The organism is Stenotrophomonas sp. YJH_SMC_133, assembly GCF_059370655.1.
Genome location: NZ_JCAFTW010000007.1, coordinates 225,789 through 279,196, shown reverse-complemented (window position 1 = coordinate 279,196; position 53,408 = coordinate 225,789). Strand labels below are relative to the sequence as shown.

57 protein-coding genes, 6 tRNA genes, 1 pseudogene and 1 riboswitch (2 of these 65 cut by a window edge) are annotated in these 53,408 nt (G+C 65.7%); of the genes and pseudogenes, 22 read left to right on the top strand and 42 right to left on the bottom strand.

Annotated features, from left to right (window positions below; genetic code table 11):
* Together pyrG and AC5P78_RS12500 are read right to left on the bottom strand one after the other, a co-directional pair.
* A protein-coding gene (gene pyrG / locus AC5P78_RS12505) for a CTP synthase (RefSeq protein WP_005408998.1) crosses the window boundary here: on the bottom strand, positions 1 to 873 show its 5' portion. 792 nt of this gene lie to the left of the window's left edge; 873 of the gene's 1,665 nt are visible here — the first part of the coding sequence; it begins with the start codon at positions 871 to 873; its stop codon lies off the left edge, out of view.
* Between the two features lie 400 nt (positions 874 to 1,273).
* Positions 1,274 to 1,507, bottom strand: a complete 234-nt coding sequence (locus AC5P78_RS12500; RefSeq protein WP_495217217.1) for a hypothetical protein — start codon at positions 1,505 to 1,507, stop codon at positions 1,274 to 1,276.
* 172 nt (positions 1,508 to 1,679) lie between these two features.
* On the opposite strand from AC5P78_RS12500, the gene parE reads away from it, so the two are divergent.
* The 3 genes from parE (at position 1,680) to AC5P78_RS12485 (ending at position 5,946) form a co-directional block, all read left to right on the top strand.
* Complete coding sequence (gene parE / locus AC5P78_RS12495) at positions 1,680 to 3,569, top strand: DNA topoisomerase IV subunit B (RefSeq protein WP_005408996.1); 1,890 nt, start codon at positions 1,680 to 1,682, stop codon at positions 3,567 to 3,569.
* Between the two features lie 191 nt (positions 3,570 to 3,760).
* On the top strand, positions 3,761 to 4,339 hold the full coding sequence (locus AC5P78_RS12490) for a GNAT family N-acetyltransferase (RefSeq protein ID WP_012479721.1): 579 nt from the start codon (positions 3,761 to 3,763) through the stop codon (positions 4,337 to 4,339).
* Positions 4,340 to 4,449: 110 nt separating this feature from the next.
* Entirely contained in the window at positions 4,450 to 5,946 is a 1,497-nt protein-coding gene (locus tag AC5P78_RS12485) for a S10 family peptidase (RefSeq protein ID WP_059033941.1), read from the top strand.
* Between the two features lie 366 nt (positions 5,947 to 6,312).
* On the opposite strand, the gene AC5P78_RS12480 is transcribed toward AC5P78_RS12485, so the two are convergent.
* Both AC5P78_RS12480 and AC5P78_RS12475 read right to left on the bottom strand, forming a co-directional pair.
* Positions 6,313 to 7,434, bottom strand: a complete 1,122-nt coding sequence (locus tag AC5P78_RS12480; RefSeq protein WP_495217216.1) for an inorganic phosphate transporter — start codon at positions 7,432 to 7,434, stop codon at positions 6,313 to 6,315.
* Between the two features lie 13 nt (positions 7,435 to 7,447).
* The gene (locus AC5P78_RS12475) at positions 7,448 to 8,074 is read right to left on the bottom strand and encodes a DUF47 domain-containing protein (protein ID WP_004152833.1); all 627 of its coding nucleotides are present in this window, start codon (positions 8,072 to 8,074) and stop codon (positions 7,448 to 7,450) included.
* 292 nt (positions 8,075 to 8,366) lie between these two features.
* On the opposite strand from AC5P78_RS12475, the gene AC5P78_RS12470 reads away from it, so the two are divergent.
* Positions 8,367 to 9,671: a hemolysin family protein gene (locus AC5P78_RS12470; protein ID WP_005408992.1), complete on the top strand. Its 1,305-nt coding sequence runs from the start codon at positions 8,367 to 8,369 to the stop codon at positions 9,669 to 9,671.
* Positions 9,655 to 10,314, top strand: a complete 660-nt coding sequence (locus AC5P78_RS12465; protein ID WP_065183389.1) for an exopolysaccharide biosynthesis protein — start codon at positions 9,655 to 9,657, stop codon at positions 10,312 to 10,314. The genes AC5P78_RS12470 and AC5P78_RS12465 overlap by 17 nt, the downstream gene beginning before the upstream one ends.
* 92 nt (positions 10,315 to 10,406) lie before the next feature.
* Here the strand turns inward: AC5P78_RS12465 and AC5P78_RS12460 are convergent, their stop codons facing one another.
* From AC5P78_RS12460 to AC5P78_RS12445, 4 genes are all read right to left on the bottom strand, one after another.
* On the bottom strand, positions 10,407 to 10,904 hold the full coding sequence (locus tag AC5P78_RS12460; RefSeq protein ID WP_005412916.1) for a pyridoxamine 5'-phosphate oxidase family protein: 498 nt from the start codon (positions 10,902 to 10,904) through the stop codon (positions 10,407 to 10,409).
* A 68-nt stretch (positions 10,905 to 10,972) separates the two neighbouring features.
* Complete coding sequence (locus AC5P78_RS12455; RefSeq protein ID WP_005408989.1) at positions 10,973 to 11,968, bottom strand: LLM class flavin-dependent oxidoreductase; 996 nt, start codon at positions 11,966 to 11,968, stop codon at positions 10,973 to 10,975.
* 224 nt (positions 11,969 to 12,192) lie between these two features.
* Entirely contained in the window at positions 12,193 to 12,960 is a 768-nt protein-coding gene (locus AC5P78_RS12450; protein WP_138969711.1) for a sulfurtransferase, read from the bottom strand.
* Between the two features lie 295 nt (positions 12,961 to 13,255).
* A complete protein-coding gene (locus AC5P78_RS12445) occupies positions 13,256 to 13,621 on the bottom strand; it encodes a DUF6164 family protein (protein WP_005408987.1) in 366 nt (121 codons plus the stop codon).
* Positions 13,622 to 13,691: 70 nt separating this feature from the next.
* On the opposite strand from AC5P78_RS12445, the gene AC5P78_RS12440 reads away from it, so the two are divergent.
* Both AC5P78_RS12440 and AC5P78_RS12435 read left to right on the top strand, forming a co-directional pair.
* Positions 13,692 to 14,126 (top strand): FKBP-type peptidyl-prolyl cis-trans isomerase, encoded by a 435-nt coding sequence (locus tag AC5P78_RS12440; protein ID WP_100443268.1) that lies wholly within the window; start codon positions 13,692 to 13,694, stop codon positions 14,124 to 14,126.
* Positions 14,113 to 15,360 carry a TIGR03862 family flavoprotein gene (locus AC5P78_RS12435; RefSeq protein ID WP_043034338.1) on the top strand — a complete coding sequence of 416 codons (1,248 nt, stop codon included), beginning with the start codon at positions 14,113 to 14,115 and terminating at the stop codon, positions 15,358 to 15,360. The genes AC5P78_RS12440 and AC5P78_RS12435 overlap by 14 nt, the downstream gene beginning before the upstream one ends.
* 53 nt (positions 15,361 to 15,413) lie before the next feature.
* On the opposite strand, the gene AC5P78_RS12430 is transcribed toward AC5P78_RS12435, so the two are convergent.
* The 4 genes from AC5P78_RS12430 to AC5P78_RS12415 form a co-directional block, all read right to left on the bottom strand.
* A complete protein-coding gene (locus tag AC5P78_RS12430; protein WP_043034339.1) occupies positions 15,414 to 15,875 on the bottom strand; it encodes a GNAT family N-acetyltransferase in 462 nt (153 codons plus the stop codon).
* Between the two features lie 99 nt (positions 15,876 to 15,974).
* Complete coding sequence (locus AC5P78_RS12425; RefSeq protein WP_100443265.1) at positions 15,975 to 17,597, bottom strand: FMN-binding glutamate synthase family protein; 1,623 nt, start codon at positions 17,595 to 17,597, stop codon at positions 15,975 to 15,977.
* A gap of 55 nt (positions 17,598 to 17,652) precedes the next feature.
* Positions 17,653 to 18,939, bottom strand: coding sequence for a nucleotide sugar dehydrogenase (locus AC5P78_RS12420; RefSeq protein WP_062607593.1), 1,287 nt, complete (start codon positions 18,937 to 18,939; stop codon positions 17,653 to 17,655).
* A gap of 142 nt (positions 18,940 to 19,081) precedes the next feature.
* A complete protein-coding gene (locus AC5P78_RS12415; RefSeq protein ID WP_172711782.1) occupies positions 19,082 to 19,516 on the bottom strand; it encodes a BLUF domain-containing protein in 435 nt (144 codons plus the stop codon).
* A 128-nt stretch (positions 19,517 to 19,644) separates the two neighbouring features.
* Here AC5P78_RS12415 and AC5P78_RS12410 point away from each other — a divergent pair.
* Positions 19,645 to 19,731, top strand: a tRNA-Leu gene (locus AC5P78_RS12410).
* A 23-nt stretch (positions 19,732 to 19,754) separates the two neighbouring features.
* Here AC5P78_RS12410 and hemN read toward each other — a convergent pair.
* Together hemN and AC5P78_RS12400 are read right to left on the bottom strand one after the other, a co-directional pair.
* On the bottom strand, positions 19,755 to 21,164 hold the full coding sequence (gene hemN, locus AC5P78_RS12405; protein ID WP_043034401.1) for an oxygen-independent coproporphyrinogen III oxidase: 1,410 nt from the start codon (positions 21,162 to 21,164) through the stop codon (positions 19,755 to 19,757).
* A 44-nt stretch (positions 21,165 to 21,208) separates the two neighbouring features.
* Entirely contained in the window at positions 21,209 to 21,646 is a 438-nt protein-coding gene (locus AC5P78_RS12400) for a group III truncated hemoglobin (RefSeq protein WP_012479715.1), read from the bottom strand.
* A gap of 178 nt (positions 21,647 to 21,824) precedes the next feature.
* Here AC5P78_RS12400 and AC5P78_RS12395 point away from each other — a divergent pair, with 178 nt between their 5' ends.
* Positions 21,825 to 22,112 carry a hypothetical protein gene (locus tag AC5P78_RS12395; protein ID WP_005408925.1) on the top strand — a complete coding sequence of 96 codons (288 nt, stop codon included), beginning with the start codon at positions 21,825 to 21,827 and terminating at the stop codon, positions 22,110 to 22,112.
* Positions 22,109 to 23,152, top strand: a complete 1,044-nt coding sequence (locus AC5P78_RS12390) for a 4Fe-4S dicluster domain-containing protein (protein ID WP_059033935.1) — start codon at positions 22,109 to 22,111, stop codon at positions 23,150 to 23,152. Before AC5P78_RS12395 ends, AC5P78_RS12390 begins: the two co-directional genes overlap by 4 nt.
* 1 nt (position 23,153) lies before the next feature.
* Here the strand turns inward: AC5P78_RS12390 and AC5P78_RS12385 are convergent, their stop codons facing one another.
* Both AC5P78_RS12385 and AC5P78_RS12380 read right to left on the bottom strand, forming a co-directional pair.
* Positions 23,154 to 23,390, bottom strand: coding sequence for a hypothetical protein (locus AC5P78_RS12385; RefSeq protein WP_005408923.1), 237 nt, complete (start codon positions 23,388 to 23,390; stop codon positions 23,154 to 23,156).
* Between the two features lie 352 nt (positions 23,391 to 23,742).
* Positions 23,743 to 23,952: a helix-turn-helix domain-containing protein gene (locus tag AC5P78_RS12380; protein ID WP_005408922.1), complete on the bottom strand. Its 210-nt coding sequence runs from the start codon at positions 23,950 to 23,952 to the stop codon at positions 23,743 to 23,745.
* Between the two features lie 111 nt (positions 23,953 to 24,063).
* Here AC5P78_RS12380 and AC5P78_RS12375 point away from each other — a divergent pair, with 111 nt between their 5' ends.
* Both AC5P78_RS12375 and crcB read left to right on the top strand, forming a co-directional pair.
* Entirely contained in the window at positions 24,064 to 24,465 is a 402-nt protein-coding gene (locus AC5P78_RS12375; protein ID WP_005408921.1) for a transcriptional regulator, read from the top strand.
* A 22-nt stretch (positions 24,466 to 24,487) separates the two neighbouring features.
* A riboswitch (Fluoride riboswitch) is annotated at positions 24,488 to 24,551 on the top strand.
* An 82-nt stretch (positions 24,552 to 24,633) separates the two neighbouring features.
* Entirely contained in the window at positions 24,634 to 25,026 is a 393-nt protein-coding gene (gene crcB / locus AC5P78_RS12370) for a fluoride efflux transporter CrcB (protein ID WP_005412844.1), read from the top strand.
* Between the two features lie 3 nt (positions 25,027 to 25,029).
* Here crcB and AC5P78_RS12365 read toward each other — a convergent pair whose 3' ends face one another.
* The gene (locus tag AC5P78_RS12365; RefSeq protein WP_005408919.1) at positions 25,030 to 25,863 is read right to left on the bottom strand and encodes an AraC family transcriptional regulator; all 834 of its coding nucleotides are present in this window, start codon (positions 25,861 to 25,863) and stop codon (positions 25,030 to 25,032) included.
* A gap of 134 nt (positions 25,864 to 25,997) precedes the next feature.
* Between AC5P78_RS12365 and AC5P78_RS12360 the strand changes: the two genes are divergently transcribed.
* Entirely contained in the window at positions 25,998 to 26,492 is a 495-nt protein-coding gene (locus AC5P78_RS12360) for a DUF6265 family protein (RefSeq protein WP_133050701.1), read from the top strand.
* 58 nt (positions 26,493 to 26,550) lie between these two features.
* Here the strand turns inward: AC5P78_RS12360 and AC5P78_RS12355 are convergent, their stop codons facing one another.
* Positions 26,551 to 26,961 (bottom strand): SRPBCC family protein, encoded by a 411-nt coding sequence (locus AC5P78_RS12355; RefSeq protein WP_033834665.1) that lies wholly within the window; start codon positions 26,959 to 26,961, stop codon positions 26,551 to 26,553.
* Between the two features lie 20 nt (positions 26,962 to 26,981).
* Entirely contained in the window at positions 26,982 to 28,001 is a 1,020-nt protein-coding gene (locus AC5P78_RS12350) for an aldo/keto reductase (protein ID WP_049449138.1), read from the bottom strand.
* A gap of 103 nt (positions 28,002 to 28,104) precedes the next feature.
* Here AC5P78_RS12350 and AC5P78_RS12345 point away from each other — a divergent pair, with 103 nt between their 5' ends.
* A complete protein-coding gene (locus tag AC5P78_RS12345) occupies positions 28,105 to 29,022 on the top strand; it encodes a LysR family transcriptional regulator (protein ID WP_495217215.1) in 918 nt (305 codons plus the stop codon).
* 10 nt (positions 29,023 to 29,032) lie between these two features.
* On the opposite strand, the gene AC5P78_RS12340 is transcribed toward AC5P78_RS12345, so the two are convergent.
* Positions 29,033 to 29,551, bottom strand: a complete 519-nt coding sequence (locus AC5P78_RS12340; protein WP_024956607.1) for a P-loop nucleotide/nucleoside kinase family protein — start codon at positions 29,549 to 29,551, stop codon at positions 29,033 to 29,035.
* A gap of 261 nt (positions 29,552 to 29,812) precedes the next feature.
* Here AC5P78_RS12340 and AC5P78_RS12335 point away from each other — a divergent pair, with 261 nt between their 5' ends.
* Entirely contained in the window at positions 29,813 to 30,889 is a 1,077-nt protein-coding gene (locus AC5P78_RS12335) for an alpha/beta hydrolase family protein (RefSeq protein ID WP_138969713.1), read from the top strand.
* A gap of 259 nt (positions 30,890 to 31,148) precedes the next feature.
* Here the strand turns inward: AC5P78_RS12335 and AC5P78_RS12330 are convergent, their stop codons facing one another.
* Positions 31,149 to 31,418: a hypothetical protein gene (locus AC5P78_RS12330; protein ID WP_005408911.1), complete on the bottom strand. Its 270-nt coding sequence runs from the start codon at positions 31,416 to 31,418 to the stop codon at positions 31,149 to 31,151.
* A 124-nt stretch (positions 31,419 to 31,542) separates the two neighbouring features.
* Positions 31,543 to 32,247, bottom strand: coding sequence for an ArsR/SmtB family transcription factor (locus AC5P78_RS12325; protein WP_033834661.1), 705 nt, complete (start codon positions 32,245 to 32,247; stop codon positions 31,543 to 31,545).
* Between the two features lie 103 nt (positions 32,248 to 32,350).
* Between AC5P78_RS12325 and AC5P78_RS12320 the strand changes: the two genes are divergently transcribed.
* Positions 32,351 to 32,992: a flavin reductase family protein gene (locus AC5P78_RS12320; protein WP_088436354.1), complete on the top strand. Its 642-nt coding sequence runs from the start codon at positions 32,351 to 32,353 to the stop codon at positions 32,990 to 32,992.
* A gap of 10 nt (positions 32,993 to 33,002) precedes the next feature.
* On the opposite strand, the gene AC5P78_RS12315 is transcribed toward AC5P78_RS12320, so the two are convergent.
* The 3 genes from AC5P78_RS12315 to AC5P78_RS12305 all read right to left on the bottom strand — a co-directional run bounded on the left by AC5P78_RS12315 (position 33,003) and on the right by AC5P78_RS12305 (position 34,712).
* Complete coding sequence (locus AC5P78_RS12315) at positions 33,003 to 33,548, bottom strand: DUF4124 domain-containing protein (protein WP_111197284.1); 546 nt, start codon at positions 33,546 to 33,548, stop codon at positions 33,003 to 33,005.
* A 74-nt stretch (positions 33,549 to 33,622) separates the two neighbouring features.
* Complete coding sequence (locus AC5P78_RS12310) at positions 33,623 to 34,132, bottom strand: GNAT family N-acetyltransferase (RefSeq protein ID WP_495217213.1); 510 nt, start codon at positions 34,130 to 34,132, stop codon at positions 33,623 to 33,625.
* Between the two features lie 82 nt (positions 34,133 to 34,214).
* On the bottom strand, positions 34,215 to 34,712 hold the full coding sequence (locus AC5P78_RS12305) for a GNAT family N-acetyltransferase (RefSeq protein WP_111189152.1): 498 nt from the start codon (positions 34,710 to 34,712) through the stop codon (positions 34,215 to 34,217).
* A gap of 107 nt (positions 34,713 to 34,819) precedes the next feature.
* Here AC5P78_RS12305 and AC5P78_RS12300 point away from each other — a divergent pair, with 107 nt between their 5' ends.
* Positions 34,820 to 35,224, top strand: coding sequence for an NUDIX hydrolase (locus tag AC5P78_RS12300; RefSeq protein WP_111189153.1), 405 nt, complete (start codon positions 34,820 to 34,822; stop codon positions 35,222 to 35,224).
* 172 nt (positions 35,225 to 35,396) lie between these two features.
* Here AC5P78_RS12300 and AC5P78_RS12295 read toward each other — a convergent pair whose 3' ends face one another.
* From AC5P78_RS12295 to AC5P78_RS12285, 3 genes and pseudogenes are all read right to left on the bottom strand, one after another.
* Positions 35,397 to 35,627, bottom strand: a complete 231-nt coding sequence (locus AC5P78_RS12295; RefSeq protein ID WP_227415191.1) for a YybH family protein — start codon at positions 35,625 to 35,627, stop codon at positions 35,397 to 35,399.
* A gap of 214 nt (positions 35,628 to 35,841) precedes the next feature.
* Positions 35,842 to 36,202: pseudogene (locus AC5P78_RS12290) on the bottom strand (hypothetical protein); the annotation flags it as partial.
* A gap of 1,820 nt (positions 36,203 to 38,022) precedes the next feature.
* Complete coding sequence (locus AC5P78_RS12285) at positions 38,023 to 38,256, bottom strand: hypothetical protein (RefSeq protein ID WP_100443203.1); 234 nt, start codon at positions 38,254 to 38,256, stop codon at positions 38,023 to 38,025.
* Positions 38,257 to 38,284: 28 nt separating this feature from the next.
* On the opposite strand from AC5P78_RS12285, the gene AC5P78_RS12280 reads away from it, so the two are divergent.
* Complete coding sequence (locus tag AC5P78_RS12280) at positions 38,285 to 38,536, top strand: hypothetical protein (RefSeq protein WP_157806719.1); 252 nt, start codon at positions 38,285 to 38,287, stop codon at positions 38,534 to 38,536.
* A 504-nt stretch (positions 38,537 to 39,040) separates the two neighbouring features.
* Here the strand turns inward: AC5P78_RS12280 and AC5P78_RS12275 are convergent.
* The 3 genes from AC5P78_RS12275 to AC5P78_RS12265 form a co-directional block, all read right to left on the bottom strand.
* A tRNA-Cys gene (locus AC5P78_RS12275) sits at positions 39,041 to 39,114 on the bottom strand.
* A gap of 66 nt (positions 39,115 to 39,180) precedes the next feature.
* Positions 39,181 to 39,256, bottom strand: a tRNA-Gly gene (locus AC5P78_RS12270).
* Between the two features lie 142 nt (positions 39,257 to 39,398).
* A tRNA-Gly gene (locus AC5P78_RS12265) sits at positions 39,399 to 39,474 on the bottom strand.
* A 130-nt stretch (positions 39,475 to 39,604) separates the two neighbouring features.
* Between AC5P78_RS12265 and AC5P78_RS12260 the strand changes: the two genes are divergently transcribed.
* The 4 genes from AC5P78_RS12260 (at position 39,605) to AC5P78_RS12245 (ending at position 42,732) form a co-directional block, all read left to right on the top strand.
* Positions 39,605 to 40,006, top strand: coding sequence for a hypothetical protein (locus AC5P78_RS12260; protein ID WP_043034356.1), 402 nt, complete (start codon positions 39,605 to 39,607; stop codon positions 40,004 to 40,006).
* Complete coding sequence (locus AC5P78_RS12255; protein WP_100443202.1) at positions 39,999 to 40,472, top strand: hypothetical protein; 474 nt, start codon at positions 39,999 to 40,001, stop codon at positions 40,470 to 40,472. The genes AC5P78_RS12260 and AC5P78_RS12255 overlap by 8 nt, the downstream gene beginning before the upstream one ends.
* 115 nt (positions 40,473 to 40,587) lie before the next feature.
* Positions 40,588 to 42,288, top strand: coding sequence for a hypothetical protein (locus AC5P78_RS12250; RefSeq protein ID WP_138969715.1), 1,701 nt, complete (start codon positions 40,588 to 40,590; stop codon positions 42,286 to 42,288).
* The gene (locus tag AC5P78_RS12245) at positions 42,289 to 42,732 is read left to right on the top strand and encodes a hypothetical protein (protein ID WP_043034359.1); all 444 of its coding nucleotides are present in this window, start codon (positions 42,289 to 42,291) and stop codon (positions 42,730 to 42,732) included.
* Positions 42,733 to 42,738: 6 nt separating this feature from the next.
* Here the strand turns inward: AC5P78_RS12245 and AC5P78_RS12240 are convergent, their stop codons facing one another.
* The 11 genes from AC5P78_RS12240 to AC5P78_RS12190 all read right to left on the bottom strand — a co-directional run.
* A complete protein-coding gene (locus AC5P78_RS12240; protein WP_111118174.1) occupies positions 42,739 to 43,659 on the bottom strand; it encodes an HlyD family secretion protein in 921 nt (306 codons plus the stop codon).
* Positions 43,656 to 44,384 carry an ABC transporter ATP-binding protein gene (locus tag AC5P78_RS12235; RefSeq protein ID WP_012479691.1) on the bottom strand — a complete coding sequence of 243 codons (729 nt, stop codon included), beginning with the start codon at positions 44,382 to 44,384 and terminating at the stop codon, positions 43,656 to 43,658. The genes AC5P78_RS12240 and AC5P78_RS12235 overlap by 4 nt, the downstream gene beginning before the upstream one ends.
* Positions 44,385 to 44,394: 10 nt before the next feature.
* Complete coding sequence (locus AC5P78_RS12230; RefSeq protein WP_049459963.1) at positions 44,395 to 45,534, bottom strand: ABC transporter permease; 1,140 nt, start codon at positions 45,532 to 45,534, stop codon at positions 44,395 to 44,397.
* Positions 45,531 to 46,994, bottom strand: coding sequence for a TolC family protein (locus AC5P78_RS12225; protein WP_111189154.1), 1,464 nt, complete (start codon positions 46,992 to 46,994; stop codon positions 45,531 to 45,533). Before AC5P78_RS12225 ends, AC5P78_RS12230 begins: the two co-directional genes overlap by 4 nt.
* Before the next feature lie 369 nt (positions 46,995 to 47,363).
* Positions 47,364 to 47,439, bottom strand: a tRNA-Gly gene (locus AC5P78_RS12220).
* A 115-nt stretch (positions 47,440 to 47,554) separates the two neighbouring features.
* Entirely contained in the window at positions 47,555 to 48,661 is a 1,107-nt protein-coding gene (locus tag AC5P78_RS12215; RefSeq protein WP_049459966.1) for an NAD(P)/FAD-dependent oxidoreductase, read from the bottom strand.
* A gap of 138 nt (positions 48,662 to 48,799) precedes the next feature.
* Positions 48,800 to 48,875, bottom strand: a tRNA-Gly gene (locus AC5P78_RS12210).
* Positions 48,876 to 49,110: 235 nt separating this feature from the next.
* Positions 49,111 to 49,737: a CDP-diacylglycerol--glycerol-3-phosphate 3-phosphatidyltransferase gene (pgsA, locus tag AC5P78_RS12205; protein WP_012510614.1), complete on the bottom strand. Its 627-nt coding sequence runs from the start codon at positions 49,735 to 49,737 to the stop codon at positions 49,111 to 49,113.
* 18 nt (positions 49,738 to 49,755) lie between these two features.
* Complete coding sequence (uvrC, locus tag AC5P78_RS12200; RefSeq protein WP_005408879.1) at positions 49,756 to 51,600, bottom strand: excinuclease ABC subunit UvrC; 1,845 nt, start codon at positions 51,598 to 51,600, stop codon at positions 49,756 to 49,758.
* Positions 51,597 to 53,009 (bottom strand): hypothetical protein, encoded by a 1,413-nt coding sequence (locus AC5P78_RS12195; protein ID WP_005408878.1) that lies wholly within the window; start codon positions 53,007 to 53,009, stop codon positions 51,597 to 51,599. The genes uvrC and AC5P78_RS12195 overlap by 4 nt, the downstream gene beginning before the upstream one ends.
* Positions 53,006 to 53,408 carry the 3' portion of a low molecular weight protein-tyrosine-phosphatase gene (locus AC5P78_RS12190; protein WP_043034362.1) on the bottom strand. The gene runs 86 nt beyond the window's last position, so the window shows 403 of its 489 coding nt (coding positions 87-489); the start codon falls outside the window, past its right edge; the stop codon is at positions 53,006 to 53,008. The genes AC5P78_RS12195 and AC5P78_RS12190 overlap by 4 nt, the downstream gene beginning before the upstream one ends.

The following is a 53,408-nucleotide window of genomic DNA, read 5'->3' as shown; positions in this document are numbered from 1 at the left end:
CACTTCGTCCAGCGGATGCAGGGTCGCGTCGACCGCGTCTTCCCACATCGACAGGTCGACCGGGCCGGCCTTGTCGGCCAGCTTCAGCTGGTTGACCACGATCTCGTCCAGGCCCTGCGCGTGCAGGCCCGACGGAATGCGGTACAGCACGTCCACGTCCGGCACGCTGATCACCGCGCGCTCGGAGACGTTGGTGAACTGGGCGATCTTGCGGCGCTCCGAATCCGGCACCGCCTGCTCGGAGCGGCACAGCAGCACGTCCGGCTGGATGCCGATCGAGCGCAGCTCCTTCACCGAATGCTGGGTCGGCTTGGTCTTCAGCTCGCCGGCGGCGCCGATGTACGGCACCAGGGTAAGGTGCATGAACAGCGCCTTCTCCGGGCCACGCTCGGTGCGCACCTGGCGGATCGCTTCCAGGAACGGCAGCGACTCGATGTCGCCGACAGTACCGCCGATCTCGACCAGCGCCACGTCGTAGCCTTCCGTGGCTTCATCGATGCAGCGGCGGATCTCGTCGGTGATGTGCGGAATGACCTGCACCGTCGCGCCCAGGTAGTCGCCACGGCGCTCCTTGCGGATCACGTTCTCGTAGATGCGGCCGGTGGTGACCGAGTTCTTGCGGCTCAGGCGGGTGCGCACGAAGCGCTCGTAGTGGCCCAGGTCGAGGTCGGTCTCGGCGCCGTCGTCGGTGACGTAGACCTCACCGTGCTGGAACGGGCTCATGGTGCCCGGGTCGACGTTGATGTACGGATCGAGCTTCATCATCGTGACCTTCAGGCCACGGGCTTCGAGAATGGCGGCCAGTGACGCAGCGGCAATGCCTTTGCCGAGCGAGGACACCACGCCGCCGGTTACGAAAATCAAGGGAGTCATGGCTGCAAGCATCCTGTCTGGAAATGGAAAACGGCAGCACCACGCGCACCCGGAGGGCGGGCATGGAGCTTGAAGGGGGTTTTCCGGTTCGCTGGGGCAGCGAGGGAGGTGCTGGGCCGTGCGGCGGCAGGCGCCGGACGGGGACCACCCTGCGAGGTCGGGGCGGCCGTGCCGGTCAAATCGACCGTCACCTGCGACCCGCATTGCTGGCGACCACGCATGGCCGTGCCAGCCCATTCGCAAAGGGTGGACACGCACTTACTCCCGGAAAGCCATAGTTTACAGATTGATGGCCGCCAACCCAAGGGGCAGTTGCGGCCATCACCCAAAAGAAACGCCCCGCTGGGCGGGGCGTCGGGGGGCGAATCCCTTGCGGCAAGGGCTTCGGAGGGCGGAAGAATTACTTCTTCTTCCTCGCCTCTTCTTCCTCTTCCTGCTGCGGGGCCGGCTGGCCCTGCGCCTTCATTTCGGCATTGGCCTGGGCGCGGCGCTTGGCCTTGGCATCGGCTTCGGCCTGCGCCTTGTCCGCCTGGCCACCCTGCTGCGGGGCCGGCTGGCCGGCGTACTGCGCCACCACCAGCGGCACTGCAACGGCGGCAGCGGCCAGGATCGCAATGGTCAGCAACTTCTTCATGAGGTCCTCCTCGCGGTATGGCTTGGATGTTTCGACCCAACGGGGGTCGCCGGCATTCAGATTCCAGCGGCTGCCATTTTACCCCCTCTGCGTCGCCGAGACTGAACCGCAGGCGTGCAAAATCCCGTGCCAGACCCCACACTTGCCCGTCGCTCCAAGCTTTCGAAGACAGATGAACGCCCGCTATAACGCCGCCGATATTGAAGTCCTGTCCGGCCTTGACCCGGTCAAGCGCCGTCCCGGCATGTATACCGACACCGCGCGCCCGAACCACCTGGCGCAGGAAGTGATCGACAACTCGGTGGACGAGGCCCTCGCCGGCCACGCCCGCTCGATCGAGATCACCCTGTACAAGGACGGCAGCGTGGAGGTCAGCGATGACGGCCGCGGCATGCCGGTGGACATCCACCCGGAAGAGAAGATCCCGGGTGTCGAGCTGATCCTCACCCGCCTGCATGCGGGCGGCAAGTTCAGCAACAACAACTACACCTTCTCCGGCGGTCTGCACGGCGTCGGCGTCAGCGTGGTCAATGCGCTGTCGACCCTGGTGGAAGTGCACATCAAGCGCGAAGGTGCCGAGCACCGCATCACCTTCCGCAACGGCGACCGCGCCACGCCGCTGGAAGTGGTCGGCAGCGTCGGCAAGAAGAACACCGGCACCCGCGTGCGCTTCTGGCCTGACCCGAAATACTTCGACACGCCCAAGTTCGCGGTGCGCGCGCTGAAGCACCTGCTGCGCGCCAAGGCCGTGCTGTGCCCGGGGCTGACGGTCAAGCTGACCGATGAGGCCACCGGTGAAGTCGACACCTGGTACTACGAAGACGGCCTGCGCGATTACCTGAAGCTGGAACTGGGCGAACGCGAATCGCTGCCGGCCGACCTGTTCGTCGGCAACCTGAAGAAGGACACCGAGGTGGTGGACTGGGCCGTGGCCTGGCTGCCGGAAGGCGAGCTGGTGCAGGAAAGCTACGTCAACCTGATTCCCACCGCCCAGCACGGCACCCACGTCAACGGCCTGCGTACCGGCCTGACCGAGGCGCTGCGCGAGTTCTGCGACTTCCGCAACCTGCTGCCGCGCGGCGTCAAGCTGGCCCCGGAAGACGTATGGGACCGAGTGTCGTTCGTGCTGTCGCTGAAGATGACCGACCCGCAGTTCAGCGGCCAGACCAAGGAACGCCTGTCCTCGCGCCAAGCCGCCGGCTTCGTTGAAGGCGCCGCCCACGATGCCTTCAGCCTGCTGTTGAACCAGAACGTCGAGCTGGGCGAGAAAATCGCGCAGATCGCCATCGAGCGCGCCAGCGCACGCCTGAAGACCGAGAAGCTGGTCGTCCGCAAGAAGGTCACCCAGGGCCCGGCCCTGCCCGGCAAGCTGGCCGACTGCATCAGCCAGGACCTGTCGCGCACCGAGCTGTTCCTGGTGGAAGGTGACTCGGCAGGGGGCAGCGCCAAGCAGGCCCGCGACAAGGACTTCCAGGCCATCATGCCGTTGCGCGGCAAGATCCTGAACACCTGGGAAGTCTCGTCCAACAGCGTGCTGGCCTCGGAGGAAGTACACAACCTGGCCATCGCCATCGGCTGCGACCCCGGCAAGGACGACATCAGCGGCCTGCGTTACGGCAAGGTCATCATCCTGGCCGACGCGGACTCCGACGGCCTGCACATCGCAACCCTGCTGACCGCACTGTTCCTGAAGCACTTCCCGGCGCTGGTCGATGCCGGCCACGTGTTCGTGGCGATGCCGCCGCTGTTCCGCATCGACGTGGGCAAGCAGGTGTTCTACGCCCTGGACGAGGAAGAAAAGCGCTCGATGCTGGACAAGATCGAACGCGAGAAGATCAAGGGCGCGATCAACGTCACCCGCTTCAAGGGCCTGGGCGAGATGAATCCGCCGCAGCTGCGCGAATCGACCATCCACCCGGATACGCGCCGCCTGGTGCAGCTGACCGTGGACGATCGCGAACAGACGAGCTCGCTGATGGACATGCTGCTGGCCAAGAAGCGCGCCTCCGACCGCAAGGGCTGGCTGGAGAGCAAGGGCGACCTGGCCTCGCTGGAAGTCTGATCCCGGCACGGGGTCGGATCCCTTTGTGGCAAAGGGCTCTGACCCGGTTGCCCGGTAGTGCCGGCCGCTGGCCGGCAACCTCGACTGCCGGCCAGCGTCCGCCATTACCGGCTCATGCGCCCTTGGCATTACGCCGCCATCGGCAAACCCGGCGGCGGCATAATGCGCGTCCACCCGTGTGGACCATCGTATTGGCCAGCCACTCGCTGCTGTTTCCCGCCCTGCCGCTGCACAGCGCGCGGTTGGTGCTGAGCCCGATCCGCCGTGACGACGCGGCCGCGCTGTTCGCGCTGCAATCCAATCCGGACGTGATGCGCTGGTGGAACCATCCGGCCTGGACACGACCGGCCGAAGCCCGCGAACAGATCGACGACGACCTTGCCGCGCACGCGATCGGCACCCAGTTGAAGCTGGCCTTGCGCGAATCACCCAACGGCCCACTGCTGGGCGTCTGCGTCGCATTCGCCATTGATCGTGAGGCCATGCGGGCCGAGATCGGCTATCTGCTGGCGCCCGACCGCCAGGGCCAGGGCTACATGCATGAGGCCCTGCAGCAGATGCTGGGCTATCTGTTCCACACCCTGCACCTGCACCGCATCGAAGCCGAGATCGATCCACGCAACGTACCCTCGGCACATGTGCTTGACCGCCTCGGCTTCCACCGCGAGGGGGTGCTGCGCCAGCGCTGGCGCATCCAGGGCGAGCTTTCGGACTCGGCCGTCTATGGCCTGCTGGCCAACGACGAAGCGGCAGCCACCCTGCCCGTTTGATCCAATCTGGCCGCAAGCCGCTGCAGAACGTGGCCATGCCTTTGGACACATACGGCATGGCACTCCACCGGCCTAGCATCGGACCCCCCTTCCGCTGCCGATCCGGTGCCATGAAGTCCCTGCTGCACACTGCCGCGCTCTGCGTCGGCCTGCTCATCGCCCCCACCAGCGTGCTGGCCGCGCCCGCCGCTGACACCAAGCCCGATTCGAAAGACGACAGGACCGACGCGCCTGCGCTGCCTGCCGATGCGTCGGCGCGCCAGAGCATGCGCCTGGCCGGCCGCACCCTGGACTACACCGCCACCGTCGGCACCCTGCCGGTGCGCGATGAGAAGGGCAAGGTCATCGCCGATGTGGTGTTCACTGCGTACACGATGCCGGGCAAGGACCGGCCGGTGACGTTCGCGCTCAATGGCGGCCCCGGTGCCTCGTCGGTGTACCTCAACATGGGCGCGATCGGGCCCAAGGTGGTCACCTTCGGTTCGGAAGGCGACAGCGCCTCGGCGCCCGCGACCCTGCATGACAACCCGGGCACCTGGCTGGATTTCACCGACCTGGTATTCATCGATCCGGTCGGCACCGGTTTCAGCCGCGCGCGCATCGGCGATGACGAGGCGAAGAAGCAGCTGTACAACCCCGGCGCCGACATCGAGTACCTGTCGCGCTCGATCTACGACTGGCTGCTGCGCAACCAGCGCATGGCGTCACGCAAGTACCTGACCGGCGAAAGCTACGGCGGCTATCGCGGCCCGCGCATCACCCATTTCCTGCAGACCCGGCTGGGCGTGGCGATGAACGGCCTGGTACTGGTCTCGCCGTACCTGAGCCCGACGCTGGAAGACAACGCCGACGTCTCGCCGATGGCATGGATGCAGACGCTGCCGTCGATCGCCGCGGCGCACCTGGAGCGCCAGGGCAGGCTCACCGACGCGGCAATGCGCGAGGTGGTGGAGTACACCCGTGGCGATTACGCCACCGCGTTGATGAAGGGCCGCAGCGATCCGCAGGCGACCGAGGCGATGCTGCGCCGGGTGACCGAGCTGACCGGGCTTGACCCGCAGTTCGTGCGCCGTGCCGGTGGCCGTCTTGAAACCCAGGCCTACCTGCGCGAAGTATTCCGCGACAAGGGCACGCTGGGCAGCCGCTACGACTCCAATGTGACCGCGTTCGATCCATTCCCGAATGACCCGGAGCAGCGCGCCAATGATCCGCTGCTGGACAGCATCATTGCGCCGACCACCACGGCGATGGTCGACTTCGTGACGCGCGTGGTCGGCTGGAAGGTGGATGCGCGCTACCAGGCGCTGAACTACGACGTGAATCGTCTGTGGGACCGCAACGGCGAGCTGCGCCAGGGTGCGGTGACCCAGCTGCGCCAGGCGGTGGCGATCGATCCGCATCTGCAGGTGCTGATCGTGCATGGCTGGAACGACCTGTCGTGCCCGTTCATGGGCTCGATCCTGACGGTGGACCAGATGCCGGCGATGGGCAGCAACCCGGACCGGGTGCAGGTGCGGAGCTATCCGGGCGGGCACATGTTCTACAGCCGGACGGACAGCCAGGCGGCGTTCCGCAAGGATGTGCAGGCGCTGTTCCAGCGTAATTGAGGGGTTCGGCCGGGCCTGCGGCCCGGCACCCGCTGACTGCCACGGCCACTGCCACTGCAAAAGCGGGCTTCCTGGGGGCTGGCAAGGTGGGGTGGATATGCAGGACACGCCGTAAACCCGTCCATGGGGGCTCGATGGCGCCATCCATGGCGCCAACGGTCCTGCATATCCACCCCACCCCGCCGCTGACAGGTTCCTGCTGCTGTTGGTGGGTGCCGACCGTTGGTCGGCACGGGATCGGATCCCTGCTTCTGCTCTGGTAGGTGTCGACCTTGGTCGACACGATGTGTGCGGAAAATTCTTTGCCCATGAAAAAAGCCCGCCGGATACCGGCGGGCTTTTTCGTTTGCAACCCTGGCGTGGCGATCAGGTCCAGCCGAACAGCTCGAACAGCTTCAGGATCAGGTACGCACAGCCGCCGGCTGCCGGGATGGTCAGGATCCAGGCCCAGACGATGCGTTCGATCACGCCGAACTTCAGCGAGCGCGGGTTCTTGGCGAAGCCGACGCCCATGATCGCGGTGGAGATGCTGTGCGTGGTCGAGACCGGCATGCCGAAGTGGGCGGCCAGGGTCAGGATGGTGGCCGAGCTGGTCTCCGCGGCGAAGCCGTGGATCGGGTGCAGCTTGACCATCTTGTGGCCCAGGGTCTTGATGATCTTCCAGCCGCCCGAGGCGGTACCGGCAGTCATCACTACCGCACAGGTCAGCACGATCCACATCGCGATGCCGTCACCGGCGTGCGCGTCCGGGTGCATGAAGGCCAGCCAGGACGGCAGGTCATCCAGTGCGCCGGTGGCCTCGGCACCGATCAGGGTCATGGCGATGATGCCCATGGTCTTCTGCGCATCGTTGTGGCCGTGGGCGAAGCCCATGTAGGCCGCCGAGGCGATCTGGGCCTTGCCGAAGAAGGCATTGACGATGCGCGGGCGGGCCAGGCGACCGATGGCGCCACCGATCCTGGCCAGGCCGGCGATCAGGCCCCACAGCAGCACCATCACCACGATGCCGAGCAGGAAACCGGCGATCGGCGAGGTGATCATCGGCACGAACACCTTCCACAGCAGGCCCTTGTTCTGCGCCCAGCTGCCCAGGCGCTCGGACCAGATCAGGGCGTCCCAGTTGTTGTGGGCCGCCGCCAGGCCGGCGCCGCAGAGGCCACCGATCAGCGCATGCGAGGACGAGGACGGCAGGCCCTTCCACCAGGTGATCAGGTTCCAGATGATGCCGCCCAGCAGCGCGCACAGGATCACCTGCGGGGTGACCTCGACCACGTTGGTGTTGAGCAGGCCCGAAGCGATGGTCAGCGCCACCGCGGTGCCGGTCAGCGCACCGATGAGGTTCATGAAGGCGGCCAGCATCACCGCCCAGCCGGGCGAGAGCACCTTGGTCGCGACCACGGTGGCAATGGAATTGGCGGTGTCGTGGAAGCCGTTGATGAACTCGAAGACGAGTGCGGCCAGGATCACCACCAGGACAAGGGTCAACATGCGGCGGCGTCCGTCAGCTGTTCTTCAACACGATCTGGTACGCAACCACGCCGGCCTCGCGGCAACGGTCGATGGCCTTTTCCAGGATCTCGAAGAATTCCTTCAGCAGGAACATCTGCAGGTTGTCCAGGCGGCCGGAATAGATGTCGCGGTACAGCTCGAGCATCAGGCGGTCGGCCTCGTTTTCCAGCGAGCGCAGCTTCTCGTTCAGCGCGGTCATCCGGTCCAGGTTCATGTGGCGCAGGTCGGCCACCATCTCCACCACCACGCCGGCGGCCTGTTCCAGCATCGCCGCGCGCGGCGCGAAGTCGATGTGCTCCAGGTGGGTCGTGGCCAGCGAATAGCGATCGGCGAACTTCTCGATCTGCTTGGGAATCTTGTACAGGGCCGAGCCCAGCGCTTCGATGTCTTCGCGCTCGATCGGGGTCATGAAGCTGTCCACCAGCGCCTGGCTGATCTTGTCCGAGGCCGCGCGCTCGCGCAGGCGGGCCAGCTTGAAGGCGTCCAGCGCGGGCTGGCGGTCGGCCTCGCGCAGCATGGAATGCAGCGCCTTGGCGGCGTCGGAGGCCGCGACGGCGGCCTCATCGAGCAGGGTGTAGAACTGTTTGCCGGAACCGAAAATGGTCTGCAGAGAGAACATTGAGAAACCTGTCAGCCGTCGCGGGAAGGACGGCACCAGACGGAATTATGACGGCTAGATGACCATCACGGGTATCCCCGCCCCCTTTCCGGGGCTCGGAACCCTGAACCTGAACAGGCGGTTGCCACCCTGCCATGCCCCTTTGCTAAGATGCCAGCGCGCCTTCGGGCGCATCCTATGGACGACGACCCTTATCCCCCAGCGCCGCGCCGGACCCCGTTCCTGAGCGCCTGCCGCCATCGCAAGCACCCGCCCTCCCTGCCACCAACCGGGGACGACGCCCGTGTTTGAAATGATCCTGATTGTCTTTGCGCTTGTTCTGCTGAACGGCTTCTTCGCCATGTCCGAGATGTCGGTCATGACCTCGCGCAAGAGCCGCCTGAAGCAGATGGCCGCCACCTCCAAGCGCGCGGCCAAGGCGCTGGAGCTGTCCGAGAAGCCGGAGAGCTTCCTGTCCACCGTGCAGATCGGCATCACCGTGATCGGCGTGCTGACCGGCTACCTCGGCGGTGAAGCGCTGGGCGAAGCCTTCGCCGGCTGGATCCAGGGCCTGATGCCGGGCTTCGCCTATGCCGGCAACATCGGTACCGCGCTGGCGGTCAGCCTGATCACCTTCATCACGCTGATCTTCGGCGAACTGGTGCCCAAGCGCCTGGCGCTGACCCGTTCGGAGGCCATTGCCGGCCTGGTCGCGATGCCGATGAGCTGGCTGGCCAAGCTCGCCCTGCCCTTCGTCTGGCTGCTGTCCAAAACCACCCAGCTGGTGCTGCGCCTGTTCGGCCTGGGCAAGGATGAAGTCGCCTCGGTGACCGAAGAAGAGATCCGCATGCTGGTCGCCGAAAGCCACGAGGCCGGCGTGATCGATGCCCACGAGCGCGACATGATGAACCGCGTCATGCGCCTGGGCGACCGCACCGCCGACAGCCTGATGACCCCGCGCAACCGCATCGCGTGGCTGGATACCCAGGCCGGGCTGGAGCGCAACCTGGAAATCATGGCCGAACACGAGTTCTCCCGGTACCCGGTGTACCGCGACAACGACATGGACGTGGTCGGCGTGCTCGAACTGAAATCGCTGGCCACGCGCATGGCGCGCGGCGACAACGCGCTGTTCCAGACCCTGCGCGAACCCCTGTACGTCTCCGAATCGACCCACGCGATGAAGCTGCTGGAAATCTTCCGCGAGGAACAGCAGTCGATGGCACTGGTGGTGGACGAGTACGGCGAGATCCAGGGCCTGGTGACCATCAGCGACCTGATGGGCGCGGTGGTCGGCCGCCTGCAGGCGGTGGAGAACGCCGACGAGGACGCGCTGGTGGTGACCCGCGAAGACGGCTCGCTGCTGGTGGACGGCTCGCTGCCGATCGAAGACGTGCGCGAACTGATCGGCAGCAACGACCTGCCCGACGCCGAGGACGGCGACTACTACACGCTGGCCGGCATGTGCATCCATTACTTCGGCCGCATTCCGCACGCAGGCGAGTACTTCGACTGGGCGGGCTGGCGCTTCGAAGTGGTTGACCTGGACGGTGCGCGCGTGGACAAGCTGCTGCTGCGCACGTTGTCCGACGAGCAGGCCGATGAGCTCACCGCCTGAGCCCGGCAAGGGTCCGGGCGACGAGCGCCCGGCCTATCGCAACGAGGGCATCCGTACCCTGCTGGAGATGTTCGCCTCTGGCGATCCCGCCGAGCACATGCCGCTGGGCCAGATCCTCGGCAACCTGCAGCAGAGCGCGTTCGGCGTGTTCCTGTTCGTGGCGATCCTGCCGTCGTTCATCCCGATCCCGGGCATGGGCGGCGCGGTCAGCGGCCCACTGGTGGTCCTGATCGGCCTGCAGATGCTGTTCTGCCTGCGCCGGCCCTGGCTGCCCGGCTTCATCGCCCGCCGCGGGCCGAAGCGCGGCACCATGCATCGTTTCCTGGACCGCATCGACCGACCGCTGCGGCGCCTGGACAAGATGCTGAAACCCCGCCTGCCGCAACTGCTGACACCGCTGCCCGCCCACGCCTTCAGTGGCCTGCTGCTGGTGCTGCTGGGCCTGCTGCTGTCGTTGCCGATTCCCTTCACCAATTTCCTGTTCGGCTTCCAGCTGCTGCTGTTCTCGCTGGCGCTGCTGGAACGCGATGGCGCGCTGATGCTGTTCAACTGGATTGCCGCCGTGGCAGCGATCGCGTTCTTCGGTTTCAGTTCGGGGCAGCTGGTGGGTTATACGGTGGAGCTGTTCCAGCGCTGGTTCTGATCCGGAATCCGGTAGAGCCGGCCGCTGGCCGGCTGCCACGTTTCCAGGGCTGCCGGCCAGCGGCCGGCACTACCAATACCGGACATCGGTCATCACCGAAGATCAATGAAACCGTTGTCGGCCAGCGCCGCCGGTTCGTCCTGCACCGCCGACAGCACGAACGTCAACGCCTTGCCCAGCAGCGTGCCCGGACCGTCCCAGTACTCGGCACTGTCGGCGCGCACATGGATCAGGCGAAGGTTGGGGTCATCCTTGCCACCGGGGAAGAACAGCTTCATCGCCGGTGACCACAGCTCCTCGATCTTCGCGCGATCATCGACCACGCGTGCCCGCCCCGCCACCGACACATAGGTGTTCTTCGAGGGCGAGGCATACGCCACGTTGACCCGCGGGTCGAGCGCGATCTCGGCCACCTTGGGGCTGTCGCCGGTGATCACGAACCACAGGTCACCGTCGAAGGCGACCTGCTGGGTGGCCAACGGCCGGCTGTAGAGGCGGCCATCGACGCCGGTGGTGGTGAACATCGCCACCTCCACGTCCTTGATCAGTTCGGCCAGCTGGGCGATGTGTTCGGCACGGGTGTCGGCCATGTGGGGGCTCCTTCGATATGAGCCCCCATCAGACGCGGTTCGGCCGCAATGGGCCGTGACGCAATTGTTCAGCCCGCGTGGCGGGCGTGCCAGGCCTGCATGGTGAGTTCGAACGAGCGCAGGCGCGCGCGGTGGTCGTACAGGTTGGCGGTGAGCATCAGCTCGTCGGGCTTGTGCCGTTCGACGAACGCGGCGATGCCCTCCGCCACCTGCTGCGGATCGCCCAGCACGGTGCAGGCCAGCGCCCGCTCCACGCCCAGTTTTTCGTGCGGCTCCCAGAAGGACTCGATGTCGTCGATCGGTGCCGGAATCTTGCCCGGTCGGCCGCGACGCAGGTTCACGAAACTCTGCTGCTGGCTGGTGAACAGGCGCCGCGATTCGGTTTCGCTGTCGCTGGCAACGACGTTCAGGGCCAGCATCGCGTGCGGCTGCTTCAGCGTGGCCGAGGGGCGGAACTCGCGCCGGTATACAGCAACGGCTTCATCCATCGCGTCGGGTGCGAAGTGCGAGGCGAACGCATACGGCAGGCCCATCGAGGCGGCCATGCGCGCACCGAACAGGCTCGAACCGAGGATCCAGGTCGGCACCCGCAGGCCGCCACCCGGAACCGCCTGCACCGCCTGCCCGGGTTGTACCGGCTCGAAGTAATGCAGCAGCTCGCGCACGTCCTGCGGGAACTGGTCGGCGCTGTCGAAGTAGCGGCGCAGCGCACGCGCGGTCGGCTGGTCGGTACCGGGTGCACGGCCCAGGCCGAGGTCGATGCGGTCCGGATACAGCGAAGCCAGCGTGCCGAACTGCTCGGCCACCTGCAGCGGGGCATGGTTGGGCAGCATGATGCCGCCGGCACCGACGCGGATGCGCTTTGTGCCACCGGCGACGTGGCCGATCAGCACGGCGGTGGCCGCACTGGCGATGCCCGGCATGTTGTGGTGTTCGGCCAGCCAGTAGCGGCGGTAGCCCAGCGCGTCGGCATGCTGGGCCAGTTCCAGCATGTTGGCGAAAGCGGCGGTGGTGTCACTGCCCTCGCAGACCGGGGCCAGGTCAAGGATCGACAACGGGATCATCAGGCGTTTTTTCCGTCACAGGATCTCCCATGCATGGGGTCGGCCAGGCGCTGCGGCCAGTGACGATGGCGGGATGCTGATTCCCGTGTGGCGGGTTCAGGGCTGACCGGGCCGATCCGGGGTGGCCTGATCCGCGCCAAGCGCGATTGGTAGTGCCGGCCGCTGGCCGGCATACAGGTAGATGGCTTCGCAGCCGGCCAGCGGCCGGCTCTACCGCGGAAGCGTCAGAACGCGCTGGGGCGTGGCTCCGGCAGCGGCTGGTCGACCATTGGCTTCAGCTCGGCATCCAGCGCCACGCGCTCATCGAACACGAAGCAGCGGCCTTCGTAGCCTTCGCCGCCCACCTCCTCGAAGTAGCCGAGGATGCCACCGTCCAGCTGCAGCACGTTGTCCATGCCGTCGTTGACCATCCACAGCGCCGCCTTCTCGCAGCGGATGCCGCCTGTGCAGAAACTGACCACGGTGCTGTCTTTCAGCGCCTCGCGGTGCGGCGCCAGCGCCTCGGGCAGGTCGGTGAACTTGTGAATCGGCAGCACCAGCGCATCCTTGAAGGTGCCGTACTCCACTTCCTGCAGATTGCGGGTATCGAGCATCACCACCGGCTTGCCGGCGTCGTCATGCCCCTGCCGCAACCAGCGCTGCACCGTGGCCGGATCGACCGCCGGCGCGCGCGGATAGTCCAGCGGCTGACCGTCGTCACGGCGGAAGCTGATGATCTCGTCCTTCACCTTGGCCTTCAGCCGCGCGAACGGCTGATGCTCGCTGAGGCTGGTCTTGACCCGCATATCGGCAAACCGCACGTCAGAACGCAGCGCCGCGTAGAAACTCTCGACCGCCTCCGGCGCACCCGCCAGGAACAGGTTCAGCCCCTCGCCCGCCACCAGGATCGTGCCCCGCAACTGCGCCGCCTCGGCACGCGCCAGCAACTGGTCGCACAGGGCCTGGGGAGCGTCGATGACGGCGAAATGGTAGGCAGCAGTATTGGCGATCATCCTGGCATTTTAGCGCCTGCCGCCCCTCCGGGCAGATTCAGGGGTCAGAGCCCTCTGCGCAGCAGAGGGACCCGACCCCAAGCCCGGCAAACAACCGGAATCTGTCATGGGTGGGGCGGTGTGGGCAGGCGGGGGCGCAGAGCGCCATGGATGGCGCTCTACGAGGCACGCAGGAGCAGCTTTTGCCGTCCCCCGCCTGTCCACACCGCCCCACCCTCCCACTGAAGCCCGGCTTTTGACGTTGCTGTTGCCGTTGCGTCTGCGGGTGCCGGGTGCAACCCGGCCAGAAGCCCCATTACCCCCGCAACAGCACGAACGGCAGCAGCACCAGCGCCGCCGCACCGGCCATCCCCAGCAGCACCAGCACCACGTAGACCGGCCGCCGCCGGAACAGGCTGCCGAAGGTCTCCGCCGTGCCATCTCGCAATGCCTGCTCACGCTCGGCACGGATGCGCGGCCCGCGTTCGGCCTGGTATTCCGCCATCAGCGCCTTCGCACGTGGATGATCGGCGTCCTCGCGCAGCCACAGACCACCATTGGAGATGCCCCACGGGCTGGGTTCGGTGCGATACCAGGCGATGCCGTGCTGGTCGAGCAGCGTGCAGACATCGGCATATTCGTCGTCGCCGACATTGCGCAGATTGAGCAGGAGTTTTGCCATGCCCCCATGATACCCGGCGCCGATGCGCTACCCTTGCCGCCCTCGCCCTGCGCCCTTCCGGAGACGCCCGATGCGCCGCCTGCTGCTTCCCCTGCTGCTGTCCCTCGCCGCCGCTGGCTGCACAACCGAACCGTCCGGCCCGCCGCCCGGCGGCACCCTGACCACCTTCGAGCGCATCGATACCGTGCCCGGCACCGGCACCGAAGCCGTCGCCGGCAACAAGGTCACCGTGCACTACACCGGCTGGATCTACGACAACCGCACCGAAACCAAGCACGGCAAGACCTTCGACAGCTCCTTCAAGCACGGCGAACCGTTCACCTTCGCGCTCGGCGCCGGCCAGGTCATCCGCGGCTGGGATGAGGGCGTGGCCGGCATGAAGGTCGGTGGCAAGCGCACCCTGATGATCCCGCCGGATTACGGCTACGGCGACCGCCGGGTTGGCCCGATTCCGGCCGGCTCGTCGCTGGTGTTCGATGTCGAGCTGCTCGATGTCAAACCGTAATGCCGCACCGCTTCCGCGGGTCGCCGTCATCGGCGGCGGCCCGGCCGGCCTGTTCGCCGCCGAGCGCCTGCGCGCCGCCGGTCTGGAGGTGGACCTGTACGAGGCCAAGGGTTCGCCCGGCCGCAAGTTCCTGATCGCCGGCAAGGGCGGGCTCAACCTCACCCATTCCGATCCGCGTCCGCTGTTCGACAGCCGCTACCGCGAGCAGTCCACGACCGTGGGCCGCTGGCTGGATGGCTTCGATGCGCAGGCATTGCGCGACTGGGCCGGCGGCTTTGGGGTGGAGACCTATGTGGGCAGCTCCGGCCGCGTGTTCCCGGTCGACCGCAAGGCCGCGCCGCTGCTGCGTGGCTGGGTGCGCCGGCTGAAGGAACAGGGCGTGCGCCTGCATGCCAACCACCGTTGGATCGGCTGGAGCAACGACGGCGCGCTGCGCTTCGCCACCGAAGCCGGCGAGATCGATGTCCACGCCGATGCCACCGTGTTGGCGATGGGCGGCGGCAGCTGGCCGCAGCTGGGCAGCGACGGCGCCTGGGTTGCACCACTGCAGGCCCGTGGCGTGGACATCGCGCCACTGCAGTCAGCCAACTGCGGCTTCGACGTGGACTGGACCCCGTTCTTCGCCCAGCGCAATGCCGGTGCACCGTTGAAGCCGGTGGTCGCGCACTGGATCGACCTGGCCGGACAGCCACAGTCGCTGCAGGGCGAATGCGTGGCCAGCGAGTACGGCATCGAAGGCAGCCTGATCTATGCGTTGGCGGCGGACCTGCGCGAGACCATCAACCGCGATGGCCACGCGATGCTGTGGCTGGATCTGGTGCCGGGCCGCGACGAGGCGCGCCTGCTGGCCGATCTGTCACGCCCGCGCAAGGGCCGCAGCTTCGGCGAGCACCTGCGTCGCCAGGCGGGCCTTGATGCGGTGAAGGCCGCACTGGTGTTCGAGATTCTGGGTAAGGAAGCCGGCAACGACCTGCCTGCCGTGGCGGCTACGCTCAAGCGCCTGCCGCTGCGCCTGCTGCGTCCCCGGCCGAAGGCCGAGGTGATCAGCACCGCCGGTGGCGTGCGCCTGGATGCGCTGGATGATGGCCTGATGCTGCGGGCCGTGCCCGGTGTGTTCTGCGCCGGCGAGATGCTGGACTGGGAGGCGCCGACAGGTGGCTACCTGTTGACCGCGTGCTACGCCAGTGGCCTGCGCGCCGCCGAGGGCGTGATCGGGTGGCTGGCCGGGCGGTGACGCCTGCATTGTAGAGTCGAGCCATCCTCGACTGCCTTACAGTCCCCGGGCGCTCACCATGGCCTGCGCATGCTCACCGAAGCCAGCGCCACGCCGCTGGGATGCGGGTAGACCTGTTCGCGCACGCTGATGAATCCCTGCCTTTGGTAGAACGGCACCGCATTGAGCGAGGCCGACAGCACCACCTCACGCTCACGATCGGCCATTGCCAGCAGGCGCTGCATCAGCGCCTGGCCAATTCCCTGGCCGCCACGATCAGGATCAACGAACAACGCGTCGACTTCATTGGCATCGGCATCGAACACACCGAAGCCAAGAAGGCCGCCCTGCCCATCCTCGGCCACCACGCAGCCGCCCTGCCCCAGCAACCGCGCGTACTGCGACGGCGGCGGCGAGGCCGACCAGGGCGCAATCACTTCGGGCGGATAATGGCTGCTGCAGGTCTCGCGCACGCAACGCGTGCGCAACGCCCACAGCGTGGCGACATCATCCGTGGTGCCGGTCCGGAACCGCATGGCATCTCCTTGCAGCGTCGAGCCATGCTCGACTGTTCTTCGTTCCAACATCGCGATGAGAGAAGCAGCCGAGCATGGGCTCGGTTCTACAGCAACACGTTATCGCGACTTGCTGGCCCGCAGCGCCTGGATCTTCGGCGGCGGCTGGAAGGAATCGCTGCGCGCATCGGCCCAGAACGCATGGAACACGGCGTGGTCCGGCACCTTGTGCAGCAGCTCGCCCGGTTCAAGGTAGCGGTACAGCGAGGCCAGCGAACGGATCTCAACAGGCGAAACCCGACGCAGGATATGCTCCGGGCCCAGTTCCGCCGGGTCGTTCAGGCCCGCGGCACACAGCAGTTCCTTCAAGGCATGCAGCGTGTGCTCGTGGTAGCTGTACACACGGGCGGCCTTGTCCGGTGCATCCAGATGCTTCCAGCGCGCCGGGTCCTGGGTCGCGATGCCGGTCGGGCACTTGTCGGTATGGCAACTCAACGACTGGATGCAGCCCAGCGCGAACATGAAGCCGCGGCCGGCATTGCACCAGTCGGCACCCAGCGCGATGGTGCGCGCGATGTCGAACGCACTGGTGATCTTGCCGGCTGCACCGATGCGGATGCGCTCGCGCAGATCGAGGCCGACCAGGGTGTTGTGCACCAGCAGCAGCGCTTCGTGCATCGGCACGCCGACATGGTCGACGAACTCGGCCGGCGCCGCGCCGGTGCCCCCTTCGGCACCGTCCACCACGATGAAATCCGGCAGCAACCCGGTTTCCTGCATCGCCTTGGCAATGCCGAACCACTCCCACGGGTGACCGATCGCCAGCTTGAAACCGACCGGCTTGCCCCCGGACAGCTCGCGCAGGCGGGCGACGAACTGCAGCAGCTCGACCGGTGTCGAGAACGCCGAGTGACGCGACGGCGACACGCAGTCCACGCCCATCGGCACGCCCCGGGTCACCGAGATCTCGGCAGTCACCTTCGGCGCTGGCAGCACGCCGCCATGACCCGGCTTGGCACCCTGCGACAGCTTGATCTCGATCATCCTGACCTGTTCATGGGTGGCATTGGCAACGAAGCGTTCCTCGCTGAAACCACCCTTCTCGTCGCGGCAACCGAAGTAGCCCGAGCCGATCTCCCAGACCAGATCGCCGCCCATCTCACGGTGATAGGGCGAGATCGAGCCTTCGCCGGTGTCGTGGTAGAAACCACCACGCCGCGCGCCTTCGTTCAGTGCGCGGATGGCATTGGCCGACAGTGAACCGAAGCTCATCGCCGAGATGTTGAACACGCTGGCCGAATAGGGCTTGGCACAGTTCGGACCGATCAACACGCGGAAGTCATGCTTGGCGATGGCGGTTGGCGCCAGCGAATGGTTGATCCACTCGTAGTCCACCGCATAGGTGCTGCGCAGGGTACCGAACGGCACCGTGTCCATCTCGTTCTTGGCGCGCTGGTAGATCAGTGCACGTTGCTGGCGCGAGAACGGCACATCCTCCAGGTCACTCTGCACGAAGTACTGGCGGATCTCCGGGCCGATCGATTCCAGCCCGTAGCGGAAGTGCGCCATCACCGGATAGTTGCGGCGCAGCGTGCTGCGTTTCTGCAGCAGGTCCCAGGTCCCCAATGCCACCATCGCGGCAGTCAGGCCGACGCCCCAGTACCAGGCCGGCCAGATCGTGGCCAGCCACAGGCATATCGGGAACATCAGGATGGCGAGCAGGTAGACGATGTACCGGTGCATGGCTTTCCTCGGTTGCAACTGTTCCCGAGTCTACCGCGCCGCTCGCTGCCAAGGCTTACAAACGATCGTCAACGACGTTGCGCGGCCAGGCCGATTTGACGTCGTAGACCAGGCCGCCTGGCGCCAGCAGCGCCCGGATTGCGTCTTCATCCATTGCCTTGAAACGGGCGTGGGCCACCGCCAGCACCACCGCGTCATAGCGCCCTGCCCCGGGTTCGGCCAGCCAATCCAGGCCCTCGCCGGTCAATGCCGCCGGGCCGACCCACGGGTCGCTCACCTCCACCTGCGCACCCGCATCGCGCAGGCGCTGGGCCAGTTCCAGCGCGCGGCTGTTGCGCAGGTCCGGGCAATCCTCCTTGAAGGTCACGCCCAGCACCAGGATGCGTGCCTCCGCCGGTGCACGGCCACGCTCGGCCAGCATCGCCAGCACGCGCGCCGCCACGTGCTCGCCGACGCGGTTGTTGACCTGCCGCGCGGTGTGGATCAGGTCCGGGTGGTAGCCCACGCTTTCGGACTTGTGCAGCAGATAGTACGGATCGACGCCGATGCAGTGACCGCCAACCAGGCCTGGCCGGAACGGCAGGAAATTCCACTTGCTGCCAGCGGCGTCCAGTACGTCCTGGGTATCAATGCCGAGCCGGTCGAAGATCAGCGCCAGCTCGTTGACCAGCGCGATGTTGACGTCGCGCTGGATGTTCTCGACCACCTTGGCTGCTTCGGCCACGCGCATCGACGGCGCCGGGAACGTACCGGCGTCGATGATGCGCTGGTAGAGACCATCGATCACCGCAGCGACTTCCGGGGTCGAACCAGACGTGATCTTGCGGATGTCGGCCAGGCGCCGCTGGCGGTCACCGGGACTGACCCGCTCCGGGCTGTAGCCGCAATAGAATTCTTCGTTGAAGCCCAGGCCCGAACCCTGTTCCAGCAGCGGCACGCACACTTCCTCGGTGGTGCCGGGGTACACCGTGGACTCGTAGATCACCAGATCGCCGGCGCGAAGATGACTGGCAATCAGCCGTGTCGCCGAACGCAGGGGCTCCAGGTCGGGCTGCTCGTATGCATCGATCGGGGTCGGCACGGTGACGATATAGACGTTGCAGGCATCGAGCAGCGAAGGATCGCTGCCGTACTGCAGATGCGTGGCTTCGGCCAGCTCGTCGGCCTCCATCTCCAGCGTGTGATCGCGGCCACCGCGTAGCTCCGCGATGCGGCCGGCATCGATGTCAAAGCCCAGTGTCGGCCAGTGCCGGCCAAACGCCACCGCCAATGGCAGGCCGACGTAACCCAGGCCGATCACGGCGAAACGCGGCGTCACCGCCGCCGCAACGGGCACGCTCATCGGCATATCCCGTGCACCGGGTGAAACCGGATGCGTGCCGCCATGGCTTGGGCCAACCCACTCATTCGCTGTACCACTCCGGAAAACCCGCACCAGAAAGGCTACAGCCTACCGGCCCCGGTACCCCGCCGCCAAGGCGGGCTCAGGAACCCAGCGCGACCGCAGCGGGTTCCAGCTCGCCGTCGGCACCGGTCCAGGCCTGCAGCAGGCGCTCGAAACCACCGCTGCCAAGCAGGAAACCCGGCCACGCCGCGTCAACGATCTGGGTCAGCAGGTCCGCATCGATCCGCCGCGTACCCATCGACCAGCGCGGGAACGCACGCTGCACCACCGGCGCGCGGCACAACAGCCTGATCTGCGCGTGGCTGCGTGCATTGAAGATGCGCTGGAACACCGAATCGATGCCATCTTCGGGGCCTTCCAGATACTGCAGGAAGCGGCTGCCGTCGAACATCAGGACACCGGTGACACCGGCTACACGATTGAATGCCGTGGCGTCGGCCAGCAGGCGATCAAGATCGGTTGTCCGCAGATCGGCGCGGGCCTCACTGGCATAGGCAATCGCGTGCAGCGACATCGGGTGGCTCCCCCCCTGGGAACGGTGGCTGGGACTATGACATGAACAGGGATAACAGTTAAGCACGTCGCTCACGCGCAATCCGGCTGCAGCGACACGGGTAGGCTACAATCGGCGCCGCGCTGCAGGCCCGGATGGCGAAACTGGTAGACGCATCGGACTTAAAATCCGCCGGGGGCAACCCCATGCCGGTTCGATTCCGGCTCCGGGCACCACACGCACGCAGCACATCCCGCTTTCAGATCGCCCGCGAGTAACGTGGCTGCTCATGTGCGGCACGCAGATACGGGTCGAAGCACATTGCCAGCAACCGCAGCAACGGTCGCCCGGGTTCGCTCGCACGCACCACGCCATCGCGGTATTCGGCCAGGCCATCCTCCTGCAGCCGCTGTACCGAACGCAGGTCCTCGGCGAAGTACTGCTGGAAATCCACGCCGTGGCGCTGCCCCAGCACCGCACCATCCACCTCGCCCTGACACATCAGCTGCTGGATCAGCTCCGCGCGCAACTGGTCGTCGGCACTCAGCGCGACACCGCGCCAGACCGGCAACTGCCCCTGGTCCACCGCGTCCTCCCAGGACGCCAGGTCACGTGGATTCTGGCTGTAGGTGGCGCCGATATGGCTGATCGCACTTACGCCCAGGCCGAGCAGATCGGTATCGGCGTGGGTGGTGTAACCCATGAAGTTGCGATGCAGCTGGCCGGCACGCTGCGCGCGTGACAGATCCTCTTCCGGCAATGCGAAATGATCCATGCCGATGTACTGGTAGCCAGCCGCAGAGAGCTTCTCCACCGCCAGGCCCAGCAGCGCCAGCTTGTCTTCCGGCGACGGCAACCGGCTTTCGTCGATCTGCTTCTGCGCCCGGAAAAGATGCGGCAGGTGCGCATAGCCATACACCGCCAGGCGGTCCGGGCGCAGCGCCAGCACCCGTTCGAGGGTGCGGCCGAATCCTTCCAGGCTCTGCCCGGGCAGGCCGTAGATCAGGTCGACGTTGACCGAACGCATGCCGCTGTCGCGGCAGGCGCGCAGGATGTCCAGTGTCTGCTGCACGCCCTGTATGCGGTTGATCGATTCCTGCACCTGCGGGTCGAAATCCTGCACGCCCAGGCTGGCCCGGTTGAAGCCCAGGCGCGCCAGCATGGCGACGTCACGGGTGTCGATGAAGCGTGGATCGAGTTCGATCGAGAAATCGCGCTGCGGTGAATCGCTGAAATCGAAGCGCCTGCGCAAACCTTCCACCAGTGTGGTCATCGCCTCGGCATCGAGGAAGTTCGGCGTACCACCGCCCAGATGCAGCTGGATGACCTCGCGCCCGTCCTCGAACTGTGGTGCCAGCAGATCGGCCTCGGCCAGCACGCGCGACACATAGCTGTGGCCACGGCCGCGATCGCGGGTGATCACCCGGTTGCAGCCGCAGTAGAAGCACGGGCTGGAACAGAACGGCACATGCACGTACAGCGACAGCGCGCGGGCCAGCTGGTTGCTGTCGGCGATCGCCTGGCGCAGCGCCGGCGCGTCGAACCCATCATGGAAATGCGGCGCGGTCGGGTACGAGGTGTAGCGCGGGCCCGGCCGGTCGTGCCGGCGCAGAAGGTCAGGGTCGAAAGTCCAGGCCAGGCCACCAGCGGCGGGAGAGAACGTGTCCATGGCGCCAGCATCGCGCCGGGCGGCCTGCGCCGCCTTGACCCAGATCAATCCTTGGCGGGCATCCCCAGCACCGGCAGGCCGACCTGCGGCCATCGCAGCATCTGGTAGCGCTTCCAGAAGGTGTCACCGATGCGCGCAGCCACGTCGTTGGCCAGCTCCTGCATCGGCGGGTTGTTGCATTCGGCGGTGGTGATCCGGAACAGCACCAGCCAGCGGTCGAACAGATCCTTGTCCAGCTGGATGGCCATGTGCTTGGACATCGGCGAACCCTTGAAGCGCCGGGTGCCGCGCAGCATCGCCGACCAGAAGTCGACCAGCTGGGCCAGATGCTCCGGCCAGTCGTGGACGTGGGCCTCGAACACCGGCCCCAATCGCTCCTCCCCGCGCACGCGGGCGTAGAAGTCGTGGACCAGGCGGGTCACTTCCTGCTCGGTGCACAGCTCGGGCGAGGCGACAGGAAGGACAGGCGGCGTTGCGTTCATCGGGGTACCCAAAGCGTGCCGGCAGTGTGCCGCAGCCGGCCGGCACCACCGTTGATCCAGATCAATGTCGGCGCAGTCCGCTGCACCTAGGCTGGCACGCTTGCAGGAAGCATGCCCTGCGGATGCCGCGCCAACCCAGGCGAGTATACGCGCCGCCCACTTTTCGATCCGGGACAGCATGAACAGACCCTCTCCCAACCGTCGCCAGCAGTTGATCCAGCAATGGGGCGCGATCCTCTGGCCCAGCTTCATCGCTGCCGGCCTGGCCAGCGTGGTGTTCTTCGCCTTCGTCGACCCGCTGCGGTTGCAGGCCATCAGTTTCCCGGGCACGCAGATCAGCCGTGAAATGGGCTACACGGCCGGCTTCTTCATGTTCTGGACGGTGACGGCGCTGTCCAGCGCGATCACCTGGTACCTGCAGCGACCGATGCCCAGCGGCGACGACGACGAGTTGCCGCTGGGATGAGTACGACCTGCACACCGAGACCACGGCACTGGCGCGGCACGCTCAGCGCCGCCTTGCTGGTGCTGTTCTACGCATTGCCATGGCTGCGCTGGGACGGCCGCCAGGCCTTGCTGCTGGACATCAACGCCCGCCGCTTCGATCTGTTCGGCTGGACGCTGTGGCCGGGAGACGTCGGGGTGCTGGTCGGCCTGCTGGCGGTGCTCGCGGTGGGGCTGGCACTGCTCACCCACCTCGCCGGGCGCATCTGGTGCGGCCACGCCTGCCCGCAGACACTGTGGCGCCGTGCCTTCGACTGGATCGCCGACGGCATGGCCCGCACGCTTCCGGCACGCGTTGCGCGCGCGGCCACACAGCTGGCCTGGGGGCTGCTCTCGCTGTGGACCGGCATCACCTTCGTGGGCCTGTTCAGCCCGATCGCCGAGCTGGTGATCGCAGCGCCGCGTGCCGGCTGGAGCGGCTGGGAAACGTTCTGGGTGCTGTTCTATGCCGCCGCCACCTGGGCTAACGCCGGCTTCCTGCGCGAGCAGGTCTGCCGTTCGCTGTGCCCGTTCGCACGCATGCAGCCGCTGCTGACCGATCCACATACGCCGCGCATGCTGTACGACGCACGCCGCGGCGAGCCACGCGGACCTCGCCCATCCGGCCTGGGCGGCGTACTGGGCCGTGGCCGCGGCCTGCTCGACCCGACCACTGCACAGGACTACGTGTTCCGCGCCGCGCATCCGCTGCTGGCCGGACCGATGCCGACCTTCAGCGCCGACCGTCTTGGCGATTGCACCGATTGCGCGGCCTGCATCAGCGCCTGCCCGATGCAGCTGGACATCCGCCAGGGGCCGCAGGCCGACTGCCTGGCCTGCGGCGCCTGTCTGGAGGCCTGCGCACAGCAACAGCACCGGGCCGGGTTCGGTCCGGGGCTGGTGCGCTACTGCAGTCCGCAGGCGATGGCCGGACAACCGAAGCGCTGGTGGCGCCCCCGGACCCTGGCCCTGCTGTCTTTGCTGCTGGCGCTGCTTGCCTGCGGCGCCTGGCGCCTGCTCTGAATCAACGCGGCCCGTCGGCGTGCGGTGGTACCAGCTGCGCGCGTCGGACAATGCCCAGCTGCTCGATGATCAGCGCCATTTCGTTGGTGAACTCGGTACGCTCGGTCCCCTGCGGGACGAGCCGGTCCAGCACCTGCTGGTAGGTATCCCAGAACGCCGGACCGCATCCGTGTTTGTGATAGCTGGCTTCCAGTTCGCGGCGTACCCGTTCAGCCAAGCCATGCATGCCGTATTCCATACGACCTCCGTTGGACTTGTTCTGCATCGTTGACGGTCTACCGACTCACTTGCGTGCTACTGAAAGACTCCCAGGCTTCACGCCCGGTTGATCCAAATTAGTCACAGATTTCACGACAGGTCAATTACATGCAGCGACTTTCGCGATTGAAATTATTAATCGTTCACGAAAATACATACGGGACCCCGCCCCTCCCGGATGGGGTGAAGCCGACAACGCGCCCAAGGCACCTGTCCGGCAGCTGGTAGGCCTCGACAATAGGTACTGCCAAAACGATCAGTTTTTCCTATTTTGCTAAGTGCACTTAACAGAATGCGCTTAGCACGCTAAATGCGACAAAAGGCGGCGTAATTCAGGCGGATTCGACTTCGGCGGCGCCCGTTGCGGGGAACAGGTTCGGGTAGCGCTGATGCAGGATGTACTGCCGCAGAGCGGGGATCGGGAAGTCTTTCGGCCATTGCGATACCGCGGAACGGCTGATGCCGAAGAAGCGCGCCAGCTCCGCATCGGTCTGGAACCCCAGCCGCGTACGCACCTGCCGCTTGTTCCAGAATTCGGTCATGGTCTGCCCTTTTGTTAACCAGACTTATTCTTGCGGCAAGGATTCTTCGCATTCCACGCGTTAAGCTGGCTTGCATAGATGAATACTCTCGGCCAACGACTCGCCGCCGCCATGAAGAAAGCCGGGCACCCCCGCCCGGCCGACCTGGCCCGCGCCGCCAAATCCACCACGGCAACCATCAGCAACTGGCTCAACGACCATGTCAGTGCGTCCCATGTGAAAGCCGAGCAGCTGTTCCGCATCGCCGATGCGGCCAAGCTGGACGCACGCGAGCTGCTGTATGGAGTGAACGGGCGCGGCGTCGGGGAGCCGGGTAACGCCTACATTCCCAGCCAGGCCCACCTTGACGTCTGGCAGGACGCCTACGAGCTGGTCAGTCACCTGGTGGCCGAGAATGGCCTGGAGATCGACCACCGCCGCCACGCGGCGCTGGACCTGCTCGCGTTCGAACTGCTGATGGATGGCTTCAGCCGCAGCAAGGTGGCCCGCGTGCTGACGACCTCGATGACGTGAATGCACCGCCGCTGGTAGCATGGACCGCGACGGGGATGGGGCTCCCCCGATAACCGCCTGAGAAGGCTGATGGCTCCTGCCAGGACGAACCCGGTGTTCGTCGACGGCAGGTCGTGCCTGCCCTCGGCGTTCGCCATTGACCCTGCGAACCCGCATTCGAGGCACGCCATGCAAGCATTGAACAACTATTTCCTGGTCTTCGTCGGCGGCGGCATCGGTGCCTGCCTGCGCCACGCCTGCAACCTGATCGGCGCCCGAGTGGCCGTCGGCAGCCCCTGGCCGTGGTCGACCTTCCTGATCAACATCAGCGGCGCCCTGCTGATGGGCGTGGTGGTCGAGGTCTTCGCGATGCGCAATGGTGCCTCGCCGCAGCTTCGCCTGTTGCTCGCCACCGGCATCCTTGGCGGCTACACCACGTTCTCTACCTATGCGCTGGAGATCGGCCTGCTGCTGCAGCGCGGGCAGCACGGACTGGCCGCGCTGTATGCCGGTGGCTCGGTGGCGCTGGGCCTGGCCGGCCTGTTCGGTGGCATGAAGCTGGCCCGGCTGGTGCTGGGCTGAGGCTCAGGCCGCGCCAGCACGCGCCTGTCCGCGCCATTCGCGTGGTGACTGCCCCGTGTGCGCCTTGAACGCGCGCGAGAGTGCCGCCTCGCTGCCATAGCCCACCTCGTCGGCAATCCGCTTCAGCGGCCGGCCCTGGCGCAGCGCCTGCTGTGCCAGCCCGACCCGCCAGCCTTGCAGGTACTGGCCCGGGGTGGTCCCCATCGCTTCGCGGAAGCTGGCGGCGAACACGCTGCGTGACATGCCGGCCACCTCGGCCAGATCCTCCAGCGTCCACCCCTGCGCCGGGGCTTCGTGCATCGCCACCAGCGCCAGCCGCAATCGCGGGTGGCCAAGCCCAGCGAACAGACCGCCGCGCATTTCGCCACCTTCCATCAGCTGGCGCAGCACCTGGATCATCACCACCTCGAACAGGCGGTTGACCATCGCCGCGCGCCCGCAACGCTGCTCGAACGCTTCTTCGAACAACAACTCCAGCGCTGCGTTGCCGCCATACAGCCCAGCCAGCGGCAGGCAGATGAAATCCGGCAACGCGGCGCTGATCGGATTGAGCCGGCCGCCTTCGAAATGCAGGTTCGCGCAGGCCATGTCGGCGCCCTGCTGTGGGTCGGTACTGAAGCGGTGCGGCATCGGCCGCGGATACAGCAGCAGGCTGGGCACATCCACCTGTACGGTCTGCTGGGCATGACTGACCTGCAGCGGGCCACGTCGCACCAGGTGCAGCTGCCCGGCTTCATCCTCACCCTCCAGCGTGTTGATGCCGCACAGCGCACCGGCATGGAACACCGAGGCAGTGACCGCGAAGCGTTCAAGCAGAATGGCGAGACGGTCGACCATGACGGGACTCCGGGTCAAGCGAGATAAGCTCAATGTGACAGATCGTATCGGAATCAGCACTGGAAAGGACGGCACTGGCCGCGTGATCTGGCGGGCGCTATACAGGCCGCACATTCCCGCGCATGGAGGCACCGATGTCACTCCGCATCGCCCTGGCCCTGTTGCCGCTGCTGCTCGCGACCCCGCACGCGCTATCCGCCTCACCCTCGAAGATCGAACACCTGGCCTGGCTGGCCGGTTGCTGGCAGCTTGATGGGCAGCCACCCGGTGCCGGCGAGCAATGGACCAGCCTGGCTGGAAACACCCTGTTCGGCAGCAGCCGCAGCCTGCGTGACGGCCGTACCGTGGGCTTCGAGTTCATGCAGCTGCGCCAGCATGACGACGGCCGCCTGGTGCTGACCGCCCTGCCCTCTGGCCAGAACGCCACGGACTTCAACGCCACCCGGGTCGATGCCAACGAGGCGGTCTTCGAGAATCCTGCCAACGACTTCCCACAACGTATCCACTACCGGCGCCTCGACAACCAGCGCGCACATGCGCGCATCGAGATCGCGCAGGACAATCCGAAGCAGGCAATGGACTTTCCCATGCATCGCGTCGCCTGCGGTGGACCGACGCCCGCACCCTGACACGCAGACGCCCCGGACCCGCCGGGGCGCCTGCATGCGGTCAACGCCACACGGGCATTCACCCGGCCAGCGTGGTTTCCAGGGCCTTCAGGCCATCGCGATAGATGCCCTCGAACAGCGCGGACGCTTCTTCGTTGCTGACGCCCACCGGAGTGAACTCACCGGACCAGTCGATCCGCGAACCGTCGCCCTGCTCGACCACACGCAGGGTGGATCGATAGTCGCTGACCGGGAACGGGGCCTGCAGGATCGAGTAGGTGTAGCTGCGATCGGCCTGGTCGAAGGCTTCCAGGCGCTCGACGATGGCATCGCCATCGGGATTGGCCAGATGGCGCACGCGACCGCCTTCGCTGAGCGTGCTCTGGGGAATGTACGGAAGCCAGTCGGGCAATGAATCGAAGCCGCCGATGAGGTTCCAGACCTGGTCGGCCGGGGTCGGCACGGTGATGGATACAGAAGCAGTTGCCATGGGAATGTCTCCTTCGGGACTCAGATGTTGTCGATCGGCAGCGGAGCGTTGGCCGCGACCAGGCCCTGGGCGCGCAGCGCCTGCCAGAACCCGGCCGGGATGATTTCCTTCAGTGCGGCGTAGTCTTCGGCGATGCGCTCGGGACGGCTGGCGCCCGGAATCACCGCAGCCACTGCCGGGTTGGCCAGCGAGAACTGCAACGCGGCCGCCTTGATGCTGATGCCGTACTCGGCCGCGATGGCCTTGATGCGCTCGACCTTGGCCAGGATCTCCGGCGACGCCTTCTGGTACTCGAAGTGGCTGCCACCGGCCAGCACGCCGGAGCTGTACGGACCGCCGACCACGATGCCGGTGTTGCGCTCGGCCGCCTTGGGCATCACCCGCTGCAGCGCACGCTCGTGGTCGAGCAGCGAGTAGCGGCCTGCCAGCAGGAAGCCATCCGGACGGGCTTCGTCCAGGTCCAGGGTCAGCTCGATCGGCTCGACACGGTTGACGCCCAGTCCCCAGGCCTTGATCACGCCCTCCTCGCGCAGGCGGGTCAGCACCTTGAAGGCACCGCGGCGTGCGGTCTCGAAGTACGACAGCCACTCATCGCCGTAGAAGTCCTGTGCGATGTCGTGCACCCAGACGATATCCAGGCGATCGGTCTTCAGGCGCTTGAGGCTGTCGTCGATCGAACGCAGGGTGGCGTCGGCCGAGTAGTCGTTGACCAGCTTGTTGGGGCGGCCGGCGACGAACAGGCCGCCCTTCTCGCCAAGGTCGCGGGCGCTGGTGTCTTCCACTTCGTCCAGGATCAGGCGGCCGACCTTGGTGCTGAGCACGAAGTCATCGCGGTTGCGCTTGGCCAGCGCGTCGCCAAGGCGGATCTCGGCCAGGCCTGCGCCATAGAACGGGGCGGTATCGAAGTAGCGGGTGCCCTGTTCCCAGGCCGCGTCCACCGTGGCCTGGGCCTCGGCTTCCGGGATGTCACGGAACATGTTGCCCAGCGGCGCGGTACCGAAGCCGAGGGTCTTGCCAGCCAGCAGCGTGTTGATGCTCATGGGTTCCCCCTTGGGGAGGTTGTTGAAGTTGACGCACAGGCTAGGCTTGCCCGATAAGACTGTCCAAGACATAATTTAATTATCTTGAGTCCCGCAAGGTCTTATGCTCGACCTCCGCCAACTGCGCTACTTCGTGGCCGTCGCCGAAGATGAACACGTCGGCCGCGCTGCCGAGCGCCTTCACATCTCCCAATCCCCGCTCAGCCGGCAGATCGCCCAGCTGGAGGAACGGCTGGAACTGCAGCTGTTCGAACGCTCGCAGCAGCGCATCCGGCTGACCGCCGATGGCCGTACCTTCCTGGCCGAGGCGCGCGCCCTGCTGACCCACGCCAATCGGCTGGAATCGCTGGCACGCCGGCTCGGCCGCGGCGATGAAGGTGGCCTGTGCATCGGCTATCTGGAGTACGCGATGCACTCCGGCGTATTGCCGCCCGCCCTGCGCGAACTGCGCGGCGACCGTCCTGCCGTACACATCGCGCTGTACAACCAGCAGTCGGACGTGCAGCTGGAAGGCCTGCGCCAACGCAGCCTGGACATCGCCCTGGTCTGCGAACCACCCGCGTTCGACGATCCAGACCTGGAAGCCACGCAGGTGCTGAACGATCCGATGCTGCTGGCGCTGTCGGCCGGCCACCCATTGGCCACTGCAGAGACCATCACGCCCGAGGATCTGGCCAGCCAGCAGTGGATCGGCGTGATGCACAGGGAAAACGCACTGCGCCACGACACCTTCATCGCCGCGTGTGCGAAAGCCGGGTTCACCCCGACCATCGCCATGGAAGCGACCGAGCCACTGGCCGCGCTTGGCCTGGTTGCCGCCGGCCTGGGCCTGACCACCGTCCAGCAGAGCCTGGATCACCAGGCGCCGGACGGCGTGGTGCTGCGCGAGCTGCCGTGGTTCAGCTACCGCACACCGCTGTGGGCGGCCTGGCACCGCATCAACCTGCGCCCCCTGGTCGAAACCTTCCGCAGGACGCTCGTGCGCACCGCCACCGAAGGCAAGCCGGCATTCGGCGACTGAGCCGACCGCGCTATGCCGGGCCTGCCTCGGTGTAGCGCATCACCATGAAACCCTCTTCTGCGGCCGGTGCAACGAAGTGGCGGGTGATCTGCTCGAATTCCTCATCGCTGGCCTCGAAGGGATGCTCGCCGCATGCATTGCGTGCACGCAGCCGCGCCTTGCAGACCTCGTCGGCGATATCGAGGAAGTGCAGTTGATGCGCGGCGCCCACTGGCGAGAACACTTCACGTGCCCACGCGCGGCTGGCGGGCGTATTGAATGGAAAATCGAGCACCACCGAGACGCCGGCCCGCAGCAGCGTACGCAGATGATCGGTCAGCACGCTGCGCAGCGTGGCTGCGCGCTGCAGATAATCGGCGACGGAGTGGATTTCACCCGGGTGCAGCGTGGCCAACCAGGCATCTTCGCTGATCAATACGTGGCGAGGATTGGCCGCCAGCTGTTGCGACAACGTCGATTTTCCTGCGCCGATCTTGCCGCACAGCAGGTGCAGGGTTGCGCCGCCATCGGCGGATGAAGGGTGTTGCATCTGCGATCTCCTCGGTGGATTCCAGTTCCCGGGAGAGCGCTGCATGCAATCCGCCTTCCCGGGCGGGTTGCAGGGCCGTGACGACCGCGCGCTACCCCGCCTTCCCTTGGGGAATGCGGATAATCGACGCGGTGACGTGCGGAGCCATGCCACCAGCGTAGAGCGCCGCCTGTACGGCCCGCAATCCCCTGCGGCAGTGCAGCGCGCGCAACATTCCGCTGGCATCTATGCTCGGCGCCATTCCCGCATGGAATGACCACGATGCTCCCCTTGCTTCGATGTGCCCTCGCCCTTGGCCTGCTGCATGCTTCGACGGCATCGCTGGCAGCACCAACCACGGCACCACGCACGCTCAGCGGCGAGCTGCAGGGCGCCCCTTGGCGGCTGGATGTACCGGCAGACTGGAACGGCGACCTGGTGATGCTGGCCCATGGCTATGAGCCCGTGGGCGTGTCACGCACCACGCCGATGGCCGCCGGTGACAGCACCGCAGCACTGCTGGGCGCGGGCTACGCCGTCGCGCAGAGCGCGTATTCCAGCCAAGGCTGGGCGGTCGCCGAGGCGATCACCGACATGGAACACCTGCGACAGCATGCGCTGGGTGAACTCAAGCGCGTGCGACACACCTGGATGCTGGGCTTCTCGATGGGTGGTGCCGTAACCATTGGCAGCCTCGAGCGTTTCCCGCAGCACTATGCCGGTGGTGTGTCGCTGTGCGGCGCCAATCTCAGTGGCGAACAGATCGCGGCCGACCTGCTGACCACACTGGTCGCGTTCGATTATTTCTTCCCCAAGGCTGAGGGGCTGCCGGTCACCGGGTTGGCGTCGCGCGAAGCAGCCACGCTGCCCCAGAGTGAGCTTTACCAGGGCATCGCCACCGCGCTGCAACGCGACCCGGCGCATGCCGCGTTGCTGGCGCAGCGGCTGCAGGTTTCCCCCGATGAAGTGGCCGGCACGATCAGCCTGCACGCCCTGGTCCTGCACGAGCTGGCCACACGCAGCGGTGGCATGCCGGTCGGCAACAGGGGCACGGTCTACAGCGGCTTCGGCGATGACGCCGCATTCAACGCCGGGGTGCGGCGCATCGATGCTGTACCTGCCGCGCAGGCCAGGGTGCGCGCGACGCTGGCGCTGACCGGCGCACTGCAGCGCCCGCTGGTGATCCAGTTCAACCACAACGACCCGACCATCGTGCCGCACATGCAGACGGTGTATCCGCAGTTGGCCGCACACGCCGGTGCGCGGCCAGCGCCACGGGTACTGCCATCGGTGGGCGAAGGACATTGTGGCTTCTCTGAAGCACAGGTTGTCGATGCCTTGAAGACAGTGCAACGCTGAGTCCATCGCGTAGCGAAACGCGTCCGCCACGCTGGTAACGCTTACGGTGCAGGGACCCGCGCAGCATGTGCCGCCTCCCCTCGATCTGACCGCGCACCTGTTCGGCATGCCCGAAGGCGAGTGGCTGGGCTTCGACATGTCGGTGCCGTTTGGCCACCCGGGTGTCGGCCGACCAGCACAGTGCCGTTCGATGCGCGCGGTCAGATCGGCGCGCTCGGCCAGGTCTTGGCCGTGCGCCCGTAGCCGCAGCAGGCGGGGATCAGCCGCCCAGCGTGCCCATCGTGAAGGTGTAGCCCGAGCTCATCAGGAATTCGCGCATGCGCATTTCCGCGCGCCGCGGTGAGGCCAGGTTGGCCGGCGCATACAGGGCGTACACCAGGCCTGATCCCTCGATATGTTCGCGGCGGACCTCGCAGCGGGCGGTTTCCGAGGCAATCACCCATCCGTCCTTCAGCCGCTCCGGCCCGATGGATTGCCCGTTCTTCAACCGAAAGGTCAGCCAACGCACATCTGCCATGATTTTGCTCATTTCCGATTCGCTCCGTGCCCGAAGCGACCCGTGATGTCCTTGCTCGCCATTGCAGCTCCCTGAGACGTGGAACTCGACCATAACGCCTTGCCATGTCGCGGGTGACTGAGACTGGCCGCGCCGCTCAGGTCGCCAGGTTGAAGAGCCGCCACAACGCCTCGCGCCCGGGTGGCGTCAGCCGCAGTTCGCGCCGGCCCTCGACGCGCCGCAGCCAATCGTTGTTCACGAAACTGTCCAGCATCGCCTCACCGACCAGCCCTGCCAGGTGTGGCCGCCGTTCGGTGCAGTCCAGGCAGCCACGGCAGTAGCGCGCCGGCTTGGCCGCCACCGGCTGCTGCAGGAGCTCGCGCAACGGCAGGCCCAGTCCGGCAAGGAATGCGGCGCCTCCAGCGCTGATCTGCCAATGCCCTTCGCATGGCAGTACATGCCCCGCCTGCAGCAGGCGATCGGTGATGGCGACCGCGTGCACGCCGGCCAGGTGCCGATAGCAGGAACGCGCCTCGCGCAGTGCAGGCATGCTGCGCGCGGCCGCAGCGGTACAGGAAGGGGTACGGTCGGCCACGCGCAGGATGCCTTCGAGCATCTCTGCCACCTCGCTTGATGCCAGCCGGTGGTAGCGATGACGCCCCTGCGCCACCGCCACCAGCAGGTCGCCCTCGACCAGCCTGCGCAGGTGCGTGCTCGCCGTCTGCGGCGTTACCCCGGCCACGCGCGCCAGCTCCATCGCGGTGTAGGCCCGTCCATCCATCAACTGCAGCAGCATGGCGGCACGCGCCTGGTCCCCGACCAGGGCACCGACACTGACAAGGGAACCGGAGGTGTGGACCATGCCCCATTGTGGCATGCCGTCATCTGCCAACAGTTCGATGCAGGCCGAAGCGTCAGCAGCCGACTGCTCGCCACAGTGCTCGCCCGCAACCGCGAGACCTGCCGTGAAGACCGCTTCGATCCATCGCCGCCGCATCACCCCTTCGGTCCTGTACCCAGGCACGCCCGTGCTGCTGATGACCACGTTGAATGACGACGGCAGCAGCAACATCAGCCCGCTTTCTTCGTTCTGGGCGCTGGGCAACCGGGTAGTGCTGGGTCTCGGTACGCAGGGCCAGGGCTATCGCAACCTGCAACTGCGCAACGAGTGCGTGCTGAACTTCCCCTCATCCGCGCAGGCCGCACAGGTCGAGGCGATCGCGCGGGCAACCGGCTGTAACCCGGTGCCGACCGCCAAGCAGGCGATGGGCTACGTGCACGTGCGCGACAAGTTCGCACTGGGCGGATTCACTGCCGTCGTGTCGACGCACGTTGCTCCGATGGCCATTGCCGAGTGCCCGCTGCAGGTGGAGGCCACCGTCATGGCGATGCATCCACCCGGCGAGGATGATGGCCAGGGCTTCGTGATCGTCGAAGGCCGCATCCGCTGCGTGCATGCGCACGAAGACATCACCGTGGACGGCACCCAGCACATCGATGTGGCGCGCTGGAAACCGCTGATCTACCTGTTCCGGCACTACCTGGGCGTGAGCGCGCCGGTCGGGCGCAACTTCCGTGCGGAGACACCCATGCGCCTTCCCGCCTAGCGGGAACGACTCATGGCGTACCCGCGGGTACGTTGCTGAACTTGTCGCGCACCGAGCGCTCGCGTTCACGCCGGGTCGAGGCGCACCGTTCGCGCGCACTCGCCATCTGTGTATCCGCCGCCATCCGCTCGGCACTCAACGATTGCTGCAGGCTGGCAATCTGCGCACGGATGCCCGAGTCACGGGTTGCGCCGGCCAGGTTGTTGCTCGACGCGGCCATCTGCCGGTTCAACTCGGCGATCTGCCGACCGATCTGCTGGCTGCGCGACTCCAGCGGACCGTAGATGCGCGAGCGCTCGCCCTGCACGCAGTTGCGCTCGGCGATACCGGCGTCGGCCAGTTCGGTGTTCTGGTACACCGCCGCGCGGTTCGATGCCTCCCCCGCCGTTTCCGTGGAGGAACGGCTGGAACGCAGCTTCATGGGTTCAGCGCCGGCAGCACAGGGATTCTGGCTGTATACCGTTTCACCGGAAGCGCCCTTGCACTTGTAGACCTGGGCCGATGCCAGCGGGAAACACCCCAGCAGCATCATCGCCATCACTACCTTCCCCTTCATCCTGCACCGCTCCCTGGTTCATTGGACAACCGCCACGATACGGTGGTTTGGTGGTGACTGCACGCTGGCGCCGTTCAGACCGTTTCGCCCTGCAGATCGAGCAAGGCCGTGGTCCAGCGGCGCGCTCCCAGCGTGGCCACCATGCCGCCGCGGTAGACGAACCTGCGTACGTGGCCGTCTTCAATGAAGCAGGTCTCGTTCTGCATCGGCACATAGCCCACAGAGGCATAGTGCCGATGGTCCAGGGCGAACAGCACGGCGAAATCGATACCGTGCCGGCGCAACTCTGCATGGGCCGCTTCGATCAACCGCGAGGCAACGCCCTGCCGGCGAACGTCGACACGCACCACCACGCCGCCAATCAAGCCCATGCGTTCCGGCTCGCCGTCCAGCAGTACGTTGCGTTCATACAGCGCGAGATGTGCGACAACGTGATCACCTCCCATTGCCAGGACCAGAGCGACCTGCCCCGGGATGGCGTAGCCCTCGCCCTGCATGTCCGGGAAAGCCTGGCGGAGCAGATCCACCGCCTGCTGACGGTGTTCCGACGCTACGCTTTGCCAGCGGCATACCTGAACGCGCATTGCCCTATCTTCGTCGAATGAATGTGTGTCCAGGCCCATCGTGCCACGGAAACATGACCGGGCCCGCAGTAACGTTTCACTGTCAGTGCAATGTGATCCAGTACGAGACGATATCCGTGTAGATGCCCTCGCGCTTGACTGCGCGCGGCTCCCTGCCGAGTACGCTGAAACCCAGCGATTCATACAGCCCGCGCGCAGCAGCATTGTCCTCCAGCACCGTGAGGGTGAGCGATTCAATGCCCTCGGCGCGCGCAGATGCAAACGCAGCAAGAAGAAGGTGGCGGGCGATACCCTGGCCACGGTGGCCGGTGCCCACATGGACACTGTGCACTTCCGCCGTATGCCGTCGCGCCGTCCGCATCGGGCGTACGTAGCGCAGGAAGCCCGCAAGCTTGCCGTCGATGAAAGCGCCGAAATAACGCGTCCCGGGATCAGCAAGCTGGGCGCGCATCACGTCTGCTGTCTCATTCTGCGCCTCGGCCAGCGTGGACAGGAACGCAGCGGGCGACTCGCGAAGCGCCTGCAACCGCGCCTGCCAGAGAATGTCGGCGTCGTCAGCACCAAGTTGCCGGATGACCATGCGACACACCCGCGAGGTTGTTGATGCACAGGTGTCCAGCTTAGCGCGGGTTCGCCTGATGCGGCGTGCATGCAAGAATGAAAACCGTCCCTTCTTCATTCACCGCCATGACTGAACTGCAGATTCCCCGCCTTGGATGCGGCGCCGTCGTCCGTGATGCCGGCGGCCGCATCCTGCTGATCCAGCGCGGACGCGATCCGGAGCGCGGGTATTGGGGCCTGCCTGGCGGCAAAGTCGACTGGATGGAAACGGTGGAGGCTGCCGTGGTCCGCGAAGTCCGCGAGGAGACCGCCTTGGAAGTGCAGCTGCTGCGCCTGCTGTGCGTGGCCGATCATTTCGAGCCGGCGCTTGCTCAGCACTGGGTCGCGCCTATCTACGAGGCACGGGCACTTGCGGGTGCCGAGGCTTCCATCCAGGAGCCGGGCGTGCAGACCGGGCTGGGCTGGTTTGCCGGGGATGCTCTGCCCCAGCCGCTGACGCAGGCCACGGTGCAGGCGCTGGCCAGGCTGTAGCCGATCAGGCCACGACCAAGGCGGCACGGATGCCGCCCGGCCTTGCGGCTCACTCGATCGGAAGACCGTGCATCTTCAGGAACGAGAGTTTGTCCCAGTAGCCGCGCTGGAACGTGATCAATCCTCCGTCAACCGTGAAGAAGCCGCATCCACGCAGGCCAAGAGGGTCGCGTCATTCCAGCGCAGCGACATTGCCGGCCTCATGGATGACTTCGGGAATGCAGACCATTTCAGCAGTGCTGAATTCACGCTCGAAGGTGGCACGGATCGCATCGCGGCCCTTGATCGGGTCCTGGGTGACCTGGTGATTGATCGCGTCGGGGTGATACAGCTCCGCCAGGCCAGCAGCATCGCCTGCGTTGAAGCGCTCGATCCAGGTTTCCACGATGTGTCTGGGAGTCATCCGCATGAAGTCCGCTAAGGCCCAGACCCGATCATAGCGCTCGTACAGCACATTCCAGACCGCAGAAAAACGAAAAGCCCTGCCCGGAGTCAGGGCTTTTCAATTGGAGGCCTCAAGCGGAATCGAACCGCTGTAAACGGATTTGTAATCCCAATCAAATCCTTACTCATCAATAGCCTGAGCGGAGGCGACACCGGCCCAACCGCCCCAACCGATCGAGTGCTGCCTTGATCCGCTCAACCGCCTTCGCTCTGGCCTCGGCCAGGCGTCGGGCCTGTTGCTGCTGTTCGCGGGTCGGCGGCAGACCGGGCAGTGGCGGGGGCAACTGGATCGGCGTGCTGTCGGTCAGCCGGGCGACGGCCTCACGCAGAGGCAGCTCGGGATACAGCCGGGCCGCGCACCAGCGTTCCGCGTAGCGCTTCGCCTGCCGGACGTTGGCCGCGCGCCCCCTTCACCTGCCCCATCTTCTGGCCTTCCATCCACAGGCGCACCCCAAGGGGAGTGACGCCGGCCGTCTCCTGACCGTTCTACCAGAGCGCCCAGCGCTCACCGGTCTGGACCCAACCAGAGGGAATGGGCGCAGTGCAGAAGCCCTGGTAACCGTAGGAAGGGAAGGACGCATGGCCAGAAGGACACGACCGGCCACCGCGTCAACGATTCGACAAGGCGCGCCCAAGTCCCCGGCCTGTAACTGAGCCAGTCGCCGATGCCGCAAAGCTCCCACCAGCCACTATTGTGAACAAAAAATGAACTTCAGTTGCACCTTGGCCGGGGGTGGTTCCGCCCGTCGCCGTTTACAAATAGAGGTCTGTAAAGCACTTGGCACTCGGAGACACCCCAGATCGAGCACCATCTATGCCCCCCCCTGTACACGCACTACGTTCATCAGCAACAAAGGAGCGCTATGAGTCGACGGATCAAAGCCCTGAGCCTCGCTGTACTAGCCATGCTGGCAGGAGCGGCAGTTTGGTACGGAACAACCGCACCGAGTACGCAGCCAAACAAAGCCGCCTCATCGTCAGAGCCATCCAGCGCTCTGGAGCACGCCACTCGAGGGCCCGCGATCTCCGCCTCGCGGCCGGTCTCTTCAAGATCCACACCAGGGTCTGCGGCCAACAGATTAGTTCGTGTGCGGCAACTGTCCGGACGCGCGTACGCAGTGGAAGACTATGGACCAATCCCACCAGGGACAGTGCACGAAGTCATTTCAAGACTTTCGCCGTTGGCATTAGCTGGTGATGCGACAGCGTCCTACGGAATATTCCAGAAGCTCAATGAGTGTAAGGACATCAATCGACGCGCGTCTCGAGGCGTCGCACTTCACGCTTCCGAGAATGTCGCGACCGCGTGCATTGAACTATCCGCTGAAGATGAACTGAGTTCCAGTAGATGGCTCTCGCTTGCAGCAGAGCAGGGGAACATTGGAGCACGACTCCTTTATGCCGCGGACTCACAATCCGCCCTTGGAGGACCAGCGGAGCTGCTTCGCAATCCAGACCGCACGAAGGAATACAAGCAGACAGCTGTTGGCTATCTGCAAGAAATGGCAAACCAAGGCAGTGCGGACGCACTCCTACAGCTTGGTAATGCCTATCACGCTGGTGTACTTGTCGACGAGGACCGAGTTACAAGCAGAGCTTACTTTGAAGCAGTTCGTCTCGCAGATCCGTCGATAGTGCCAGCTCGACAAGTTAGTACCTTGGACAAATCGCTAAGTGCAGAACAGCTGAACTTGGCACTTCGAAAGGGAAATCAACTCTATGACTCATGCTGCAGATAAGAAGTTCTTCCGCATCCCCCGCCGCAAGGCCATTCTACTTCTGATAGTCGTCGCTGCGATCGCACTCGCAGCAAGCACGTTCGCTTTCGAACGCGGCCCCTACTTCTGCACCGATTGTCACGTCGAATCACCGGTACCCGACGCAAGAACCCTAGAGGTCATTAAAGACTCGCGGGCACCAATCGACTATGTGCCATTCTTTGCGTGAGCGACTGGAACAACGTACCAGATATGCAATCCCACCCACTGCACCGTCTATCACGAGAATTTTGAATCCAATTGGGTGGGCGAAGGCCGGACCCCTCGCGAGGGTGTTATGCCCGAGCCAATCTACGAAGGCGGCGGCGTGGAGACTGGCGGAGGCGGCACCGAGAATGGGGGTGGCGGAGTTGGCGTCGGTGGCACCAACTTTGGCGGTGGATGTGTCGGCAACTGCAGTGGCAGGATAGATGTCGGCCCAGTCCAGCAAATTTGATTTACCGATGCAAAGCCCAGCTCACTCAACGAGCAGGGCTTTTCTCACAAATGCCACGCGCGCCGGTCATCCTGACCAGATTCCAGTAGGCAGCGATGATCCGGGCGTAATAGCACATACGCTTCTCCTGTGAGGAGTATTTAGATGGTGACCTCCATCACTGGAAGGTTGGGAGCCGCTTCAATCAGGCGACCACCTCGAACCCAGACGTTGTAAGGAATGGTTTGCCGCCGCTGGCCGAAAGCCCGCACCTGTACCCCGTCATACGTCGTCAGCTTGCTGGTGCCATCACTGTTGTGCGCGGTGACGGTCGCCAGCAATCGAGGATTGCTGCTGACCAGTTCGCCGAATTGATCCCAAAGGTCAGTTCGCATCGTTGTAGTGCCTTTCGAGGGTTACGGTGTGCTCGATCACAACATCAACGCGCAGCGACTCGCACTGCCCATGCCATCTCCCCGCAGCGCCAACCACTTCCACCAGGTCCAATGGCATGACTGGGCCGACCTCACCTGGCTTAATCGGCTTGGGGAACAGCGGCATAGTGAGGTCGACGGCCGCTTGCTCACTTCGTTCACCAAGGATGTTCCGCCCGCGCTCGGCGCCGACGGCAGCAGCATGATCAGTGGGCTGCTGACCTGCTGTGCGAAAAGCTGACCTGCCTCACCGTCCTTGCGTACTTTGCAGGTGACGCCCTTTCCCGGCAGCTCACCAGTGACCACCACCGCATCGTGCAGCGGTTCGCTACGCATCTGGAGGCTCTCGGCAAGGACGATGTCCTCCTGCACAACGTGATCAGGAGGTGATTCCCGCCAAAGCTACGGGCTGACTGGATAGCTGGCCCGAACCCGCAACACCGGCTGCGCCGGGTCGGACTGCACACCACCGCGACACTTGCCCCGGCCAAGCCGCTGATGGCATCGAGAGGCGTGTTCGCGTCGCAGATTCTCCGCTGCCGCCTCGGTGTTGGCTAGCTCCTCCGGCACCACGCCGCGGTCAAGCAGCACGTCCAGACGACGTACATACTCGTTCCTCGGCTTCATAGGACCTGCTGACAACGGGTGGCAAACAGATGATTTCATGGCCGAATCAGGAGATTCTGCACAAAGGCATCGAACGCCACGCAAAAAAAAGCCCTGACCGGAGTCAGGGCTTTTCAATTGGAGGCCTCAAGCGGAATCGAACCGCTGTAAACGGATTTGCAATCCGGTGCATAGCCACTCTGCCATGAGGCCAACGTACTGCGCGCCAGGAACTGGGCCCTGACAAGACAAAACCCCATGATGGGGCCTGTCGGAACATGGAGCGGGAAACGAGACTCGAACTCGCGACCTCAACCTTGGCAAGGTTGCGCTCTACCAACTGAGCTATTCCCGCGTAAGCCGACATGCTACCGGAAATCCGGAAAACACACCAGCGATTTCACATTTCTGACTGCGCGCAAAGCCTTGTGGCCCAACGTGCCCCGCCTTGCCGTGGCGGGAGAAAAACAAGGCCCCTGCCGGGGCCCTGTAGAATCTGGAGCGGGAAACGAGACTCGAACTCGCGACCTCAACCTTGGCAAGGTTGCGCTCTACCAACTGAGCTATTCCCGCAGATTCCGTTCGACCTGCGTCGAAGGAGCGCTATTGTGTCCAAATTCCTTCACGCCGTCAACAGTCTTCACATCATGCAGTCACGGGCGTCCGCAGTGGGGTACGCTGCCCCGCCCGGCCCCGTTCGCCCATGCTCCTTCGCGGCACGCCTCTGTTGATCGCCCTGCTGCTGCATCTGCTGGTGGCCCTGCTGTACTGGGCGCTGATGCCGATGGGAATGAACTGGTATCGCGACCATTTCGGCTTTGCTTCACATCGTGACATCGGCCTGGGCATCGCCCAGTTCTATCTGTTCTGGATGTTCATTGGCGCCCAGCCGCTGATCGCGGTGCTGCGGCCACTGTTTGCCAAGCTGCTGGTGCTGGCGATTCCCCTGGCGTTCGCGAGTTGGACACTGATGCACAACCATCCGCTGCGCCTGCTGTACTTCACCCTCGGGCCCGGCCTGCTGGCACTGGCCGCGATCGTCACAACCGCGTGGTATGCATCACGCAAGCGCCTGCCTGCCACCACGGACACCGCCGATGCCTAGACGCTACGTCCGCCTGTTCTGGTTGCTGGTTGCGTTGACCTGGCTGGCGCTGATCGCCGCACTGGTCAATGCCGGCTTCACCCCAGACTACTGGCTGCTGCATCACCTGGAAGGCGCCGAGTCGCCCTACCCGACCAGCACTGTCATCGTGTTCGCGTTGCTGGGCACCGTCGAACTGGTGGTAGCCGCCTTGATCGTGCGGCCGTGGCGACTGAAACGACTGTGGCTGCGCCTGCTGATCGCCTTCGCCCTGCTGCTGGCATGGTCGGTGCCGTGGATGCTGTCAGCCATGCACCAGCCGCCGGTACACGGCATGCATCTGCTGTGGTTGTTGATGCTGGACGTGGGACTACTGCTGGCGCTGTGCTTGGTGTCGGCGGTGAGCGCGTGGCGGGCTTTCATAAGCTCACCGCATGGCTTCCGCAGGGAGAAGACGCGCAGAGATGGCCTACGCATTTCAGAATAGTTGCATGGACCCGCAGCGGACCGGCGAAGGACAGTACCTGACCCGAGGCCCACAGAGCCGGCAATACTTTCACTGTCGCTGCTCTGCATATGCCTCTGCCAAACCGGGATAATTCATGCAGCAGTCGAGCCAGCAGGCATCACAGCTCCCCGACGACGCGGATCCGCTTGAGGCAGCGTTACCAGCGATGGCTGGAGACCGGCCGATTACTCCCCTGGAACTTGCCACGCGACTTTCCGCAGCCTGCCCCTTTCAGGTCGTCCGATACGCCGACATCAAGGGTGAGGTACCGCAGGACTCAACATACGCACCAGAGCACTACGTCTGGGGTGATCCCGATGAGTTAGTTCTCTTGGTTGATGGCGACCTCAAGCTCGACACGCTGGACCTGGACGACCCGCTGGCCCCGTGGCGGGAAGAAGATCTTGGTGCGTACATCCGTTTCATCCTGGTTCGCGGCAATGCAGAGATAGCGCGCCATGTTCACAGCCTTGAAACCGACGGCGCATGCGGATTGCTTGTCTCGGGCGACCTGACGACAACCAATGCCATCGCCGGCGGACAGGAAATCCGCGTAGGCGGCAACCTGCTGATACGCGAGCTGTTCTGGGGCGACTACAACCACGGGGAACTGCACGTGGTCGGGAACACCCAGGCAGCGCTTCTCATTCAGACCGACTACTCCATGCAATTCGATGGCTCGGTTCACTGCATTCGCAGGATGGACGACGAAGCCATCATTGACGACGGAATTGAGCAGATCATCGAGCCCGATTGCCTCTCACGCGAATCCGAGGGTCCGGACAGCTTCTGGTCACTGGATGCAGGAGCCATGCTGCAAAGGCTCACTGCCGGGAAGAGCGTCATCCGTGCGGAGGGTCTGTCAGCGCCGGACCCGACGCTATGCACAGTGAACCTGTTTGGCGATGCAACTGTCAGCCCAGAAAGTCTGCTACGCGCCTGTGGAGAAGACATGCTTCCCATGGATACCCGGACCTATGAATTCCACCGCAGCGGCATCTCACTTCTAGCAAGTGCGGACAACACCGACGCCGACGCCCGCGCATACACCGTGCAGATGGAAGATCCATCGAAGAACATCGCTGCACGCCTCGTAATGCGGCGCACTGAAGCGACCGCCAGCACCACAGCCTCTCACATGGGAGGTGCTGGATCTGGTTGGAGCCTATTGAAATACGTCTGCAGCGATGCTGGACAAGTTCAGCCCGAATGGGACGAGGTGGAGTCACACGACATCCAGCCCCCCTTCATCGCACTTATCCTCGACGGGTGGCGATTTCTTAAGGAAGGCGCATCGAACCGCCAAAGGACCACGGAGACAATTTCAGCGGCCGAGATACGCGATCTCCTGGCGCTTCCGATCTGCCAGCCATACGACGACTACGGCGATGGTGAACGTTGCGGATTCTGGGTGGGTCACTGTCATGCTGCATTTCGCCAAGAGAAACGCGGGCCTGGCCGCGAGGAGCCCATGCTCCGCCTTTCACGGGAACTTCAACAGGTCGACGGTAGCAGCGTCATCGAAAGCTACTACTACTGCATTGAGACATGCATGGATGGAGGGGAGCGCGTTCACATTCGTTACAAGGCAGACCTGCGCACTGAAGACTCGCCGGTTCAGATAGATCCCGTCGGAGGGGAGGCGCTGGCCGACGCACTACACCTGTTCAAGCGTGGCGCAAGGGAAATGCGCGGCACAAATTCGGGCTTACTGAAAGGAAGAACACCCTACCTCGCGAAAGACCATGCGTTCGCGATGAACTTCTGGAAGCAGCAGGGATACCTGCCCGAGTAGATGCCAAACCTCTTTCAGAAACCGACGGCAATCCAGGTCTTCTGGCTATCCGCATCCGTTGTATGGCTGCTACTGGCGTTCGCACTCATCCATGCCGGCTTCAAGCCAGACTACTGGCAACTGCGTCACACCGAGTCTGGAACACTGCCTTACCCCACAAGTTCAGTCGTCACCTTAACGCTGATCATTCTGGTGGAGATTGTTGCCCTGGGCCTGATCGTGCAGCCATGGCGATTTCACCGTCTGTGGCTGCGAATGCTTGTCTGCGCCTTCCCCTGGCTGGGCTGGACAACACTCTGGGGCGTGACCGCCATGCATCAGTCTCCCGTGCGCGATGTGCACCTGTTCTGGTTGCTTGCAACCAGCGGCATCCTTCTTCTGGCGCTGCTGGTCGTGGTCCCGGCCTCCGTCTGCCCGCGCCTACGCCGCTGGCTCAACGGCTGACCGGACCTACTTCCGGAACTCCACCCGCACATGCTGGCCGAAGCGCGCCTTGGCCTCGCCATCGAACTCCAGTACACACTCCACTACCTTGGCCACGCCACGCCCTGCATCTTCAGGCAGGCGTGCCTGCGCGAACACAGGGCTGATGCGCACCACGCGTGCGGACGGCAGCGTGCCGGTGTTCTCGGCACCATCGCTGTCCGGCACCACGGTAGCCTTCATGCCCACCTGCACGGCATCGGCATAGGCGGCGCTGAGTTCGGCACGTACCTGCAGCGGGCGCGCGGGCAGCAGGGAGATCGCCGGCTTGCCCGCCTGCACGAAAGCTCCGAGGCCAGGCACCTGGCCGACCACGGTGCCGGCTTCCGGCGCGCTCAGCGACATCTGCTGCAGTTTCAGCCTGGCGTGTTCCAGCTTGTGCTGGGCCAGGTCGACCTGCGCACCGGCCACGTCAACATCGGCGCGCACACCCGCCAGCTGCTGCTTGGCCGCATCGGCCTGCTGGTTGGACGACACGCCTTCGCTGGCCCCCGTGGAAAGGCGAGTAGCGTTGCGCTCCAGTTCGCGCAGCTGCGCCTGACTGCCCTTCAGGCGGTCATTGGCCAGGGCGAGATCGGCGCTGGCCATCGCCACCTCCTGCTGCAGCAAGGCACCATCCAGCGACAGCAGCAGCTGCCCCTTCTTCACCGTGGCGCCTTCCTTCACCGGTGCGGCGGTGATCGAGCCATCCACCGGCGGTGCCAGCGCGATCAGGCCACCCTCGACGTCGATGATGCCGCGCGCCACCGCGACCTTGCCGACGGCGGTTGCACCGGCCTTGCCCGAAGGCGACTGTGCAGGCGCAGGCGCGTCCCTGGAACAGGCGCCGAGCAGCAGTGCCGCGGACAGGGCCAGGCTGAGGGGAAGCAGGTGCGACGTCTTGGTCATGGGGCGGACTCTACAGTTTCGTTCTGGCGGCGGTCATCACGGACCATGCCGTCTTCCATGGCGATCACCCGATCGGCATGCCGGATCAGGCGCGGATCGTGGCTCACGCACAGCACGGTGGCGCCATGCGCACGTGCGTAGCGATGCAGGATGTCGATCACGCGCTGGCCGTTCTCGGCGTCCAGCGCGCTGGTGGGTTCGTCTGCGAAGATCAGCGTCGGCGACTTGGCGAAGGCGCGGGCAACGGCCACACGCTGCTTCTCGCCGCCGGACAGCTGCGCCGGGCGCATGTGACTGCGGTGGCTGAGGCCCACTTCTTCCAGCGCCTTGCGCGCCAGCGGTTCGCTTTCGCGATTGCGCATGCCGCGGTAGCCCAGCGGCAGCTGCACCTGCTCCAGCGCAGTCAGTGCCGGGAACAGATTGAAGCCCTGGAACACGAAACCGACATGGTGCAGGCGGAAGCGCTCCACCTCGCTTCGGGTCATGTGCCCCACATCCTGGCCAAGTGCGTGCACGCGGCCACCATCGGGCGCGGACAGGCCGGACAGCAGCGACAACAGCGTGCTCTTGCCGCAACCCGACGGGCCCGATACCAGGGTCAGCTCGCCAGGATAGATGTCCAGCGACAGGCCGCGCAGCACCGGCACCTGCACGTCGCCGGACATGAAGCCCTTTTCAAGTGCATCGGCCCGCAGGGTCGGGGCGACGGCGCGTGTGGAAGTCATCGGCCGGTCCTCAACGCAGCAGCAACGATGGATCGGAGCGGACGACACTGCGCACCGCCATGATGCTGGAGAGCATGGCCATCACCGCAACCAGTGCGACGCAGCCGAGGATCACCATCGGTGTCAGCTGCACCGGCACGCGCTGGGTCTGCGCGATCAACAGCACCACGGTGCTGAAGGCCGCCGCCAGCAACATGCCCACGCCACCGATCAGCAACGCCTGCTCGAACACCACCCGTGCCAGCGCATAGCGGCCTGCACCGAGTGCATTGAGCGTGGCGTACTCGCGAACCGAGCCAGCCACCACCGACGCGAACGACTGGTTGGTGATCACCGCGCCGACGAAGCAGACGATGACGGCCATGAACAACACCGCGATGCCGGCACCGGTGTCGAACAGCCAGTACTGCTGCGAGCGGCTGGCGAACTCCGGCGCGGTCCAGAACTCGACCGGCGTAGCCTGGCCCATTGACGCGGCCAGGCGATCGCGCACGCGGTCGGCCAGGTCCGGCGAGCGCAGGCCCGCCACGAAGTAGGTACTGCCCTCATGTGGGTCGGTACCGGCGATGGCGCGCGCGGTATCCAGCGAAGCCAGTACGTTGACACCACCAAGGCCACGCAGGCCCGGCTGCGCGGCAACCACGCGCACGGCCTTGCCATTGATCCAGGCGCGGTTGTTCTGCAGGTCCACGCCCAGCGTATCCAGGTCGGCGCTGTCGACGATCACCGCACCCGGTTCGCGCAGCTGTGCACGCAGGTCGGCAGGCAGGATGCGCGCGAACATCATTGCATCGTCGCGGGTGGAGATGCCGGACAGGTACACCGACACGTTGCCGGTGCCCTGCGCGCCGGACCGCCACTCACCATCGACCCATTCGTAAGGTTCGACGCGGGTGACATCCGGATCCATGCGCAGGTGGCTTTCCACATCGGCGCTGATCGCATGGCCGTAGTTGACGCTCTGGGTACCGGGGAAACCGGCCCAGATATCGGCCGAAGATGCCTTCACATAGATCGCGGCGGTGCCGAAGATGCCCAGCACCAGCGCCGCCTGCACGATCAGCAGCACGCCGGCGAAGCACATCGCCAGCACCACCGGCAGGAACCGGCGCCACTCATAGGCCAGGGTCTTGCGGGCCAGCGCGATCATTGCGGTTCGCCCTCAGCCTCGACCGGCAGCGGTGCGCCACCAAGGGCGCGGTACAGCGACGCAAACGCCAGCACGCGCGCGCCCTGCGCACCGATCAGGTCGGCCTGCGAGGCCAATGCGGCACGCTGCGTATCCAGCCCATCAAACTCGCTGGACAGGCCCAACTGCACCTGCCGCGCCTGCCGCTTGACCTGCTGGTTGGCGACATCATTGGCCGCACGCAGCGATTGGATGCTGCTGTCCTGGCGCGCCAGGCTGCCCAGTGCACCTTCCACTTCGCTAACGCCTTCCAGCACGGCCTTGCGGTAGCCGAGCAAGGCGGCGTCCAGTTGCTTTTCGTCGGCATGGAACCGCGCGCGGCGCTGGCCCCAGTCCCACAGCGGAATATCGACGTACGGGCCGATCGACGGACTGGAGTCGGAATTGGAGCGCGCGTTCTGGGTAAGGTTGTAGGCGTACAGAATGGAGCCGCCGAGGCTGATCCGCGGGTACATCGCGGCGCGCGCCGAGCCCTTGCTGGCGGCGGCCTGCATCACTTCCGACTCGGCCAGCAGGATCTGCGGCCGATGGCGCAGCAGATCGGCGGGGACCTGCTGCAGCGAGAACGTGCCCAGCGTCGGCGGCGTGCGATAGGCGCGCCAGGCCGGATCCGGGCCATCTCGGCCCAGCAACACTGCCAGCGCGCGGGCCGCGTTGTCAGCGTTTTCCCGGGCCTGTGCCGTGGCCGCGCGGGTGGCGACCTGGCGTGCACGCAGGCGATCCAGTTCGCCCGGCTCGTCCAGACGCAGGCGCTGGCGGACCAGCGCCAGCTGTTCGCCGCGATCATCCACGGCCTGCTGTCGGGCCAGCAGATCCTGCTGGGCCTGCGCCACCGTCAGGTCCAGATAGCTGCGCACCACGTCGGCAATCACCGCTACCTGCGCGGCATTGCGCAGCGCCTCGGCATTGCCGGCCGAGGCCTGCGCGCTCAGCTGCGCACTCTCGGCGGCGCCGAACAGGCCCAGGTCCCAGATCGCTTCAATGCCGGCATGGAAGTAGGTATCGACAGCGGCGGCGTCCTGCACCTGCTTGGCGCTGGCGGAGATTTCCGGCAGGAAACGCGAGTCGGACGTGCCAGCGACGATCCGAACGGCCTGCAGGCGCAAGGTGGCCTGCTGCAGGTCGAGATTGCCGGCGACCGCCTGATCGACCAGGCCATCCAGCGCCGGGTCGGCCAGCACCTTCCACCACTGCCTGGCGTCCACCGCCACGCCCTGGCCCTGCGGTACCTGGGTCCAGGCGCTGGGTGTGCGATCAGGCAGGTCCGGGACGGGCACCGACATGCAGCCGGCCAGGGCCAGGGTTGCCAACAACGCACCGGGGCGCAGCACTGCCTGCAGGGAGAGTCCGCGCCCGGTCCTGGGCACTGCCACTGAAGTGATACGCCTGACCACCAGCCCGCCAACGTGTAGAAGGAGCATGAAGGCTACCGTGCGATTGTGGAGCGAACATGGAGAATTGGTCCGAAAAAGGTCACAACACGCATGCGGTTCAGGCAACGATGGCGTTGGCCTTTCGCCAGCCTTTCACTGCATGCGACGCACGGAACGCTGGTGCGACATCCGGGCCATTGCGTCTTGTTGCCAACTTCCCCGAGCCCCGCCCCTGCGGTCATCCCCACGACCGATACGCCCCGCCATTCCGATTGCGACACTAACGCTGGAATCGTCCCGCCAGGCCGCCGATATCACGCCCGCCATGACGACGCCATGGCGCGACTGTAGCGCCCCGTGCCGCCAACGTCATGACAAACGAAAAACGCCCCCTTGCGGGAGCGTTCTTCTTGAATCTGGAGCGGGAAACGAGACTCGAACTCGCGACCTCAACCTTGGCAAGGTTGCGCTCTACCAACTGAGCTATTCCCGCAGATTTCGTTCGACCTGCGTCGAAGGAGCGCTATTGTGTCGATATTGCTGCACGGCGTCAACAGGAATTTTCGCCTGCATTTCGGGGAGGCGTTCAGGCCCCCAGGACCGATACCTCAGGTTCGCAGGCCACGGCGGTGGAAGTAGACCTGCTCGGCGATGCGCCGCGTGGCCGCCGTGTGCAGCAGTGCATTGAGCGGCCAGTCGGCCTGCAGATGGTCCATCGCCCAGCGCAGCAGGCGCTTGCCATGGAATGCCGGCGCCACCCGCCGCGCCACCCGTTCCGCTTCCGGCCCTTGCCCACGCAGATGGCGGGCAATCGCCTCGCCGACCGCCCAGCCGTGCCGCCACGAGGAGTGGATGCCCCCGGCGGACAGCGGCGAGACGATGCCTGCCGCGTCGCCGGTCAGGATCACGCGTTGGCCGGTGAACGGCCCATCCGGCCGGCCGCACGGGACCAAGCCGGCGCGGGTGGCCGAGGGACGCGCCGAAGGCGGAATGCCGACCACATCGCGCACGTGGTCGAGGAAGCCATCGATATCCGGCGGCCGCACCTGTTGCGGGTCATGACGCAGCGCCAATCCCACCTGCAGCCCGGTCGGATTCTGTGCGACCCAGCCGATGTAGCCCGGCGCGTAGCGCTTGCTGACAAAGCAATGCAGCGCATTGCCTTGCGCCACCTGCAGGCCGGCGAACTCGCGCTCGACGCCGTAGAGGGTGTCGCGCACCTGGCCAAGGCCGGTGCGCTGGGCCACGCGTGAGCGTGCGCCATCAGCACCAACCAGATAGGCGCATCGCCCTGCCCCATCCACCTGCCAGCCATCACCACTGCGATGGGCATCGGTGAAAGACCGTTGCAGGCGCAGGTCGACACCATTCGCGCGCAGCTCGCTGGCCAGCCAGCGCATCAGGTTCGGTGTATCGGTGGTGAGGAAGTAATAGCCCGGCGCGGCCAGCAACACGTTGCGCAGGTTCGGCGCATACAGGCGCACGTTGGCGACCCGCTGCACCAGATGCTCGGGCATGCGCCCCAGCCAGGTCTGCTCCATCGCTTCCTTCACCACGATGCCGGTGGTGTGCAGGCGCTCGCCGGGGTCGGCCTTGCGTTCAAGCACGCAGACGCGCAGACCGTACTGGGCGGCAGCCAGTGCGCAGGCGGCACCGGCGAAGCTGGCGCCGACGATGACGACGTCGTGGTCGTAGGCGGAGAGAGTGTGAGGCATTGCGGCATCGCCGTGGAGAGTCGGAGATGCAGCTTCGAACTGCCGCGTGGTGAGGCGAAGGAGTGGCGGTGAAGTGAGGATGAAGCGTGGAACACGCAAACGAAAAACGCTCCCTTGCGGGAGCGTTTCTCTTGAATCTGGAGCGGGAAACGAGACTCGAACTCGCGACCTCAACCTTGGCAAGGTTGCGCTCTACCAACTGAGCTATTCCCGCTTGGGAGGCGAAATTTTACCTATTCCAAGGATGGCGTCAAGCGCTTTTTTCAGGGTCTGTGAGGCGCCTTGCACCGCCTATCCACGCATGGCGTGGATCTACTACAGCGTCTCCGCAAACTGATGGATCCGCCCCCTCCGTGGATGCGGCATTTCCAATAGATCCACGCCATGCGTGGATGGCAGCAACCGTGGGGTCAGAGCCCTTTCCTGCAGAAAGGGATCCGACCCCGGGCTCAGTTGCCCAGCTTCTTCTGCCGCGCACGCTCGCGCGCAGCGCGCTCGTCATCGCGCAGGCTCGGCCAGGCGGCGTGCAGGTACTGCAGTCCCGACCACAGGGTCAGCACCGCGGCAATCGCCAGGGTCCAGTCGCCGATATGGAACACCGGCCAGCCCATCCAGATGTCTTCCACCGGCACGTTCGGGGCCACCGAGTACAGCAGGCACAGCAGCGCGACCATCTGCGCGGTGGTCTTGACCTTGCCGATCATCGCCACGCGCACCTTCGCACGCTGGCCCAGCTCGGCCATCCATTCGCGCAGCGCCGATACCGCGATCTCGCGGCCGACGATCACCGCCGCCCAGAACGCCATCCACGGCGTCGGATGGCCCTGCACGATCAGGAACAGTGCCACTGCCACCATCAGCTTGTCCGCGACCGGGTCGAGGAAGGCACCGAAGGCCGACTCCAGCTGGTAACGGCGTGCGATCCAGCCATCGAGCCAGTCGGTGATCGCGGCCAGGCCGAAGATCGCCGCCGAAGCGAAGTTGGTCCAGGTGTAGGGCAGGTAGAACACCAGCACCAGCACCGGGATCATCACGATCCGCAACAACGTCAGCCAGGTGGGCAGGGTCAACTTCATGCTTGCGTGCTTCTCTCTCTACTCGGCCGCATCAGGCGTGGCCAACCCGTGCAGGTTAGCGTAGATACGTGCCGCGAGGGCGTCATTGATGCCTTCCACCTTGGCGATTTCCGCTTCGCCAGCGGCTTTCAGCCCCACCAGGCCCCCGAAATGCTTGAGCAGGCTGGCGCGGCGGCGCGGCCCGATACCGGGAATGTCCTCCAGCTTGCTGGTCATCCGCGCCTTCTGCCGGCGGCCGCGGTGGCCGGTGATGGCGAAGCGGTGCGCCTCGTCGCGCACCTGCTGGATGAACTGCAGCGCCGGGTTGGCCGCGCCGGGGCGCAGCTCGCGGCCGTCGGGCATCACCAGCGCTTCATGGCCGGCGCGGCGCTCCACGCCCTTGGCCACACCCACCAGCAGCACGCCTTCCACGCCCAGGTCGGCCAGTGCGGCCTGGGCCTGCGCCAGCTGCCCGGCGCCGCCGTCGATCAGCAGCACGTCCGGCAGCACGCCCTGCTCTTCCACCGCACGGCGGAAGCGGCGGTCGATGGCCTGGCGCATGGCGGCGTAGTCATCGCCCGGCTCGATGCCGCTGATGTTGAAGCGGCGATACTGCGCGCGCACCGGACCGGCAGCGTCGAACACCACGCACGAGGCCACGGTAGCCTCGCCCAGGGTGTGGCTGATATCGAAACACTCGACCCGCTTGACCGGCTCGGCCAGGCCCAGCATCTCGCGCAGTGCGTCGCTGCGCGCATGCTGCGCGTTGCGGCTGTTGAGTTCGGTGGCCAGGGTCAGCTGCGCGTTGCGGCTGGCCAGTTCCACGTAGCCGGCGCGCTCGCCGCGCACGTTCCACTTCAGCTGCACCTTGCGCTCGGCCGAGGCCGACAGCGCGGCGACCAGCAGGTCGGCATCGGGGATCTCGCGGTCCAGCAGGATCTCGCGCGGCGGCTCGAATTCGATGTAGTACTGCGAGACGAACGCGGCCAGCACTTCCTCCGGGCTTTCTTCACCATTGGTGCGCGGGAAGAACGGGCGGGTGCCGAGGTTGCGGCCATCGCGGAACGCCAGCAGCAGCACGCAGGCCTGCGAGCCCTGCATGGCCACCGCCAGCACGTCCAGGTCGGCAGCACGGCCATCCACGTACTGGCGGGTCTGCATGCTGCGCAGCGAGGAAATCAGGTCACGCAGGCGCGCGGCCTGCTCGAATTCCAGTGCCTCGCTGGCGGCCTGCATCTGCTCGCCCAGCTCGCGGGTCAGTTCGTCGCTCTTGCCTTCCAGGAACAATGCAGCGCGACGCACCGATTCGGCGTACTCGGCAGGCGCCACCAGCTCCACGCAGGGCGCGCTGCAACGCCCGATCTGGTATTGCAGGCACGGCCGCGAGCGGTTGCGGAACACGCTGTCCTCGCAGCTGCGCAGCTTGAACAGCTTGTGCATCAGGTTCAGCGTTTCGCGCACCGCAGTGACGCCGGGATACGGCCCGAAGTAGCGGCCGGGAATGGCGCGCGGGCCGCGATGCAGCGCGATGCGCGGCCAGTCCTCGCGGGTCAGCAGCACATGCGGATAGGTCTTGTCGTCGCGCAGCGAGACGTTGTAACGCGGCGACAGCGACTTGATCAGCTGGTTTTCCAGCAGCAGCGCCTCGGCTTCCGAGCGCGTCACCGTCACGTCCATGCGCACGATCTGCGAGATCATCGACATGATCCGCGCATTCTTCGGGCTGCCGTTGAAATAGCTGCCGACACGGTTGCGCAGCGCACGTGCCTTGCCGACATACAGCAGGGTGTCGTCGGCCGCGTACATCCGGTACACACCGGGGGCGGTACTGAGCTGGGCCGCGAAGGCCTTGCCGTCGAAGGCCGGGGCGGGAACGTCGGTCATTCGCTGATCGGCACTTCGCTGAGCACGCCGCTTTCGGGGTCGAATCGCAGTATGGCGTGGGCGTCGGTCTCGGCGATCCACACCGCACCGGCACCCACGGCCAACCCGGCCGGGCCGTGCAGGCGGCGCGGCAGCGGCTGGGTGGTCAGTTCGCCACCGCCCAGGCGCAGCGTGCGCAGGCGGCCATTGCCGGTATCGGCAATCCATAGCAGCGGCGCATCCGGACTCAGCGCGATCGCCTGTGGGAACTGCAGGCTGGCCTGCGCGCGCGGGCCATCTTCGTCACCGAAACGCCAGGGGCCCTGCCCGACCAGCGTCTGCACCAGATCCCCGCGCAGCTGCAGTGCACGGATCGAGGAGCCCAGCGCATCGGCCACGTACAGCACCTGCTGCACCACGGCCAGTGCAGTCGGTTGAGCAAACGCGGCCAGATGGCCGCTGCCGTCACGCTCGTCGATGGCACCGCTGCCGGCGCGCCACTGCAGGCTGCGCTGACCCAGGTGGTAGCTCCAGATGCGGTTGTCGCCGGCCATGGCGATGTGCAGCTGGTTATCGGCGATGGCGAGGCCGACCGGGTGGTCCAGCGAGACCTGCCGCGCCTGTGCTACCGGGCCCTCCACCGGCGCACCGGGGCGGCCATTGCCGCAGAGCGTGTCGACGATGCCGGTCAGCAGGTTGATGCGGCGCACGGCATGGTTGCCGGTGTCGGCCACGTACAGCGCGTCGCGCTCCAGCACCAGCGCCTGCGGGCGATGGAACGCCGCTTCGGCGAGGTTGCCGTCCATGAAATCGGCCGTCCCCAGCCCGAACTGGCGCAGGATGCGGCCGCCGTGGCTGCATTCGAGGATGCGGTGATGGCCACTGTCGGCGATGTACAGGCGTTCGGTGCTGACCGCCAGGCCCAGCGGAAAACGCAGGGCCTGCCGCGGCTCCGGATGCAGCTCGGTACCGCCGCGCGGCGGTGCCGACGGCGCACCGTGGCACAGCGCATTCAACGCACGCTCAAGCTCTCCCGGAGCCCCCAGCCCGACCAGCCGCTGCTGCTCGCGACCCTGCGCGTCCAGCAGCACCACGGTCGGCCACGATGTGATGCCGAAGCGACGCCAGCCATCCCAGTCGGCATCGAGCAGGACCGGCATTGACAGCCCCTGGCGGCGCAGCAGTTTGAGTGCGGCGCCGGCGTCTCGCTCGAAATCGAAGCGGGGTACCTGCAGGACCAGCGGCTGCAGCATGCCAGGGTGACGCGACAGCCATTGACTGAATTCGGCCAGGCGCTGCGCGCTCCAGGCAGAAGCGGCGTTGACGAACAACAGCGCCACCGGCCGACCGCGCAGTTCGGTCAGGGTACAGGGAGCGGCATTGAGCCAGGTGGCGAACTCGGGCAGGTCCGGGACGGGCTGGACGTTCATGGCCCGATTATGCCGGAGTCGGCGTCATGCAACAGTCGTGCCACTGCACGTTTTGCAGCATTGTCGACCAGCGTCCAGACCTGTTCGAAGTGATCGCTGCCGCCGGTGTAAGGATCCGGGATGGCCGCCTGCCCCTCCCCGCCCGACCAGGGCAGGTACAGCGCCAGCCGCTCACGCTGGGCGGGTGCCACCAAGCGTCCCGCGTCCCGCAGGTTCGCCTCGTCGGCGCACAGGATCCAGTCGAAGCGGTCGAAATCAGCGGCGTGCAGCTGGCGCGCACGCAGGCCGCCGATGTCCACGCCGTGCCCGGCCGCGCAGGCGATCGCACGCCGGTCCGGCGGCTCGCCCACATGCCAGTCGCCGGTGCCGGCCGAATCCACCTGCACGCGCCCCGCCAGC

Excerpts from the sequence above, each read along its gene's own strand:
- AC5P78_RS12500 (WP_495217217.1), bottom strand. The coding sequence starts at position 1,507 with ATGAAGAAGTTGCTGACCATTGCGATCCTGGCCGCTGCCGCCGTTGCA.
- parE (WP_005408996.1), top strand. The coding sequence starts at position 1,680 with ATGAACGCCCGCTATAACGCCGCCGATATTGAAGTCCTGTCCGGCCTT.
- AC5P78_RS12485 (WP_059033941.1), top strand. The coding sequence starts at position 4,450 with ATGAAGTCCCTGCTGCACACTGCCGCGCTCTGCGTCGGCCTGCTCATC.
- AC5P78_RS12480 (WP_495217216.1), bottom strand. The coding sequence starts at position 7,434 with ATGTTGACCCTTGTCCTGGTGGTGATCCTGGCCGCACTCGTCTTCGAG.
- AC5P78_RS12475 (WP_004152833.1), bottom strand. The coding sequence starts at position 8,074 with ATGTTCTCTCTGCAGACCATTTTCGGTTCCGGCAAACAGTTCTACACC.
- AC5P78_RS12470 (WP_005408992.1), top strand. The coding sequence starts at position 8,367 with ATGATCCTGATTGTCTTTGCGCTTGTTCTGCTGAACGGCTTCTTCGCC.
- AC5P78_RS12465 (WP_065183389.1), top strand. The coding sequence starts at position 9,655 with ATGAGCTCACCGCCTGAGCCCGGCAAGGGTCCGGGCGACGAGCGCCCG.
- AC5P78_RS12460 (WP_005412916.1), bottom strand. The coding sequence starts at position 10,904 with ATGGCCGACACCCGTGCCGAACACATCGCCCAGCTGGCCGAACTGATC.
- AC5P78_RS12455 (WP_005408989.1), bottom strand. The coding sequence starts at position 11,968 with ATGATCCCGTTGTCGATCCTTGACCTGGCCCCGGTCTGCGAGGGCAGT.
- AC5P78_RS12450 (WP_138969711.1), bottom strand. The coding sequence starts at position 12,960 with ATGATCGCCAATACTGCTGCCTACCATTTCGCCGTCATCGACGCTCCC.
- AC5P78_RS12445 (WP_005408987.1), bottom strand. The coding sequence starts at position 13,621 with ATGGCAAAACTCCTGCTCAATCTGCGCAATGTCGGCGACGACGAATAT.
- AC5P78_RS12440 (WP_100443268.1), top strand. The coding sequence starts at position 13,692 with ATGCGCCGCCTGCTGCTTCCCCTGCTGCTGTCCCTCGCCGCCGCTGGC.
- AC5P78_RS12435 (WP_043034338.1), top strand. The coding sequence starts at position 14,113 with ATGTCAAACCGTAATGCCGCACCGCTTCCGCGGGTCGCCGTCATCGGC.
- AC5P78_RS12430 (WP_043034339.1), bottom strand. The coding sequence starts at position 15,875 with ATGCGGTTCCGGACCGGCACCACGGATGATGTCGCCACGCTGTGGGCG.
- AC5P78_RS12425 (WP_100443265.1), bottom strand. The coding sequence starts at position 17,597 with ATGCACCGGTACATCGTCTACCTGCTCGCCATCCTGATGTTCCCGATA.
- AC5P78_RS12420 (WP_062607593.1), bottom strand. The coding sequence starts at position 18,939 with ATGAGCGTGCCCGTTGCGGCGGCGGTGACGCCGCGTTTCGCCGTGATC.
- AC5P78_RS12415 (WP_172711782.1), bottom strand. The coding sequence starts at position 19,516 with ATGTCGCTGCACGCGATTGCCTATGCCAGTGAGGCCCGCGCCGATCTG.
- hemN (WP_043034401.1), bottom strand. The coding sequence starts at position 21,164 with ATGGACACGTTCTCTCCCGCCGCTGGTGGCCTGGCCTGGACTTTCGAC.
- AC5P78_RS12400 (WP_012479715.1), bottom strand. The coding sequence starts at position 21,646 with ATGAACGCAACGCCGCCTGTCCTTCCTGTCGCCTCGCCCGAGCTGTGC.
- AC5P78_RS12395 (WP_005408925.1), top strand. The coding sequence starts at position 21,825 with ATGAACAGACCCTCTCCCAACCGTCGCCAGCAGTTGATCCAGCAATGG.
- AC5P78_RS12390 (WP_059033935.1), top strand. The coding sequence starts at position 22,109 with ATGAGTACGACCTGCACACCGAGACCACGGCACTGGCGCGGCACGCTC.
- AC5P78_RS12385 (WP_005408923.1), bottom strand. The coding sequence starts at position 23,390 with ATGGAATACGGCATGCATGGCTTGGCTGAACGGGTACGCCGCGAACTG.
- AC5P78_RS12380 (WP_005408922.1), bottom strand. The coding sequence starts at position 23,952 with ATGACCGAATTCTGGAACAAGCGGCAGGTGCGTACGCGGCTGGGGTTC.
- AC5P78_RS12375 (WP_005408921.1), top strand. The coding sequence starts at position 24,064 with ATGAAGAAAGCCGGGCACCCCCGCCCGGCCGACCTGGCCCGCGCCGCC.
- crcB (WP_005412844.1), top strand. The coding sequence starts at position 24,634 with ATGCAAGCATTGAACAACTATTTCCTGGTCTTCGTCGGCGGCGGCATC.
- AC5P78_RS12365 (WP_005408919.1), bottom strand. The coding sequence starts at position 25,863 with ATGGTCGACCGTCTCGCCATTCTGCTTGAACGCTTCGCGGTCACTGCC.
- AC5P78_RS12360 (WP_133050701.1), top strand. The coding sequence starts at position 25,998 with ATGTCACTCCGCATCGCCCTGGCCCTGTTGCCGCTGCTGCTCGCGACC.
- AC5P78_RS12355 (WP_033834665.1), bottom strand. The coding sequence starts at position 26,961 with ATGGCAACTGCTTCTGTATCCATCACCGTGCCGACCCCGGCCGACCAG.
- AC5P78_RS12350 (WP_049449138.1), bottom strand. The coding sequence starts at position 28,001 with ATGAGCATCAACACGCTGCTGGCTGGCAAGACCCTCGGCTTCGGTACC.
- AC5P78_RS12345 (WP_495217215.1), top strand. The coding sequence starts at position 28,105 with ATGCTCGACCTCCGCCAACTGCGCTACTTCGTGGCCGTCGCCGAAGAT.
- AC5P78_RS12340 (WP_024956607.1), bottom strand. The coding sequence starts at position 29,551 with ATGCAACACCCTTCATCCGCCGATGGCGGCGCAACCCTGCACCTGCTG.
- AC5P78_RS12335 (WP_138969713.1), top strand. The coding sequence starts at position 29,813 with ATGCTCCCCTTGCTTCGATGTGCCCTCGCCCTTGGCCTGCTGCATGCT.
- AC5P78_RS12330 (WP_005408911.1), bottom strand. The coding sequence starts at position 31,418 with ATGAGCAAAATCATGGCAGATGTGCGTTGGCTGACCTTTCGGTTGAAG.
- AC5P78_RS12325 (WP_033834661.1), bottom strand. The coding sequence starts at position 32,247 with ATGGTCCACACCTCCGGTTCCCTTGTCAGTGTCGGTGCCCTGGTCGGG.
- AC5P78_RS12315 (WP_111197284.1), bottom strand. The coding sequence starts at position 33,548 with ATGAAGGGGAAGGTAGTGATGGCGATGATGCTGCTGGGGTGTTTCCCG.
- AC5P78_RS12310 (WP_495217213.1), bottom strand. The coding sequence starts at position 34,132 with ATGCGCGTTCAGGTATGCCGCTGGCAAAGCGTAGCGTCGGAACACCGT.
- AC5P78_RS12305 (WP_111189152.1), bottom strand. The coding sequence starts at position 34,712 with ATGGTCATCCGGCAACTTGGTGCTGACGACGCCGACATTCTCTGGCAG.
- AC5P78_RS12300 (WP_111189153.1), top strand. The coding sequence starts at position 34,820 with ATGACTGAACTGCAGATTCCCCGCCTTGGATGCGGCGCCGTCGTCCGT.
- AC5P78_RS12295 (WP_227415191.1), bottom strand. The coding sequence starts at position 35,627 with ATGACTCCCAGACACATCGTGGAAACCTGGATCGAGCGCTTCAACGCA.
- AC5P78_RS12285 (WP_100443203.1), bottom strand. The coding sequence starts at position 38,256 with ATGCGAACTGACCTTTGGGATCAATTCGGCGAACTGGTCAGCAGCAAT.
- AC5P78_RS12260 (WP_043034356.1), top strand. The coding sequence starts at position 39,605 with ATGCTCCTTCGCGGCACGCCTCTGTTGATCGCCCTGCTGCTGCATCTG.
- AC5P78_RS12255 (WP_100443202.1), top strand. The coding sequence starts at position 39,999 with ATGCCTAGACGCTACGTCCGCCTGTTCTGGTTGCTGGTTGCGTTGACC.
- AC5P78_RS12250 (WP_138969715.1), top strand. The coding sequence starts at position 40,588 with ATGCAGCAGTCGAGCCAGCAGGCATCACAGCTCCCCGACGACGCGGAT.
- AC5P78_RS12245 (WP_043034359.1), top strand. The coding sequence starts at position 42,289 with ATGCCAAACCTCTTTCAGAAACCGACGGCAATCCAGGTCTTCTGGCTA.
- AC5P78_RS12240 (WP_111118174.1), bottom strand. The coding sequence starts at position 43,659 with ATGACCAAGACGTCGCACCTGCTTCCCCTCAGCCTGGCCCTGTCCGCG.
- AC5P78_RS12235 (WP_012479691.1), bottom strand. The coding sequence starts at position 44,384 with ATGACTTCCACACGCGCCGTCGCCCCGACCCTGCGGGCCGATGCACTT.
- AC5P78_RS12230 (WP_049459963.1), bottom strand. The coding sequence starts at position 45,534 with ATGATCGCGCTGGCCCGCAAGACCCTGGCCTATGAGTGGCGCCGGTTC.
- AC5P78_RS12225 (WP_111189154.1), bottom strand. The coding sequence starts at position 46,994 with ATGCTCCTTCTACACGTTGGCGGGCTGGTGGTCAGGCGTATCACTTCA.
- AC5P78_RS12215 (WP_049459966.1), bottom strand. The coding sequence starts at position 48,661 with ATGCCTCACACTCTCTCCGCCTACGACCACGACGTCGTCATCGTCGGC.
- pgsA (WP_012510614.1), bottom strand. The coding sequence starts at position 49,737 with ATGAAGTTGACCCTGCCCACCTGGCTGACGTTGTTGCGGATCGTGATG.
- uvrC (WP_005408879.1), bottom strand. The coding sequence starts at position 51,600 with ATGACCGACGTTCCCGCCCCGGCCTTCGACGGCAAGGCCTTCGCGGCC.
- AC5P78_RS12195 (WP_005408878.1), bottom strand. The coding sequence starts at position 53,009 with ATGAACGTCCAGCCCGTCCCGGACCTGCCCGAGTTCGCCACCTGGCTC.